This window comes from Pedobacter sp. GR22-10 (assembly GCF_026239715.1).
GTDB lineage: Bacteria > Bacteroidota > Bacteroidia > Sphingobacteriales > Sphingobacteriaceae > Pedobacter.
Window position 1 is genome coordinate 57,672 of sequence record NZ_JAPIVR010000006.1, and the last position, 57,671, is coordinate 115,342.

45 protein-coding genes and 1 tRNA gene (1 of these 46 only partly in view) are annotated in these 57,671 nt (G+C 38.5%); 18 read left to right on the forward strand and 28 right to left on the reverse strand.

All coding sequences use genetic code 11. The features are described 5' to 3' along the window. Nucleotides 1-1,191: the 5' portion of a S41 family peptidase gene (locus tag OQX64_RS20510; RefSeq protein ID WP_265820168.1), read on the reverse strand. The gene continues 111 nt to the left of window position 1, outside the view; the window shows 1,191 of its 1,302 coding nt (coding positions 1-1,191); it begins with the start codon at nt 1,189-1,191; its stop codon lies off the left edge, out of view. A 180-nt stretch (nt 1,192-1,371) separates the two neighbouring features. Between OQX64_RS20510 and OQX64_RS20515 the strand changes: the two genes are divergently transcribed. Further along, a complete protein-coding gene (locus tag OQX64_RS20515) occupies nt 1,372-1,626 on the forward strand; it encodes a helix-turn-helix transcriptional regulator (protein WP_265820169.1) in 255 nt (84 codons plus the stop codon). Between the two features lie 142 nt (nt 1,627-1,768). On the opposite strand, the gene infB is transcribed toward OQX64_RS20515, so the two are convergent. From infB to OQX64_RS20535, 4 genes are all read right to left on the reverse strand, one after another. Next, a complete protein-coding gene (gene infB, locus OQX64_RS20520) occupies nt 1,769-4,855 on the reverse strand; it encodes a translation initiation factor IF-2 (protein WP_265820170.1) in 3,087 nt (1,028 codons plus the stop codon). Nucleotides 4,856-4,915: 60 nt separating this feature from the next. Further along, on the reverse strand, nt 4,916-6,160 hold the full coding sequence (gene nusA / locus OQX64_RS20525) for a transcription termination factor NusA (protein ID WP_088302462.1): 1,245 nt from the start codon (nt 6,158-6,160) through the stop codon (nt 4,916-4,918). 64 nt (nt 6,161-6,224) lie between these two features. Beyond that, nucleotides 6,225-6,689, reverse strand: coding sequence for a ribosome assembly cofactor RimP (rimP, locus tag OQX64_RS20530; protein WP_265820171.1), 465 nt, complete (start codon nt 6,687-6,689; stop codon nt 6,225-6,227). Nucleotides 6,690-6,810: 121 nt separating this feature from the next. After that, a complete protein-coding gene (locus tag OQX64_RS20535; protein ID WP_265820172.1) occupies nt 6,811-7,242 on the reverse strand; it encodes a hypothetical protein in 432 nt (143 codons plus the stop codon). Between the two features lie 17 nt (nt 7,243-7,259). Between OQX64_RS20535 and OQX64_RS20540 the strand changes: the two genes are divergently transcribed. Next, nucleotides 7,260-7,604, forward strand: a complete 345-nt coding sequence (locus OQX64_RS20540; RefSeq protein WP_088302459.1) for a phage holin family protein — start codon at nt 7,260-7,262, stop codon at nt 7,602-7,604. Nucleotides 7,605-7,806: 202 nt separating this feature from the next. Here OQX64_RS20540 and OQX64_RS20545 read toward each other — a convergent pair whose 3' ends face one another. The 4 genes from OQX64_RS20545 to panC form a co-directional block, all read right to left on the reverse strand. After that, nucleotides 7,807-8,946: an acyl-CoA dehydrogenase gene (locus OQX64_RS20545; protein ID WP_265820173.1), complete on the reverse strand. Its 1,140-nt coding sequence runs from the start codon at nt 8,944-8,946 to the stop codon at nt 7,807-7,809. Nucleotides 8,947-9,068: 122 nt separating this feature from the next. Then, a complete protein-coding gene (locus OQX64_RS20550; RefSeq protein WP_265820174.1) occupies nt 9,069-10,019 on the reverse strand; it encodes a lysylphosphatidylglycerol synthase transmembrane domain-containing protein in 951 nt (316 codons plus the stop codon). A 43-nt stretch (nt 10,020-10,062) separates the two neighbouring features. Further along, nucleotides 10,063-10,413: an aspartate 1-decarboxylase gene (panD, locus tag OQX64_RS20555; RefSeq protein ID WP_088302456.1), complete on the reverse strand. Its 351-nt coding sequence runs from the start codon at nt 10,411-10,413 to the stop codon at nt 10,063-10,065. Nucleotides 10,414-10,962: 549 nt separating this feature from the next. Then, the gene (gene panC / locus OQX64_RS20560; RefSeq protein ID WP_265820175.1) at nt 10,963-11,808 is read right to left on the reverse strand and encodes a pantoate--beta-alanine ligase; all 846 of its coding nucleotides are present in this window, start codon (nt 11,806-11,808) and stop codon (nt 10,963-10,965) included. A gap of 149 nt (nt 11,809-11,957) precedes the next feature. On the opposite strand from panC, the gene OQX64_RS20565 reads away from it, so the two are divergent. The 3 genes from OQX64_RS20565 to glmS all read left to right on the forward strand — a co-directional run bounded on the left by OQX64_RS20565 (nt 11,958) and on the right by glmS (nt 16,142). Beyond that, complete coding sequence (locus OQX64_RS20565) at nt 11,958-12,782, forward strand: glycogen/starch synthase (protein ID WP_088302599.1); 825 nt, start codon at nt 11,958-11,960, stop codon at nt 12,780-12,782. Nucleotides 12,783-12,803: 21 nt separating this feature from the next. Then, nucleotides 12,804-14,180 (forward strand): DUF4270 domain-containing protein, encoded by a 1,377-nt coding sequence (locus OQX64_RS20570; protein WP_265820176.1) that lies wholly within the window; start codon nt 12,804-12,806, stop codon nt 14,178-14,180. A 123-nt stretch (nt 14,181-14,303) separates the two neighbouring features. Then, nucleotides 14,304-16,142 carry a glutamine--fructose-6-phosphate transaminase (isomerizing) gene (gene glmS / locus OQX64_RS20575; RefSeq protein WP_265820177.1) on the forward strand — a complete coding sequence of 613 codons (1,839 nt, stop codon included), beginning with the start codon at nt 14,304-14,306 and terminating at the stop codon, nt 16,140-16,142. Nucleotides 16,143-16,316: 174 nt separating this feature from the next. Here the strand turns inward: glmS and OQX64_RS20580 are convergent, their stop codons facing one another. Together OQX64_RS20580 and mutY are read right to left on the reverse strand one after the other, a co-directional pair. Continuing rightward, entirely contained in the window at nt 16,317-16,757 is a 441-nt protein-coding gene (locus OQX64_RS20580) for a single-stranded DNA-binding protein (RefSeq protein ID WP_265820178.1), read from the reverse strand. Nucleotides 16,758-16,815: 58 nt separating this feature from the next. Further along, nucleotides 16,816-17,865, reverse strand: coding sequence for an A/G-specific adenine glycosylase (mutY, locus tag OQX64_RS20585; RefSeq protein ID WP_265820179.1), 1,050 nt, complete (start codon nt 17,863-17,865; stop codon nt 16,816-16,818). A gap of 169 nt (nt 17,866-18,034) precedes the next feature. On the opposite strand from mutY, the gene OQX64_RS20590 reads away from it, so the two are divergent. From OQX64_RS20590 to frr, 12 genes are all read left to right on the forward strand, one after another. Then, complete coding sequence (locus OQX64_RS20590; RefSeq protein ID WP_010601128.1) at nt 18,035-18,337, forward strand: HU family DNA-binding protein; 303 nt, start codon at nt 18,035-18,037, stop codon at nt 18,335-18,337. A 10-nt stretch (nt 18,338-18,347) separates the two neighbouring features. After that, nucleotides 18,348-19,226: a tetratricopeptide repeat protein gene (locus OQX64_RS20595; RefSeq protein ID WP_265820180.1), complete on the forward strand. Its 879-nt coding sequence runs from the start codon at nt 18,348-18,350 to the stop codon at nt 19,224-19,226. Between the two features lie 284 nt (nt 19,227-19,510). After that, complete coding sequence (locus OQX64_RS20605) at nt 19,511-21,061, forward strand: Rne/Rng family ribonuclease (RefSeq protein ID WP_088302449.1); 1,551 nt, start codon at nt 19,511-19,513, stop codon at nt 21,059-21,061. A gap of 282 nt (nt 21,062-21,343) precedes the next feature. Then, on the forward strand, nt 21,344-21,787 hold the full coding sequence (gene rplM, locus OQX64_RS20610) for a 50S ribosomal protein L13 (protein ID WP_029287677.1): 444 nt from the start codon (nt 21,344-21,346) through the stop codon (nt 21,785-21,787). Nucleotides 21,788-21,790: 3 nt separating this feature from the next. Beyond that, the gene (gene rpsI, locus OQX64_RS20615; RefSeq protein WP_055913282.1) at nt 21,791-22,177 is read left to right on the forward strand and encodes a 30S ribosomal protein S9; all 387 of its coding nucleotides are present in this window, start codon (nt 21,791-21,793) and stop codon (nt 22,175-22,177) included. A gap of 18 nt (nt 22,178-22,195) precedes the next feature. After that, complete coding sequence (gene rpsB / locus OQX64_RS20620; protein ID WP_029287679.1) at nt 22,196-23,029, forward strand: 30S ribosomal protein S2; 834 nt, start codon at nt 22,196-22,198, stop codon at nt 23,027-23,029. 128 nt (nt 23,030-23,157) lie between these two features. After that, nucleotides 23,158-24,003 (forward strand): translation elongation factor Ts, encoded by an 846-nt coding sequence (gene tsf / locus OQX64_RS20625; protein ID WP_088302448.1) that lies wholly within the window; start codon nt 23,158-23,160, stop codon nt 24,001-24,003. A gap of 145 nt (nt 24,004-24,148) precedes the next feature. Further along, entirely contained in the window at nt 24,149-25,234 is a 1,086-nt protein-coding gene (nagA, locus tag OQX64_RS20630) for an N-acetylglucosamine-6-phosphate deacetylase (protein WP_265820182.1), read from the forward strand. A gap of 21 nt (nt 25,235-25,255) precedes the next feature. Further along, on the forward strand, nt 25,256-26,218 hold the full coding sequence (locus tag OQX64_RS20635) for an MBL fold metallo-hydrolase (protein WP_265820183.1): 963 nt from the start codon (nt 25,256-25,258) through the stop codon (nt 26,216-26,218). Nucleotides 26,219-26,272: 54 nt separating this feature from the next. Further along, nucleotides 26,273-29,542, forward strand: coding sequence for a TonB-dependent receptor (locus OQX64_RS20640; RefSeq protein WP_265820184.1), 3,270 nt, complete (start codon nt 26,273-26,275; stop codon nt 29,540-29,542). Nucleotides 29,543-29,702: 160 nt separating this feature from the next. Next, nucleotides 29,703-30,407, forward strand: a complete 705-nt coding sequence (pyrH, locus tag OQX64_RS20645) for a UMP kinase (protein WP_088302444.1) — start codon at nt 29,703-29,705, stop codon at nt 30,405-30,407. A gap of 37 nt (nt 30,408-30,444) precedes the next feature. After that, nucleotides 30,445-31,008, forward strand: a complete 564-nt coding sequence (frr, locus tag OQX64_RS20650; protein ID WP_088302443.1) for a ribosome recycling factor — start codon at nt 30,445-30,447, stop codon at nt 31,006-31,008. A 49-nt stretch (nt 31,009-31,057) separates the two neighbouring features. Here frr and OQX64_RS20655 read toward each other — a convergent pair whose 3' ends face one another. Further along, the gene (locus OQX64_RS20655; RefSeq protein ID WP_253249068.1) at nt 31,058-32,077 is read right to left on the reverse strand and encodes a LacI family DNA-binding transcriptional regulator; all 1,020 of its coding nucleotides are present in this window, start codon (nt 32,075-32,077) and stop codon (nt 31,058-31,060) included. Nucleotides 32,078-32,226: 149 nt separating this feature from the next. Further along, nucleotides 32,227-32,370, reverse strand: a tRNA-Asp gene (locus OQX64_RS20660). Between the two features lie 340 nt (nt 32,371-32,710). Here OQX64_RS20660 and OQX64_RS20665 point away from each other — a divergent pair. After that, nucleotides 32,711-33,187 carry an Lrp/AsnC ligand binding domain-containing protein gene (locus OQX64_RS20665; protein WP_025145395.1) on the forward strand — a complete coding sequence of 159 codons (477 nt, stop codon included), beginning with the start codon at nt 32,711-32,713 and terminating at the stop codon, nt 33,185-33,187. Between the two features lie 149 nt (nt 33,188-33,336). On the opposite strand, the gene feoB is transcribed toward OQX64_RS20665, so the two are convergent. The 15 genes from feoB to OQX64_RS20740 form a co-directional block, all read right to left on the reverse strand. Further along, nucleotides 33,337-35,445, reverse strand: coding sequence for a ferrous iron transport protein B (feoB, locus tag OQX64_RS20670; protein WP_265820185.1), 2,109 nt, complete (start codon nt 35,443-35,445; stop codon nt 33,337-33,339). A gap of 6 nt (nt 35,446-35,451) precedes the next feature. Further along, nucleotides 35,452-35,670: a FeoA family protein gene (locus tag OQX64_RS20675; protein WP_088302440.1), complete on the reverse strand. Its 219-nt coding sequence runs from the start codon at nt 35,668-35,670 to the stop codon at nt 35,452-35,454. A 256-nt stretch (nt 35,671-35,926) separates the two neighbouring features. Next, nucleotides 35,927-38,746 (reverse strand): outer membrane beta-barrel family protein, encoded by a 2,820-nt coding sequence (locus OQX64_RS20680; RefSeq protein ID WP_265820186.1) that lies wholly within the window; start codon nt 38,744-38,746, stop codon nt 35,927-35,929. Between the two features lie 252 nt (nt 38,747-38,998). After that, nucleotides 38,999-39,397, reverse strand: coding sequence for a VanZ family protein (locus OQX64_RS20685; RefSeq protein WP_088302438.1), 399 nt, complete (start codon nt 39,395-39,397; stop codon nt 38,999-39,001). An 11-nt stretch (nt 39,398-39,408) separates the two neighbouring features. Then, nucleotides 39,409-39,789 (reverse strand): glycine cleavage system protein GcvH, encoded by a 381-nt coding sequence (gene gcvH / locus OQX64_RS20690; RefSeq protein ID WP_088302437.1) that lies wholly within the window; start codon nt 39,787-39,789, stop codon nt 39,409-39,411. 76 nt (nt 39,790-39,865) lie between these two features. Continuing rightward, nucleotides 39,866-47,005 (reverse strand): cell surface protein SprA, encoded by a 7,140-nt coding sequence (sprA, locus tag OQX64_RS20695; RefSeq protein ID WP_265820187.1) that lies wholly within the window; start codon nt 47,003-47,005, stop codon nt 39,866-39,868. Nucleotides 47,006-47,059: 54 nt separating this feature from the next. Next, a complete protein-coding gene (gene ruvA, locus OQX64_RS20700) occupies nt 47,060-47,644 on the reverse strand; it encodes a Holliday junction branch migration protein RuvA (RefSeq protein ID WP_265820188.1) in 585 nt (194 codons plus the stop codon). A 6-nt stretch (nt 47,645-47,650) separates the two neighbouring features. Then, on the reverse strand, nt 47,651-49,972 hold the full coding sequence (locus OQX64_RS20705) for an NADP-dependent malic enzyme (protein WP_088302434.1): 2,322 nt from the start codon (nt 49,970-49,972) through the stop codon (nt 47,651-47,653). Between the two features lie 126 nt (nt 49,973-50,098). Further along, nucleotides 50,099-51,505, reverse strand: coding sequence for a lytic transglycosylase domain-containing protein (locus tag OQX64_RS20710; RefSeq protein WP_265820189.1), 1,407 nt, complete (start codon nt 51,503-51,505; stop codon nt 50,099-50,101). 121 nt (nt 51,506-51,626) lie between these two features. Next, entirely contained in the window at nt 51,627-53,045 is a 1,419-nt protein-coding gene (gatA, locus tag OQX64_RS20715; protein WP_265820190.1) for an Asp-tRNA(Asn)/Glu-tRNA(Gln) amidotransferase subunit GatA, read from the reverse strand. Nucleotides 53,046-53,063: 18 nt separating this feature from the next. Further along, complete coding sequence (locus OQX64_RS20720; protein WP_216359256.1) at nt 53,064-53,264, reverse strand: Sec-independent protein translocase subunit TatA/TatB; 201 nt, start codon at nt 53,262-53,264, stop codon at nt 53,064-53,066. An 11-nt stretch (nt 53,265-53,275) separates the two neighbouring features. After that, nucleotides 53,276-53,638, reverse strand: a complete 363-nt coding sequence (locus OQX64_RS20725) for a Sec-independent protein translocase subunit TatA/TatB (RefSeq protein WP_088302431.1) — start codon at nt 53,636-53,638, stop codon at nt 53,276-53,278. Nucleotides 53,639-53,687: 49 nt separating this feature from the next. Further along, nucleotides 53,688-54,992 (reverse strand): murein hydrolase activator EnvC family protein, encoded by a 1,305-nt coding sequence (locus OQX64_RS20730; RefSeq protein ID WP_088302430.1) that lies wholly within the window; start codon nt 54,990-54,992, stop codon nt 53,688-53,690. 194 nt (nt 54,993-55,186) lie between these two features. Next, nucleotides 55,187-55,978 carry a DUF4292 domain-containing protein gene (locus tag OQX64_RS20735; protein ID WP_265820191.1) on the reverse strand — a complete coding sequence of 264 codons (792 nt, stop codon included), beginning with the start codon at nt 55,976-55,978 and terminating at the stop codon, nt 55,187-55,189. Further along, entirely contained in the window at nt 55,956-57,650 is a 1,695-nt protein-coding gene (locus OQX64_RS20740; RefSeq protein ID WP_265820192.1) for a tetratricopeptide repeat protein, read from the reverse strand. Before OQX64_RS20740 ends, OQX64_RS20735 begins: the two co-directional genes overlap by 23 nt. Nucleotides 57,651-57,671 lie beyond the last annotated feature (21 nt).

Below are 57,671 nucleotides of genomic sequence, written 5' to 3' on the forward strand. Positions count from 1 at the left end.
CCTGGAGGCAAGTTTTAATGAACCATTAATGTTAGAAATTACTGCTTTCAAACAAGGTTCTTCTGGATCGCCCAAAATTGGATGAGCTGGAAGTATTACAGGAATATTAGGTTCCATTCCGTTAAAATAATCAGACCAGCCTTGTGCATTCTTAATCAAGAAACTACTTAAATAAATGGTATATTGATCTATATTCACACCAAAAAAGCCGACAGGTTTGCCATATGTTTTTTCACCCACAAGTTTGACATTGAAGTAAGGTTTAAGACAACTAATCAGCAACTCGCTTGCGGAAGCTGTTTCTCCGGAAACGATAACATAAATCTCTTCAACTGATTCTAAATTGCCCTTTTTTTCAAAAAGATAGGTATTTCCCTTTTCTGAATAATCTACATCTGCTAATGTAGCTGCCCTACCTTTATATGAAACAGCTTTCCCCGATTCATCCAGATATGGCTGATGCCTCAAAATCTTGCCATTCCCACTTTGAAGAGTAGCATTAAATTGTTCGGAATACATTACTTTCCCATTTAATTTGCCTGGCACAATTAAGTTAGCTACGTATTCCGCCGTCTCCACATATCCGCCTCCATTAGACCTAAGGTCTAAAACAAGGTATTTGGGATGTGCCAATGCTAGTTCTTCAAAAGCCTTATCCAGCATTGATTTGGCATCATTTAAGCGAGGAAAAGAGCTAAGTGAGATATAACCAACCTTTTTATCAGCAGATTGTATGATTTTATTAAATGGAATTGCTTCTTTTAATACAAGACCCGCTTGCCTAATCCCACCTTTTAATATCCCCAATTGAAGATAGGAGTATTTTGGAGTATTGTTATAACCTAATGCCTCATATGGCCTACCGGTTTTAGTATTTAATTTTAATTGTGAAAGATCGAAAAGTTCTTTCTTAAAAGCATTAATTTCAGGCGTAATCGATGAATATTTTTGCCTTGGGGCAAAATCCTGATAAGAAGGCAAAACATCATTCCATAAATAAATTTGCCTAGCATATAAATAAATAGAGTCTAGCGTAAATTTCAATCGGCTACCCGCTACAGGCGAAATAATTTCCTCTTTTGTATCTATTGACGCCGTCTTTTTACAGCCTGTAGAGGCCAAGAATAATAAAATAACTAAAATAGCATTTTTACAATCATGCCAATTTTTTATTAAAATATGAGTTTTCAAATCTTAACTAATAAATAATCAATTAATTACAGCAATACACACAAAATACATTGACGCAATATTTTCAGTACAAATTAAGACATTTAAATTGTAAGTATTAATAATATTTACCTGTATATATTTACTTATTATATATACATTTGTAAGACCTTAGAAACACAAAAATTTTCAGTTCTCAGCATGTTAGACATAGGAAATACCTTAAGAAGGTATAGAGATAAACATCAATACACTCAGCAGTACGTAGCCAACATTATAGGAATAAGCAGGGTAGCTTACAGAAAATGGGAAAACAATGAAGTTGATTTTGCCCTTTCTCAGTTAATGAAAATCGCAGAGCTATACGAAGTACCTATCCATCAAATCATTCTGCACTCAAAATTCAATAGCAATCAAATCATTCCATTACAACAGAAAGGTCGTCAATATTATTAGTAATTAAATTTTATTTTGATTCATCACTAATCTAAAGCTTTTATCAAACTTAAATTATCCAGTAATTCTGCGTTTTAAAAATAATGAACACAAAAAAAGTGACCCTTTTGGGATCACTTAAATTTTATATAGTTTAGATCACTTATAGTTTTCTCGCTACTTCAACTTGTTCGTAAGCTTCAACGATATCACCTACCTCAATGTTATTGAAGTTTTGAATGTTCAGACCACATTCGTAACCTTTAACCACTTCCTTCACATCATCTTTAAAGCGTTTTAATGATGCTAATTCACCGGTGTAAACGACAACGCCATCTCTAACGATACGGATCTTACTGTTACGGGTAATCTTACCATCCAATACCATACAACCTGCAATGGTACCCACTTTGGTAATTTTGAAAGTCTCGCGAATTTCAACGTTAGCCACAATTTTCTCTTCAAATTCGGGATCCAACATACCTTCCATCGCTGATTTAATCTCATTGATTGCATCGTAAATGATAGAATATAAACGGATATCGATTTGCTCAGCTTCAGCTAATTTACGTGCACCTGTTGATGGACGAACCTGGAAACCAATGATGATTGCATCAGAAGCAGAAGCCAACAAGACATCAGATTCTGAAATCTGTCCAACACCTTTACTGATGATATTGATCTGGATTTGCTCAGTTGATAGTTTCAACAATGAATCGGCCAGTGCCTCAATTGAACCATCCACGTCACCTTTAACAATGATATTAAGTTCTTTAAAGTTACCGATAGCCAAACGTCGACCAATCTCATCCAGGGTAATATGTTTCTGCGTACGCAATCCCTGCTCGCGTTGTAACTGCATCCGTTTGTTTGCAATATCACGTGCTTCAGTTTCACTTTCAAGCGCATTGAAACGGTCACCCGCTGTTGGTGCGCCCTGCATACCTAAAACCTGTACGGGTTGTGATGGACCTGCTGAATCTACTTTAGCACCACGCTCATTGGTTAATGCTTTAACACGTCCGCTAAAACTACCGGCTAAGATCGGATCACCAACTCTTAATGTACCCGCCTGAACCAATACTGTAGTCACAATACCACGCCCCTTATCCAATGCAGATTCAATAACTGAACCTGTAGCTCTTTTATTTGGATTGGCTTTAAGTTCTAATAACTCAGCCTCTAATAATACTTTATCTAAAAGTAAATCAACATTTAAACCGCTTTTGCTTGAGATTTCCTGTGATTGATATTTACCACCCCAATCTTCAACCAAAATATTCATTACAGATAATTGCTCACGAACTTTATCTGCATTTGCACCTGGCTTATCCACCTTCGTAAAAGCAAATACCAAAGGAACACCTGCAGCTTGTGCATGATTGATAGCCTCTTTTGTTTGCGGCATCACTGCATCATCCGCAGCAATTACGATAATTGCAATATCGGCAACTTTCGCACCACGGGCACGCATCGCTGTAAAAGCTTCGTGACCTGGTGTATCTAGGAATGTTACTTTTTTACCGGTTGGTGTGGTTACCATATACGCACCAATGTGCTGTGTAATACCACCAGCCTCGCCAGCTACCACATTTGCTTTACGGATATAATCCAGTAAGGAAGTTTTACCGTGATCGACGTGACCCATAATCGTAACAACCGGAGCCCTTTCGATTAAATCTGCCTCGTTATCTTCCTCTTCAATTACATTTTCCTCATCTTCATCCGGTTTAACGAACTGAATTTCGTAACCAAACTCATCAGCAACAATCGTTAAAGTTTCAGCATCCAAACGCTGGTTGATGGAAACAAACATGCCCAAACTCATACAGGTACCAATAATTTTAGTTACCGGTACATCCATCATGCTGGCCAGTTCATTAGCCGTAACAAATTCTGTTACTTTTAATATTCTTGATTGAGATTCAAGTTCATTTGCAGCCTCTTCAGCATTAAATGCAACATCATCACGTTTCTGACGACGCAATTTAGCACGTTGAGCAAATTTACCAGATTTACCAGCTCCACTTAAACGGGCAAGTGTTGCCTTAATCTGATCTTGAATTTCTTTCTCAGTAGGCTCCTCTTTAGGACCGCTTGGTGTAGCATTCCTGTTTTGGAAACCTGGTCTGTTGTTATTTCTATTTCCCTGATAAGGTGTACCACCTTGTCCGGCCGGTCTATTGCCCTGGTATGGCGTACCACCACCTGGACGATTACCTTGATAAGGTGTACGTGGTGTACCTGATGCGCCTGGCTGACCCTGACCCGCAGGATTTTGTCCTTGCTGACCCTGACCACCATGCTGACCTGGTGCTCCCGGAGTTTTTTTACGTTTACGTTTGCGTTTAGCAGCCTCGCTATCACTAGATGATGCTACAGGACCGTTTCTTCTATCCGGAGTAGTTGGTAAAACAATCTTACCAATGATATTCGGACCAGTTAATTTAACCGTACGTGCTTTAATTACTTCAGGCTCATTACTTACCGGTTTTACTTCGGCAGGTTTCACTTCTGCTGGCTTTTCTTCCGTTTTTGGCTGTTCTGCAGGTTTTACTGGTTCAGGTGCTTTTGCAACTGGTTGTGATGCAGGTGTAGGTATCTGGGCAGCAGGCGTTTCCTCTTTCTTAACCTCTGCTGATTTTTCTTCAACTTTAGGTTGTTCTACAGGCTTAACCGTCTCAGGTACTTTTGCAACTGGCTGTGATGCAGGAACTGCAGCAGCAGGGGTATCTTCTTTTTTAGCAGGGCGCGTTTTGGAATTAAGATCATTTAAATCAATCTTGCCCACAATTTTAACACCTGGTAATCCACCATCTTCCGCTTTGTCTTCTGTCTTCGTTGCTGCAACCGGCGCTGCTGCCGCAGGAATAGGTGCCGGAGTTTCTACTTTTGGAGTTTCTACGACCTTAGGTTTTTCTACCGGAGGAGTTGATGTTTGAGTATTCTTAATCAGAACCTCTTCATTTTTCTCGAAATCGGTATTTTTCTTCGGCGCTTCTACTGGCTTTTCAGTTTCAGGCTCGTCGCGACGTATTTTACCAATCACTATTTGTTTGGCTTCTTCTCTTACGATCTTATCTCCCTGATACTCTTTCAATAAGGCACTATACATGTCTCCCGTAAGTTTAAACATCGGGCTCTTCTCGGCAGAGAATCCCTTTTTGTTTAAAAACTCAACGGCCGTACCCATGCCTATATTAAGTTCCTTAATAGCTTTAATTAAAATGATTGGTTTGTCGTCTGACATTTAGCTCCTGTTATTTTTTAATATAATACAAAAGTAGTGTTTATTTGGCAATTACACCACTTATTCAAATTCTGACTGTAAAATCTGAACCACTTCTTTAATGGTTTCTTCTTCTAAGTCTGTGCGTTTCACCAAATCTTCTACTGTAAGTGCTAAAACACTCTTAGCAGTATCGCACCCGATAGCCTTTAATTCATCAATGATCCAGCTATCAATCTCATCTGAGAATTCTTCCAAATCCACATCTTCGTCGCTTTCTTCTCCGGCTTCACGGTATACATCAATTTCATAACCGGTTAATTTACCAGCCAGTTTAATATTATGTCCGCCACGTCCGATGGCTAATGAAACCTGATCTGGTTTTAAGTAAACCGATGCATGTTTGGTTTCATCATCCAATTTAATAGAAGTGATTTTTGCCGGGCTTAAAGCACGTGTGATATATAATGAGATGTTATTTGTGAAGTTAATCACATCAATATTTTCGTTTTTCAATTCGCGAACGATACCATGAATACGAGATCCTTTCATGCCCACGCAAGCACCTACCGGATCAATACGATCATCGTAAGACTCTACGGCTACTTTAGCGCGCTCTCCTGGTTCACGAACAATTTTCTTCACAGTAATCAAACCATCAAAAATTTCGGGAACTTCCAGTTCGAACAAACGTTGTAAAAACTCTGGTGCCGTTCTCGAAATGATAATTTTCGGATTCGCGTTGATCATTTCTACTTTAGAGATTACTGCTCTTACAGAATCGCCTTTTTTGAAATAATCAGCAGGAATCTGCTCGGTTTTAGGCATTAAAAGTTCGTTACCTTCATCATCTAAAACCAAAGTTTCTTTTTTCCAAACCTGATAAACCTCGCCAGTGATAATCTCACCTACACGATCTTTATATTTTTTGAAAATTTCATCTTTCTCTAATTCCAATACTTTAGAAACCAGTGTCTGGCGTGCAGCTAAAATTGCCCTGCGGCCAAAACTTTCCAACGTAATCTGCTCTATATAATCATCACCAACCTCTAAACTTGGGTCAATTTGATGTACATCAGCCAATTCAATTTCCAGATCATCATCTTCAGAGAAACCATCCTCCATTACTTTCCGGGTTCTCCAGATCTCTAAATCTCCGTTATCCGGATTTACAATTACATCACAATTTTCGTCTGTTCCGTATTTTTTACGCAACATGCTACGAAAAACTTCTTCCAGCACACTGATCACCGTGGGGCGATCTATATTTTTGAAATCTTTAAACTCCTGAAAAGAGTCGATTAAATTAATTGTTGTAGTACTCATTTTTTACCATGATTAAATAGATTAGTAAGATTACAAGAAATCTCGTTTTTGCTCATTAATCGTATTACTTAAAACTTATTAATACACTTGTTTCTAATATATCATTAAACGGTATTGTTGTTTCAACATTTACCGCTTTTTTCCCTTTTTCTTTAACTGACTCTTCCAACAACAAGTTGTCTTCCGCAACCTCTAAAAGCTTACCCTCCTTTTTAAGTCCATCCTTCAGCTTTACACTTAAAGTTCGTCCAATATTTTTAATGTACTGGCGGTTTAACTTCAGTGGTTCACCAACACCGGGTGAAGAAACTTCTAAATTATAGGCCTTTTCAATTACATTTTCCTCTTCCAGATGAAAACCTACATGCCTGCTGATTGCCACGCAATCCTGTATGCTAATTCCTTCGTCACCATCAACATGAATAATCAATTTATGGTTTGGTAACATTTTCACTTCGACCAGAAAAAGTTCTGGTCTGTCTGCAATTTTTTCCTCAACGAGGGCTGCAACTCTCTTTTCTACCTGCATATTTTACCCTGATTTCATAGAAAAAGGGGACATTGTCCCCTTCTCTTTTCTTCGATTACGATGCAAATGTAGTAAACATTTCTTTAAAATCAAACACTTAGCGTAATTATTGTGCTGATTATTACCGTTTAAGTATTTGTTTTTGCGGCTGTAAATTGTGCCTGGCACTACCATTAAGTAAGTTATCCATGCCTGCAAAATTAACTCCGATATAATTTTCTACCAGGTAACTTTTATTTTTCTGAAAAGGTTGTTCAGGTACGAAAATAACAGAATCGCCCGCTATCTTAACTTTTCCAGGCACTTCAATATCATCCTGCAAACTATCCAGGTCTCCGGGTTTCAGTATAACCGAAATCAAGGCTATGGAATCTGTATTTGCCTGATAATGATTTTTAACCTGCAATAAACTTGCTTCATCAATATTTTTAACTACGATCACTGTACTATCCGCTGCAAACTTAATCACAGGTTTTTTGTTTGTACCAGAACAAGAAATTAAAGTGGCTGCTATTATGGCAACTGCTGAAAATTTACACAGGCTTTTAAACATTAACAAATTTAAACATTATGAGATTAATTATTGAAGTTCTTTTGATGGGACTTGCATTTTTTATTGGGGCTAAACTGGTTCCGGGAGTAGAAGTAACAGGATTTATGAGTGCACTTATTGCAGCCGTTTTAATCGCACTTGCAAATGCTACCATTGGCTTTATTTTAAGATTGTTAACCTTCCCGATTAACTTTTTAACACTGGGTTTGGTATCCTTTATCATCACTGTTTTAATGATTCTTCTGGTAGACAGCATGATGACCTCTTTTAATACGTCTGGTTTCTTCGCTGCAGCATTTTTAGCCATTATCGTAGCGTTGATCAAAGCCGTTTTTGGCGCTGTTGCAGGAGAGAAGGAGTAGTTTCGAGTCTTGAGTCTGTAGTCCTAAGTCTTGAGTCTAAGGTTTACAGATTAAAAACAAATAAAGCGGCATCATAAGAATAGCCTGTGAAATTAAGTCGAAGCACTTAAATTCGCAGGCTTTTAAATTAATACTCAAGCTAAATAGCAGGAGTTATGATACGCTAAATAAGAGACTCCCGACTAATGACTCACGACTTAACTCAGCGTATAACTTCTCTTGATATTACCATTTTCTGAATCTCCGAGGTTCCTTCATAGATTTGGGTAATTTTTGCATCGCGCATTAAGCGTTCCACATGATATTCTTTAACGAATCCATATCCGCCGTGAACCTGAACAGCTTCAATAGTTACATCCATGGCTACTTTAGAAGCAAATAATTTAGCCATCGACCCTGCCTGGGTATAAGGTAGTCCCTGATCTTTTAACCATGCAGCTTTATAGACCAATAACCTGGCGGCTTCAATCTGTGTGGCCATGTCTGCAAGCTTAAAAGCAATCGCCTGATGTTCTGAAATGGGCTTCCCAAAAGATTTACGCGCTTTGGCATACTGTGTTGCCAATTCAAAAGCACCCTGGGCAATACCCAGCGCCTGTGCGGCAATCCCGATCCGGCCACCTTCCAATGTTTTCATCGCGAATTTAAAACCGAAACCATCTTCCCCTATCCTATTCTCTTTTGGCACCTTCACATCATTAAACATTAAAGAGTGGGTATCAGATCCACGAATCCCCAATTTATTTTCTTTTGGCCCAATAGTAAAGCCTTCCATTCCTTTTTCCACGATAAAAGCATTAATTCCTTTATGTCTTAATTCCGGGTGAGTTTGCGCGATAACTAAATATGTTGAGGCCGAATTCCCATTGGTAATCCAGTTTTTCGTTCCGTTTAACAGGTAATAATCACCTTTATCCTCGGCGGTAGTCTGTTGAGATGTCGCATCCGATCCGGCCTCCGGTTCTGATAAGCAAAATGCCCCAATCTTTTCTCCGGATGCCAGGGGTTTAAGGTATTTCTCTTTCTGTGCTTCATTTCCATAAGCCTCCAAGCCATAGCAAACCAGGGAATTATTTACCGAAACCACCACTGATGCAGAAGCATCGATTTTAGAAAGCTCTTCCATCACCAATACATAAGAAATGGCATCAAGACCGCTGCCATTATATTTATCGCTGACCATCATGCCCAGGAAACCAAGTTCACCGAGTTTTTTCACCTGTTCTACCGGAAATTTCTGATGCTCGTCCCGCTCAATTACACCTGGCTTAAGCTCTTGCTGTGCAAAATCTCTTGCGGCCTGCTGGATCATTATCTGCTCTTCACTTAATTCAAAATGCATAACATTTAAGTATAAAGGGTTAGTAAATCAAATGTAGCATTTCAAATCTAAAATTACTATGGCTGCATAGTAATTTTATTGAAATATTTGTATTCTGCCTTTAGCTTACCATAGCGAATTTCTCATCTTGTAGGTTTGGAATCAGGTTTCATTAATATTAAGAAAGCACTAAAACACCCCAAAACGAGAATAAGTAAAATTTGCGAAGAATGGATAATTGTGGCATATGCCAATCCATCTTTAAAGGATATGGCGTATAAAACCAGAGATTGTGCCACCATCCAGTGAAAAACACCTATACCACCCTGCACGGGCGCGGCCATGGCAAAACCTGAAAATACAAGTGCCGTAAATGCAGCATTAAAATGAAGATTACTTGTTGATGGAATAGCATAAAGACAGCAATACATGGAGATCAGGTAAAAACTCCAGATTGCAAATGTGCAAAGCAGGAATAACCACTTGTTTTTCATTTTGCTATAAGAACCAAATCCCTGTCTTAGGCTCACAAAAATTCTCAGGAACTTTTTGCCTACTCTTCTGCGCAGAAGATAGAATAAAACACCAAAGAATAAAATCATTATGATTCCAAATGCGACCAACCAAACATAGTTTACCCGCATCAGGTGGTTTGCAATATTCTGATAAATGCGGTAATAAAGAAAATCAATTACTACATCATATTGAAAGACGAGCATTGCTAAACCGGTAAGAAAAAGCACTAAGACATCGAAAAGTCTTTCTGTAATCACCGTACCGAGAGAAGAAAAAACCGGAACGTTTTCTGTTTTGTGCATTACAGAACAGCGAACCACTTCACCGAAGCGGGGTAAGGCTAAATTTGCGAAGTAACCAATAATTACACCGTGATAAACATTCAGGAAACTAACCTGATAATGAATAGATCGATAAAGCATCTGCCAGCGCAATGCTCTTAGCACATAGGCAATCAACACCGATAATGCAGAGATAATGACGTAAAACAAATTGGCTGTTTTAATTTCCAGCCAGATCTTTTGCAGATCCTGACCTCGAAACGCCAAGTATAAAATACCTACTCCTATCAAAAGCATGATGAGGTATTTTACTGCCGTTTTAAGGTCGAGCGTCACAATGCTATTTTAGTAAATGATTGTTGTCATCCGGAAAAACAAGGATAGGATTATATTGCTTTGCCTCTTCAATTGGAAGGCTTCCGTAAGACATAATGATCAGGATATCGCCTAACTGAGCCAATCGGGCTGTTGCACCGTTTAAACAGATTGTTCCGGTACCACGTTCGCCTTTAATTACATAAGTTTCGAAGCGGGCACCATTATTATTATTCACAATTTGCACTTTTTCATTGGCAATAATATTGGCCGCATCCATTAAATCTTCATCAATCGTAATACTGCCAACATAATTCAGTTCAGCTTGTGTTACTTTAACACGGTGTATTTTCGATTTTAATATTGTAATAACCATTTGGCAAAGTTAGTAATAATGTTAGAATGAATGACCGAATTAGTGAATGATAGAATTAGTAAATGATGGAATGATTGAATTAGTGAATTAGTGAATGATAGCATGATGGAATAATCGAATTAATGAAGGATAGAATGATAGAATTAGGAAATCTACCTTCTGGAACCAAAACATTCAATCACTCAATCATTTTATAACTCAATCATTAATTTGTTGGAATAATACTAAGTATGAATTAGTAAATGATGGAATGATTGAATTAGTGAATGATAGCATGATGGAATAATTGAATTAATGAAGGATGGAATGATAGAATTAGGAAATCTACCTTCTGAAACCAAAACATTCAATCACTCAATCATTTTATAACTCAATCATTAATTTGTTTGAATAATATTAAGTATGAATTAGTAAATGATGGAATGATTGAATTAGTGAATGATAGCATGATGGAATAATTGAATTAATGAAGGATGGAATGATAGAATTAGGAAATCTACCTTCTGAAACCAAAACATTCAATCACTCAATCATTTTATAACTCAATCATTATTTAATGATCATATTATCAATCAGTCGCGTCGATCCAACTTTCGCTGCAACCAATGCCACCAGGCTATCTTCATCTTTAGAAGTTGCAGGCGCTAGTGTATTGCCATTGGCAATAGTAAAATAATCCAGTTCTACTCCCTTAATATCTTGATAAAATGTCTTTGCCTTTGCTTCCAGCTCATCTAATGAATATTCTTCAAAATGTTTAACCACAAAATAAAGAGACTCATTTAACACCAGGGAATGTTGTCTGTCATCCGCTGACAAATGAATATTCCGGCTACTCATGGCCAGTCCGTCATCTTCTCTTATAATAGGACAGGTAATGATCTGAATAGGAAGGTTAAAATACTTAACCATATTTTTGATCATCAATACCTGCTGAAAATCTTTCTGTCCGAACATGGCTATATCAGGCTCTACTGCATCAAAAAGTTTTTTCACAATTTGTGTAACCCCCTGATAGTGGCCTTTTCTAAACTCGCCTTCGAGTAAAAACTCAGCTTTTCCAAGATCAATTGACCAGTTTTCCTGCTCATCTGAAGGATACATTTCTTCCACATTTGGCATGAGTACGCCACTGCAACCTGCAGCTTCGAGCATTGCCAAATCATGTTCAATAGGGCGGGGATATTTTTCCAGGTCCTTCGGATCCGTAAACTGTGTAGGATTTACAAAAATGCTGCAGATAATGATGTCTGCGTTTTGCTGTGCAAGTTTGATTAAAGAAATATGGCCATGATGCAAGGCACCCATTGTAGGTACAAGTGCTATTTTTTTACCCGATTCTTTTAGCGGTTTTAAGAAAGCTTTAAGCGTTGCTTTGGTTTTAAATATTTCCAATTTGGTCTATCTAAATTAAAGTGGTAAAGGTGTAAATTAATCTAAACGAAACCAAACAAATGCTTGCTATATTGATAAATAGTATTATTATGCTTACCTTTGCAGCTCATTATCTTTTATTTAACTTAATATTTTCCTACAATATGGAGATGGCAAAAACGAAGCTGCTGATTGTTACACACGAGATGTCGCCTTTCCTCGAGCTTACTAAAATTTCTGAAATCACCCGTCAGCTACCGCAGGCTATGCAAGAAAAAGGATTCGAAATCCGCATCTTGATGCCTAAGTTCGGCAACATCAACGAAAGAAGAAATCGTTTACACGAAGTAATCCGCTTATCAGGAATGAACATCATTATTGACGACAATGATAATCCCTTAATTATTAAAGTAGCATCCATCCCAGCTGCACGTATGCAGGTTTATTTCCTTGATAACGAAGAGTATTTTCAACGTAAACAAGTATTTAGAGACGCGAGTGAAAAATTCTTTGAAGACAATGACGAGCGCACAATTTTCTTCTGTAAAGGCGCATTGGAAACTGTTAAAAAGTTAGGGTGGGCTCCAGACATTGTTCATTGTCATGGTTGGATGAGTGCTTTAGTTCCTGCTTATATTAAAACTACTTATAAAAATGACCCTACTTTCAAGAATTCAAAAGTAGTGTATTCAATTTATGAAGATGGTTTCACAGAAAAACTGAATGATAAGTTTGCATCTAAAGCAGTAATGGCTAACATGACTGAAGAAGATACCAAAGCTTTCGTTCCAGCTGATTGCAACAGCATGCATATTGGTGCAGTAACGCACGCTGATGCTGTGGTTTTAGCAGATGAAAATCTTGATGCCGCTGTGTTAAAATTTGTTAAAGATTCCAATAAACCAACATTAGCATTTAACTTAACCGAGAATTTTGAAAACTTCTATAATTTTTATGAAGAAATTTCAAATGATGAATTGGTTTCAGTTGCTTAATCAGGTATTATTATTTTAAATATGAAATTTACAAAACAAGACTTATTAACCCTGTTGATAGGTCTTTTTCTTTTTGCATCATGTAAAAACCCAGGTGCTGTTGGCTTAGATGTTGATCCTAGCGCAGCTTTAGAAGGCACTTTGGTTAATAATGAGCAGATCAATTCTCAAACTATTAAGGAAAACGATATCCCTACAGGTGGATTAACTCAACATCCAATAGGCTATATGGTTGATCCGATTTTTGGAAAAACCGAATCCAGCCTGGCCATGACAGTAGCACCGCCAGCTACACTTACCCAGGATTTTGGTACGAACTCCACATTAGATTCGGCGGTACTGGTGCTAAATCTTGGTACTCAGTTTTACGGAGACACCACAACTTCTAAGTATAGTATTGATGTTTATCAGCTTACCAATAAAATCACCAATTTCAAAAGTTCTGATGTACAGGCGCATAACAGTACCTTATTGGGAAATTTTAACAGCAAAATCTTTCCGAAAACGCCGATTAAAATTACGGATATTGTTGCAGGTAAAGCGGATACCTTAAGAACGGTTAAGGCACAAATCAGAATTCCCCTAAACAAAGCTTTTATTCAAAGCACTATTTTAGCACAACCTGCTGCCACATTTACAACCAATGCGAAGTTTATAGATTATTTTAAGGGCTTATATGCTGAGATTAACAAAACATCATCTACCATTGCTGGCGGTGGCATAGCATTCATTGATCTTGCTACAACCAATTCATACGTTCAATTGGTGTATAAAAAACCTAATACCAGCAACGGCATTGATACCACAAGCGTAAATTTTCCAATTTCTACAGCAAACGGCGCTGCGGCAAATATTAAACATGATTATACGGGTACGGATATTCAAACGCAATTGACAAATACTTCTACGCAGTATAATGTAACCTATTTACAAGGTCTGGTAGGCGTAAAAACAAAACTTTCTTTTCCAAATCTTGCTAATTTTGCCAGTACTCATGGAAAAGTTATAGTGAATAAAGCAGAATTAGTGGTTGATGTTAGTAATGGTTCTTTTGCTAATCCTTTTGCGCCTGCAGAAAGAATAGCGATGTACCGTTGGGATATTGCAGAACAACCGGCCAACATACCTGATTTAACTAACCTTGGAAGCGCTGGTGCAGGGTTATTCGGTGGTGCTTATCAATCGCTTAATAACAGATATATATTTAATATCACAGCTTACGTACAAGGGCTTATTGATAAAACCATCACTGATTATGGAACTTTCTTAGCGCCATCATCTACTACCGCTTACGAAATTACACCATCAGGTACGTCAGCAGGAAGAGCTGTTATCGGATCTTTTGGCAACACCACAAATAAAATAAAACTGAATATTTATTATACCAAAATAAATTAACAGGTTGAATCCTTTAGAAAACCTCAGCAGATCATGTTGAGGTTTTTTTTTGCCTGATAAATTATTTTTACGCTAAACAATCTTTGTTTAGTATATTCGTCGACGTTAGAAATACCCCAAATTATGTGCGGAATAGTAGGTTATATCGGTTACAGAGAGGCTTGGCCAATAGTTTTAAAAGGACTTAAAAGATTAGAATACAGAGGTTATGACAGTGCCGGTATAGCACTGATAAATAATAGCGGACAAAGCATTTATAAAAAAGCTGGTAAAGTAGCTGTTTTAGAAGAATTTGCCGAACATCAGGATCGTACAGGAACCATTGGCATGGGACATACCAGATGGGCAACCCATGGTGTTCCTTCAGACCGGAATTCGCATCCACATACTTCCAATAACGGTAAACTATCTATTATTCATAACGGTATCATTGAAAATTATGCTACGCTGAAAGAAGAGTTGATAGGCCGTGGACATGAATTTAAAAGTGATACGGATACTGAAGTACTCATCCATTTGATTGAGGAAATTCAAAAGATAGAAAACTTAGATCTGCTGGAGGCCGTTCGTTTAGCATTAAATGAGGTGAGTGGTGCTTATGCCATTGTGATTATGGATAAAGACCATCCGGATCAATTAATTGCAGCAAGGAAAGGCAGCCCGATGGTGATTGGTGTTGGTAAAGGCGAATATTTTATCGCTTCAGATGCTACGCCGATTATTGAATATACCAAAAATGTAATCTATTTAAAAGACGGCGAAATTGCTTTGGTCACCAGAGAAGATTTACTGGTGAAGCAATTGGATAACATTGTGCAAACACCTTTAATACAGGAACTTGAGCTGAAGTTAGAAATGCTTGAAAAAGGCGGTTTTGAGCATTTCATGCTAAAAGAAATCTACGAACAACCACGATCCATTAAAGATTGTATGCGTGGGCGAATATATCCGGCAGAAGGCAAAGTGCAGCTGGGCGGGATAAAAGAATTTGCAGAGAAATTAAAAAACATCGACAGAATTATCATTGTTGCCTGCGGAACATCATGGCATGCAGGTTTAGTTGGCGAATACCTGATCGAAGAATATGCCCGGATTCCGGTTGAAGTGGAATATGCATCTGAATTCAGGTACCGGAACCCGATTATAACGGAAAAAGATGTGGTAATAGCCATCTCTCAATCAGGAGAAACGGCAGATACGATGGCGGCCATTGAAATGGCTAAAGAACGTGGCGCAACCATATTTGGAATTTGCAATGTTGCCGGTGCATCTATTCCTCGTTTAACTCATGCAGGGGTTTATACGCATGCAGGACCTGAAATTGGTGTTGCTTCTACTAAAGCCTTTACTGCGCAGGTTACCGTGCTAACCCTCATGGCTTTTTATATGGCACAGCAAAAGGGCACCATTACGGCTTCAAAAATGATTGAACTTTTAACGGAGCTGGATCATATCCCTGAAAAGATTCAAAAAGCACTTGAATCCAACGATATCATCAAAGAGGTAGCAGAAAAAATTAAAGATTCACGAAACTGCCTGTTTCTTGGCAGGGGAAGCGGCTTCCCTGTTGCCCTTGAAGGCGCATTGAAGTTGAAGGAGATTTCCTACATCCACGCAGAAGGTTATCCAGCTGCCGAAATGAAGCATGGCCCTATCGCACTCATCGATGAAGAAATGCCTGTGGTTTTTATTGCCACTAAAAATTCATCTTATGAAAAAGTAATCAGCAATATCCAGGAAGTTAAAGCCAGAAAAGGAAAAGTAATCGCTATTGTTACTGAAGGCGATACCGAAGTACAGAAAATGGCAGATTATTGCATTGAGATTCCGGATGCAAATGAAGCATTTCTACCTTTACTGGCAACAATTCCACTTCAGCTGTTATCTTATCATATTGCTGTAATGAGAGGCTGCAATGTCGATCAGCCACGAAACCTGGCCAAATCGGTAACGGTAGAATAATGGTATATATATTTAAATAAAATGCGGTATTATAAATTCAGGATGACATCTCGAGATTAAATATGTCATCCTGATTTCCTGTTCAGGGACTTGTAAAAATGCAGTTAATCGCGTTTCGACAAGCTCCTTAATAAATTAGTATAAATTTCAATACCACCGCTGTATAATTAAGATTTAAAAAGGTAAATCACCATTTTCATCTGAAGGTCCAATGGTAAACTCGTCTTCAATTTTACGCTCTGCCGGTGCTTGCTGAATTGTATTGGCCGGACTTTGTTCAAAATCACTTTTACGGCCCAACATGGTAAAGTTTTCTGCTACGATTTCAGTTACATACTTCTTTACTTTTTCTTTATCCTCGAAAGATCTTGTCCTTAATTTACCTTCAATGTAAACAAGTTTCCCCTTTTGCAGGTACTTTGAAGCAACCTCTGCAAGCCCACGCCATAATACAATATTATGCCATTCTGTTTGTTCTACTCTTTTTCCATCTTTATTGTAGGTTTCTGATGTTGCAAGGGGGAAACTTGCCACGGTAACGCCTCCATCTAAATGGCGCACTTCAGGGTCTTTGCCTAAATGGCCGACTAAAATCACTTTGTTAATGCCCGACATAAATATTATTGGTTAGATTTTTCAGTTTAAAATGATCGCCAGATGGTTAGTTATTCCATCACTCATGAAGGTATTCAGTTATAAAATCATGAATAACTTTTGGCTGCGGCAATTCATCTAATATTGTTAAAGAAACCCATTTTAGTTCCTTTTGTTTACTAAAGTTAAATATATAATTTTTTAGAGAAAAAAAATGCAGATGGATAATTTGGTGTGTCAAGATGTGTTTTTTACTCGTTAAAAGAGTAAAACTGGCAGCCATTCCAAAAACATCAGAAACTTTTTCGGCAAAACTGGAATTGTTCAGGTTAACTTCTTCCGGAGTTTCAATAGAAGGAAAATCAAAAAGATGCTGCCAGATATCACCGGCCTGCCTTTCGCGAACCAAAACCTGATGATCATTTTCACAGATAAAATAATTGATATAGCGGTGCTTTGGTGCCGCCTTACGAAGCTTAACAGGCAATAAGCTAACTTGATTATGCTTGAACGCAAAGCAGGTCTGATTTAATGGACAAACACTACAATTTGGCGATTTTGGCTTACATTGCATCGCACCGAATTCCATGATCGCCTGGTTATAGGTGGCAGGATCTTCCTGGTAAAGCAATTCATTAGCCAATATATAAAATTCCTTTTTGCCTGCAGGCGAATTAATTGGTGTAGAAATACCAAAATACCTGGCTAAAACCCTGAACACATTTCCATCTACCACAGCCCTAGCCTCACCCGAAGAAAAAGAGGATATTGCAGCAGCAGTATATTCACCTATCCCTTTCAGCTTAATCAGTTCATCATGTCGATCCGGAAATATTCCATTAAGATTATTTACAACTAATTGAGCTGTTGCGTGCATATTTCTGCCACGCGAATAGTAGCCCAAACCCTGCCAAAGCTTAAGCACCTTTGTTTCCGTAGCCGAGGCAAAATCGGTCACGGTGGGGAAATTTTCTAAAAACCTGTTGAAATATGGCAGCCCTTGTTCAACCCTGGTCTGCTGTAAAATAATCTCTGATAACCATATGGTATAAGCGTCTTTGGTGTGCCTCCAGGGCAGATCCCTTTTATTATTTTGATACCAATTTATCAGTTCAGTCTGGAATGTCATTGGTGCAAATTACGGGGTAATTACCGGATAAAAAAAAATCTTGCAATCAGCTGATATCTTAACTTATAAAAAAATCATCTTTTATTTCCCTATCTCATTAAAAAGCAATACTTTTGCAACCCCAAAACAGTTATAATATTAAAACACAATATATATAAAATAAGTAAATATGACTAAGGCAGATATTATTTCAGAAATATCAACAAAAACCGGAATTGAGAAGGTTGATGTACAGGAAACGGTTGAGGCATTTTTCAAGGTTATCAAAACAAGTATGATTGGCGGTGAAAATGTATACGTAAGAGGCTTCGGAAGCTTTGTTGTTAAAAAGAGAGCACAAAAAACTGCTAGAAACATCTCTAAAAACACTGCAATAATTATCCCAGAACATTTTGTACCTAGCTTTAAACCTGCAAAAGTTTTTGTTGATAAAGTTAAAAGTAACTCCAAAAAAATCAGCGTAGAAGCCTAAGTCTTATTACATGAATAGCAGCATCAGATCAAAACAAATCATCATTATCGGAGCAGTTTTATTGCTTGTTGCTTTTTTATTTACAAGAGACATTAAAGGATTGGTTAAACCAACAGAAGAGAATGGCAAGATGCCTGCGAGTGGACAGATGTCCGCAACAGAATCTAAACCATCATCTGCAATCCTTAGTATTGAAACAACATCTACCGCTGCTAAAAATGTTTTGAATCAAAATTTGGCCAAAGACATTACAGCATTAGAAAATAGTTATAAGGGTGCTAAGGGAGCAGAAAAAGTTGAATTGGCGAAGCAGCTGGCTCAGAAATGGGACGATGTAGAGCAAATTACACCTTCAGCGCTTTATTTAGAAATAATTGCCCAGGAAGAACCATCATCAAAAGCATGGTTAGCTGCAGGTAATCAGTTCATGAAAGCGTTTGAAAGCACGCAAGATAGTTTAGCTCAACCTGCATTATTGCAGAAAGCGAATACATCTTACAAAAAAGTATTAGAGAAAGACGCTTCAAATATTGAGGCCAAAACAGGTTTAGGCGTAACCATAGTAAATGGCTTAGGTGCACCGATGCAAGGTATTGCAATGTTGCTTGAGGTTGTTGCTAAAGAACCTAAAAATGTAAAAGCCAATATGAATTTAGGCATCTTCTCTATAAAATCAGGCCAGTTCGACAAAGCAATTCCTCGTTTTAATACAGTAATTGCAACTGCACCTACTCCTGAAGCTTATTTTTATTTAGGGACAGCCCTTGAAAATTTAGGCAAAAACAAAGAAGCAGTTGATGCTTATTTAGCAAGCAAAAAATTAGCAGCTAATCCAACCTTATCATCATTTATCGATAAGAAGGTAGCTGAGCTAAAGAATAAAAATTAATTAACGGATTAATAAAAACATTTAAAACTTAAAACTATGCCAAGCGGTAAAAAAAGAAAAAGACATAAAATGGCTACCCACAAACGTAAAAAACGTTTAAGAAAAAACAGACATAAGAAAAAATAGATTCTTATCTTGATTAAGCCTAATAAACCTCATAGTGAAAACTGTGAGGTTTAAAGTATTTATATGATTTTTTTATCCCGTAAATATCTGGCTATATCAGTTTTTTTTCTCGTTTACTATCCATTTGTTAATAGGCGAAAGCCTTAAATCTGTAGCTGTTGGTAAAAGAATTAATTATCAATTCGACTCCTGCCGGAGTTACCATAGCATTGATTGAAGACAAACAACTTGTTGAGCTTCACAAAGAACAAATCAATAATAACTACGCCGTAGGCGATATTTATTTAGGCCGCATTAAAAAAATTATGCCTGGCCTGAATGCTGCTTTCGTGGATGTTGGTTATGAAAAAGATGCTTTTTTGCATTATTTTGATCTGGGCCCTCAGGTGCAATCTTTAATCAAGCTAACTAAAATCAAGCGTAATGGCTCGGTTACAGGCACATTATTAGATCATTTAAAGCTGGAAGCCGACATTAACAAGGCAGGCAAAATTTCTGATGTGCTGACAAAAAACATGCTCCTGCCTGTACAAATTGCAAAAGAACCAATTTCTACAAAAGGACCGCGTTTGAGTTCCGACATTTCGATTGCCGGCAGGTATGTGGTACTGGTGCCCTTCTCCAATACCATATCTGTATCAAAAAAGATTAAAAGTAATACTGAACGTAATCGTTTAAAGAAGATTATCGAAAGTATTAAACCTCAAAATTTTGGGGTGATTATCAGAACCGTTTCTGAAGGCCGCGGAGTTGCCGAAATGCAAAAAGATTTATTGGATCTGATTGCAAAATGGGAAAACTTTATTAAAAAGGTACCTTCTACCGAACCTTCGAAAAGAGTTTGGGGCGAAATGGACAGATCTTCAACGTTAATACGTGATATTCTGAATCCTGATTTTACAAACGTTTACGTGAGCACGCCAGAGCTGTTCGATGATATCCGTTCTTATGTTCATGATATTTCTCCAGAAATGGAAAAAATCGTGAAACTGTACAAACAGAAAGAACCCATCTTTGATCATTTTGGAATAGAAAAGCAAATCAAAAATGCTTTCGGAAAAACAGTAAACTTACCAGGTGGTGCTTATTTAGTAGTTGAGCATACCGAAGCACTCCACGTGATAGACGTTAATAGTGGAAACCGCACGGCCAGTAAAGAAACCCAGGAGGAAAACGCTTTACAGGTAAATAAAGAGGCGGCAAAAGAAATTGCCCGTCAATTGCGCTTGCGTGATATGGGCGGCATTGTGGTTATCGATTTCATTGATATGCACAAGCCAACAAACCGTAAAATGCTATTCGATTATTTGCGTGAGCTGATGTTGTTGGATAGAGCCAAACATACTATTTTGCCTCCAAGCAAATTTGGTTTGGTACAAATCACCAGACAACGCGTTCGTCCGGAGATGAATATTGTAACGGTAGAAAAATGTCCGGCTTGTGGTGGAACCGGAGAAATTAAAGCAAGTATTGTTTTAATGGATGATATTGAGAATAACCTGAATTATATTTTACGTGAGCAAAATGAAAAAGGTGTAACATTAAGTGTGCATCCTTACATTGAAGCTTACATTACTAAAGGAATCTTCAACTTACAACGCCGCTGGTTTTTTAAATATGGCCAGTGGATTAAAGTTAAAGCACAATCATCATACTATTTAAATGAGTTCCATTTTATCTCATCAAAAGATGAAGAAATAAAATTGTAACACCATGTACATGTAGCAAAAGCCCGAATTTAAAAATTCGGGCTTTTGTTTTTTAGCGCCGAATAAAAACAGAATCGCTGATTAGTCAAATTACTTTGATCTGCAATAAACAATGGCATCTTAAAGAGGTAATTTTGCAAATGCCTTTAAACTTTCAATCTTAAACCAATAACTTTCATTTTTTTTCTATTCAACTATTTGATAATAAAAGTTTTCTATCTATCTTTGCAGTCCCAATTTTAATGGGAATAATAAATTGTTTAATAAATTAAATACAAGCAAGTGAATACGTTAAGTTACAAAACTGTCTCGGCCAATGCGAAAACTGTTAACAAACAGTGGATTGTTGTTGATGCGCAAGGCGAGATTTTGGGGCGCTTGTCATCGAAGATCGCTATGATCATCCGTGGTAAAAACAAGCCTGAGTACACCCCACACGTAGATTGCGGAGATAACGTAATTGTTATCAATGCAGACAAGGTTAAATTGACAGGAAACAAATTCAGCGAAAAGCAATATGTTTCTTATACTGGTTATCCAGGTGGTCAACGTTTTATCTCTCCAAAAGAGTTAATGGCGAAACACCCTCAACGTGTAATCGAGAAAGCGGTACGTGGTATGTTACCGAAAACTAAATTGGGCAAAAAATTATACACAAACCTTTTTGTGTATGCAGGTGAAAACCACCCACATTCAGCTCAATCTCCAAAAACCATTAAACTTTAAGAAATGTCAGTTACTAACACTTCAGGAAGAAGAAAAACAGCTGTTGCACGTATCTACTTAAAAGATGGTGCTGGCGCAATTACCGTTAACGGTAAAGATCACAAAGTATATTTCCCAACTTTACCTTTGCAATATATCGTAAACCAAAGTTTAGAGGTTTCTGAACTTACAGGTCGTTATGATATCACTGTAAACGTTCAGGGTGGTGGAGTAAAAGGACAAGCAGAAGCTGTTCGTTTAGCTATTGCTAAAGCGATTGTTGAACTAGATGCGGAGAAAAAACCTGCATTACGTGCTAAAGGCCTAATGACGCGTGATATGCGTATGGTTGAGCGTAAAAAACCAGGACGTGCAAAAGCCCGTAAGAAATTCCAATTCAGTAAACGTTAATCACAGGAGGCAAAGACAATGGCAAGAACAACTTATCAAGACTTATTGGATGCAGGTGTACACTTTGGTCACCTTACCCGTAAATGGAATCCAAAAATGGCTCCTTACATTTTCATGGAGCGTAATGGAATTCACATTATAGATTTAAATAAAACATTAACCAAAACTGAAGAAGCTGCGGCTGCGATTAAACAAATCGTAAAATCAGGACGTAAAGTTTTATTTGTTTCAACAAAAAAACAAGCAAAAGGAATCGTAGCTGAACAAGCTAAGAAAGTAAATATGCCTTTCGTAACCGAGCGTTGGTTAGGTGGTATGTTAACCAACTTTGCGACTGTTCGTAAGTCAATCAAAAAGATGTCTAACATCGATAAAATGACTAAAGACGGTACTTATTCCATCTTATCTAAGAAAGAGCGTTTGATGATTCAACGTGAGCGTATTAAATTAGAATCACTTTTAGGTGGTATTGCTGATTTAAACCGTTTACCTGCTGCTTTATTCTTAATTGATGTTAAGAAAGAACACATCGCAGTTACTGAAGCGTTAAAATTAAACATCCCTACTTTTGCGATGGTTGATACGAACTCTGATCCTTCAAACATCGATTTCCCTATCCCAGCGAATGATGATGCCACTAAATCAATCTCTTTAATTACTGATGTAATCATTAAAGCAATTGAAGAAGGTTTAGATGAACGTAAACGTGAGAAAGATGATGAAGCAGAAAAAGAAGCAGTAGCGGCTAAAGCTGCAGCTGATGCGCCAGAGGTTAAAGAACCAAGACGTAAAAAAACTGCTGAAGCTGAAGTTGAAGCATCTTCATCAGAAGAAACTAAAACAGAAGAATAGTAATATTTTTTAATTGCAGGTTACTGGTTTCAGGTTTTAAGTTGGCTTAACATGAGTTTAACTTAGCACTTGTAACTTGTAACCTGTAATTGTTATCACAAGATTTTAAACTTTAAAAAGGAAATAAAATGTCTACAGTACAAATTACTGCCGCTGATGTAAACAAATTGCGCCAACAAACTGGTGCAGGTATGATGGATTGCAAAAAAGCTTTAGTAGAAGCTAATGGCGATTTCGAAGCAGCTGTTGATTTATTGCGCAAAAAAGGTCAGAAAGTATCTGCCGCTCGTTCTGGTAATGCAACTTCTGAAGGTTTGGTATCAATCAATGTTTCAGCAGATGGCACAAATGGTAAATTAGTTGCTTTAGCTTGTGAAACTGAGCCAGTTTCTAAAGTTGAAGATTTCCGTAATTTAGCTCAGGCTGTTTTAGCCGCAGCAGTTGCCAACAATCCTGCTTCTGCTGAAGAATTATCAGCAATTACTTTGGAAGATGGACGTACAGTTGCTGAAACCATCACTGAACTAACCGGTAAAATCGGAGAGAAAATCGTTATTCAGGAGTACGCAAATGTATCTGGTGAGAAAATCGTTTCTTATATCCATTCTAATGGTAAAATGGGTGTTTTAGTGGTATTTGAAGGTGCTAATGGTGCAGATATTACTGAAGCTGGTAAAGATGTTGCCATGCAAATTGCAGCGATGAACCCTGTTGCTGTTGATAAAGATGGTGTTGATCCTGCTACGATTCAACGTGAAATCGAAATTGCTAAAGATGTTATCCGTCAGGAAGGCAAACCAGAAGAAATGGTTGAGAAAATTGCTGCCGGTAAATTGAACAAATTTTACAAAGACAGCACTTTATTAAACCAGGAGTTTGTTAAAGACAGTTCTGTAGATGTTCGTAAATTCTTAGATAATACTTCTAAAGGTTTAACAGTATCGGCTTTCAAACGTGTACAATTAGGTGCATAAGCAGTTGAAATAATATAAAAATCCGGTTAGCTGAAAAGTTAACCGGATTTTTTTTTCCCTTTATGATTCAAACCTTATCATATTTAAATATTTACCAGGTTCAGAATAGATTGAACTTAGTAACTTAGCGATTCAACAATGTGTTATGCTAAACATTCCAAATGCTAAATTTTATGCTGATGATGTTTTACAAGAAAAACAAAGCATCAGTATCCATCACGGCAAAATTACATCAATTGAAAAATCAACCGCTGACTTAGCAGATGAATGGGTTCTTCCAGGATTGATTGACCTTCAGATTTATGGTGCAGGAGGAAAACTGTTTTCTGCAGAACCTACAGTAGAATCGCTCAAAATTATAGAAGACGATTTACTTAAAAAGGGTACAACAGGTTTCCTGGCTTGCATGGCAACCAATTCTCCGGAAGTTTTTAATGCCTGCATCGCATCCGCAAAAGAATACCGTTCATCGGCCAGAAACTTATTGGGCTTACATTTGGAAGGACCTTTCTTAAATCCAAAACGACTGGGAGCACATGTACCTGCATTCGTTAGAAAAGCAAGCTTAGAGGAAATAAAAGCTCTTCTGGATTTTGGAGATGGCGTAATTAAAATGATGACGATTGCACCTGAACTACAAGATGATAAAGTAATTCAATATCTTCTGGATCATGATGTGGTGGTGTCATTAGGACACAGCAATGCTACCTTTGCCGAAGCCACTCAGGCATATAACAAAGGGATTCAAACGACCACACACCTCTTTAATGCCATGAGTCCGATACACCATCGGGAGCCAGGTATTCCAACGGCCTTCTTTAATCATCATCAGGCCATGGCCAGCATTATTGCTGATGGTAAACATGTAGATTTTGAAATTGTAAAGCTGGCACATAAACTCGCAGGCAACAGGTTGTTTTTAATCACTGATGCAGTTACCCCTTGTACAACAGGCCCTTATCAGCACATTGAAAAGGATAATAAATTCGTAATGCCGGATGGAACACTTTCAGGCTCATCCTTAACGATGTTGGAAGCCATCAAAAACTGTGTTAGCCATTGCGGCATCAACCTGACTGAAGCCATCAAAATGGCTAGTCAATACCCTGCAAAATTAATAGGCTTAGAAAATTTTACAGGAAAGATTGAAACAGGATGTCAGGCTGACTTGCTTATTTTAGATGTAAATTTAAATCTAAAGAATGTAATCTTCAAAGGAGCGTTACAATAAAATCAATTCAAACCAATAACGATGTTAAAAAAAAGCAAACTGATTTTAATGCTTTTAATGGTGGTCTCCATCAACTCCTGGGCTCAAAAAAAGGATTATACCTTTAAGGTCATCCCACTAGGTGTAAAAGGTGGCGATGACGAAAGCAATTTATCATGTTACATGCTGGCTCCAAATGGCAGCAATAATTTTATTTGCCTGGATGCAGGAACCATTAATGCGGGAATTCAGAAAGCCATAGACAAAAAAACTTTAAAGGGCATTAGTGAAGACATTCAACGCAAACAAATTAAAGGCTATTTAATATCGCATGCGCATTTAGATCATGTTGCCGGACTCATCATAAATTCTCCTGCGGATACGGCAAAGAATATTTATGGAATATCATCTGTTTTAAATATCCTCAGAGATAAATACTTTACCTGGGATGCCTGGGCAAATTTTGGAAACAAAGGCGAAAAACCTCAACTTAAAAAATATACTTATACTACTTTAGAGGAAGAATTTAGCTACCCACTTGCTGAAACTGAAATGAAAGTTCGTGCTTTTGAACTCAGCCATGGTAAGCCTTATAAAAGTACCGCATTTTTAATTCAGGCAAAAGATAACTACGTTTTATATCTTGGTGATACTGGTGCAGATGAAATAGAAAAATCTGATAAGCTCTCAGAATTATGGCAAGAAGTGGCTCCTCTTATCAATACGGGCAACCTGAAGGCAATATTTATGGAAGTGTCCTTTCCAAATGAGCAACCTGTAAACCAATTATTTGGCCACCTTACACCCCAGCTTTTCTTTAGTGAGCTTGCAAACCTGCAGAAGATATCAACTCCAGAAGCCCTGGAAAAAGTATCTTTTATTATTACGCATAGGAAACCTCCGGTAAAAAATATGCTTAAAATAAAACAACAGTTACTGGTACTTAATGCGCCTGGATTTAAGTTGATATTCCCTAACCAAGGAGAGCTATTAACAATATATTAACACAAGTAACATATTGGATACAGAAAGTGAGTGTACTTTTGTGAAAAAAAATTCATGAAAAAAACCTTACTTTTATTTACTTCGTTTGTATTTTTAATCTTTTTAAAGATAGATGCAGTAGCTCAAAATGAAACAACAGCATCCATAAATGGTACTGTGGCAGATGCCAGGGGGCCAATAAGCGGTGCGACGGTAATTGCCATCCACGAACCTTCCGGTTCACGTTATGCTACCTCTACCAGATCTGATGGCCGTTATAACTTACCTGCCATGCGCATTGGCGGTCCTTATTCTATTACCGTGTCTTTTATCGGTTTCAAGAATCAGGTACAGCGAGTAGAGAAATTAGCCCTCGGACAAAGCTCGACCTTAGATATCATGCTAAGTGAGGATGCAAATAATCTGTCAGAAGTAATGGTATCTGGCAAGCAGAGTAAAATTTTCAATTCTGGCCGGACAGGTGCCTCACAAAATATTTCCAGAACAGCAATTCAAAATTTACCCACCTTAAATAGGAGTTTCACTGATTTTGTTAAGCTTACACCACAGTTCTCTTTACAATTTGGCAGTCCGAGTATTGCCGGAAGAAGCAATCTTGCCAATAATTTTACAGTTGACGGTGCATTATTTAATAATGCATTTGGTTTACAAGGCACCATTGGCAGCCAGACGGGTTCTCAACCCATTAACATGGATGCATTCGAAGAGATTACAGTAAATATTGCGCCTTATGATATTCGCCAGAGTGGATTTACCGGCGCGGCCATAAATGCGGTAACGAGAAGCGGAACGAATGAGTTTCAAGGTTCATTAAATACATATTATAGAAATCAGGATCTGGTAAGTGATTACAATTATGCAAACCTTAAAGTACCTGTAACCAATTTCAATTTAAAGGGTTATGGATTCACTTTTGGTGGCCCGATTATTAAAAACAAATTATTTTTCTTTGCAAGTGGTGAACTGGAAAGAAGATCAGATCCTGGAACAGGCTTTACTGCATCAAGAAATGGAAGTACTGGTCCGAATATTTCGCAGGCTAAAGGAGAAGACCTGGATAAATTAAGTACATTTTTAAAAACATTGGGCTATGATGCTGGTGGATATGAAAACTATGCATTAAAAACCCGAAGCGATAAATTATCTGCCAAACTGGATTATAATATTGATGATAAAAATACCCTAAGCTTAAAATATTTTTACTTCAGATCATACAAGGATATTTTACCCAGCAACAGTGGAGCACCGAAAAACAACCGTCAGCCATCGCAACTGGGTCTTCCATTCCAGTCTGCCGGATATGGCATTAACAATAACATGGATAATGTTAACCTTGAATTCAGAACACGTTTCAACAATAAATTCTCTAACCAGTTGACAGTGGGTTATAATAACATGAACGATTTCCGGGAATCAAAAGGGAATAAACCTTTTCCACTGGTTGATATCATGAATCCTGATGGCAGCTCTTATACCGCTTTTGGCTACGAACCTTTTACAGCGTTTAACAGTTTAAAAACTAAGGTCTATCAGGTTACAGATAACTTTAACATTTATGCTGGCCGTCATGAAATTACGCTTGGAGCCAATTATGAAGGATATAGAACCAGTAATGGTTTCGCACCTAACTACTACGGAACGTACACTTTCAAAAGTTTAGATGATTTTTATAATAGTGCCAACAATGGCATTTCCAATGCTACGCGCTATCAGGTTCAATATTCCGTATTGCCAGATGGATCATTTCCTTATGCAGAAATTCAATCCAATATGTATGGTTTATATGCACAGGATGCTTTTACGGTTAGTGACCAGCTAAAATTAACGGCTGGCTTACGTGCAGATTTAACAAATGTTTCTTCCCCTTCATTACTCAGTAATCCTAATGTTGAAAAATTAACCTTTGAAAATGGTGAGAAAATCGATGTGGGCAGATTTCCTAAAAATGCCATATTATGGTCGCCACGCCTGGGCTTTAACTGGAATGTGAATAACACAGGCAAAACACAGGTTCGAGGTGGAACAGGATTATTTACGGGACGGCCTCCATTGGTCTGGATCTCAAACCAGGCAAGTAATAATGGTGTTCAGTTTGGATCAGAATCCATTGCGAATCCTACAAACAGACCGTTTACGCCTAATGTTGATGCTTACCGAAATTTAAACAAATCTACCGCAGCAAATAATACAGCTTATAACCTTGCAGTGGCCGATCAGAATTTCAAATTCATGCAGGTTTGGCGTTCCAATTTAGCTGTTGATCAGAAATTACCAGCAGGCTTTACCGGAACACTGGAAGCCTTATACTCAAAAGACATCAACTCTGTTTATTTCCGCAATGCGAATTTAAATACGTCTGCCTATACACTTCTTCAGGGTGCAGATAACCGCCCAAGGTATACCGCTTCAAGAATTTATGGTTCAGCTACTCCAACACCTGCTAACCCAAATATATCTGATGCCATTGTAATGACCAATACCAATAAAGGGCATAGTTTATCCATTACCGGAACCTTATCTAAAGAATTCGCCGGAGGATTATTTGCCACGGCAGGTTATACTTATACCGATTCGAGATCAGTTAATGATGGTGGTTCCATCGCGCAATCCATGTGGAGAGACCGTCAGGTTTCTGGCAGTCCAAATACAGATGCACTTTCTTACTCAAGCTACATGGTTAAAAACCGTTTCATTGCATCCGTTGTCTACAGAAAAGAATATCTCCGCCATTTAGGAACAACATTTTCAATGTTTTATCAGTTACAAGATGGTTTCCGGTATTCGTACACTTATGGCAATGATTTAAATAACGATGGTTTAAGCGGCAATGACTTAATTTTTGTTCCGGCAAATAAAGCTGATATTGTTTTAGTACCTGAAAATTCCGCAGATACGAGGACCACAGATCAGTTATGGTCACAATTGAACAGTTACATTACTCAAGATAGCTATTTAAATCAGAGAAGAGGCCAATATGCAGAAAGAAATGGTTTAGTTGGTAATGTGATCGGAACATTAGATATCCGTATTGCGCAAGATTTATTTGGAAGTTTGAAGGGTAAGAAACATTCACTCCAACTTACTTTTGATGTTTTTAACTTCGGAAACATGATTAACAAAACATGGGGTGTTCCAAAGTTTGCGAACAGGGCAAATGGATTGCTGAACTTTAAAGGAGTTGATGCAACGGGTAAGCCTACATTCTCTTTCCCATACTTAAATGCAGATAATAATACGCCTTTAGTAAATACTTTTTCCAGCAGCGTTGATGAAACTGCACGCTGGAGGATTCAATTTGGATTAAGGTATAGGTTTAATCAATAAACTTACAACACATGATCAATGGCTGGGTTAGCATTAACTCAGCCATTTTTATTTTATGAAAACCAATAATGCCATTAAAGTCATTGGTCTGCGTAAAAATTTACATCAATTATCTTAAAGGATAGCCAGGTATTAAAAAAATGTTAATATTTTTGAGGTCATGAGATACAAACGCATCCTGCTAAAGCTTAGCGGCGAATCGCTAATGGGCGAGAAACAATATGGCATTGATAATGAACGCGTTAAACAATACGCAGAAGATATCAAAGCAGTTCACGATAAAGGTTTGGAAATTGCAATCGTTATTGGTGGAGGAAATATTTTCAGGGGTTTAAGTGCGGAAAAAAGTGGAATGGACAGGGCGCAGGCCGATTATATGGGTATGCTCGCTACGGTAATCAATTCCATGGCTTTACAAGATGCATTAGAGAAAGTCGGAATTAAAACCCGCTTGCTTACAGCGATTAAAATGGAACAGATTTGTGAGCCATTTATCCGCAGAAGGGCAGTGCGCCACTTAGAAAAAGGCCGTGTCGTGATTTTTGGAGCAGGTACGGGTAACCCTTATTTCACCACTGATTCTGCAGCTGCTTTACGTGCTATCGAAATTAAAGCTGATGTTGTTTTAAAGGGAACTCGTGTTGATGGTATTTACACGGCAGATCCTGAAAAAGATCCGTTAGCCACAAAATATGAAGAAATTTCTTTCAGAGAGGTTTACGATAAAGGCTTAAACGTGATGGATATGACCGCCTTTACCCTTTGCGAGGAAAACCAAGTGCCAATTATTGTGTTTGACATGAATAAACATGGAAACTTTATGAAAATTGCCAATGGTGAATCAATCGGTACTTTAGTAAAATAAACCATAAAAATAATTATATTTTAGATATACACACATTATGAACGAACTCATACAGTTACAATTGATGGATGCTGAATCTGCTATGGAGAGAGCAATCGATCATTGTGAATCAGAACTTACTAAAATCAGGGCAGGTAAAGCCTCAGCAGGGATGCTTGATGGTATTTTTGTAGATTATTATGGTGCTTCTACAGCATTATCGCAGGTGGCCAGCATCAACACACCTGATGCCAGAACAATTGTGATCCAGCCCTGGGAAAAATCACTTTTGGTACCGATCGAAAAAGCTATTCAAGTGGCAAATATTGGCATCAACCCACAAAACGATGGTATTGTAATCCGGTTGGTAGTACCTCCCCTAACTGAGGAACGCAGAAGAGACCTGGTTAAAAAGGTAAAGGAAGAAGCTGAACGCGGACGAATCACAGTGCGTAACATCCGTAAAGATGCCAACACCAAAATTCAAAAACTAAAAGGTGAAGGTGTTTCTGATGATGAGATTAAGACCGGTGAGGCAGAAGTTCAAAAATTAACCGATGCCTATATCATAAAAGTAGATAAACACGCCGAAGCAAAAGAAAAAGATGTAATGACGGTTTAATAAAAAAGTTAAATTGAAAGGGAACAGATTAATCATCCGTTCCCTTTTTTTATGATGATGATTTTAAACTCGATTCCCGGATATTAAATTTGGTTGAAACCACTACTTCATTATATTTTTTATCGGTAACATGCTGCTGTAGTCTTTCCATTAATATTTTCATAATATTTTCGGCTATTGCTTCAAGCGGTTGTGCTATCGCCGTAACCGGTGGATCACAAAATTCCAGAATTTCAAAATCATCAAATGATACTACAGCGAGGTCTTTCTTAATCCGTAAGCCCATCGCACGGAAAGTTCTTAAACCATCAAGACTAATGTAGTTGGCTCCGAAAATAACAGCATCCAGATTTTTATTTGCATTAAAAAATTCAGTAATCTCTTTTATAGCAGTTGCTGACGTGCTGTAATTTATTTTTTTAACAAATGAATTTAACTTGTGATGTGATATGGTTTCTTCATATCCGGAAAGCCGGTCCAGCATTTGCTGCTGATCAGAATCAATGGTAATGAATGCTATATTTTTAAACCCATTTGAAATTAAGTGCTCAGTTGCATGAGCAGTGCTTTGTTTATTGTTAATAATGACATAGTCAGCCTTAACATCTTGTACATACCGATCAAACAGTACAACCGGAGCATCTGTTAAGATCAATTTTCTTACTTCATCTTCCAATCCTTCAGGTAAGGCCATGATATAACCATCCACATGCCTGTCCTTAAAAATCTGAAGTAGCTCAATTGCCTTTTTGGTATCATTTCTTGTACTGCTAAATAAAATCTTATAGCCCAGCTCTGATGCAATTTCATCAATACGTTTTGCAATCCCAGAAAAAAATGGCTCTGATATATCATCAACTAAAAAGCCAATAATCCGGGTTTTGCCCGTCCTCAGACTGGTAGCAAGAGAATTAGGCTGATAATTGAGCTCTGCCACCAGATCCAATACCTTTTTGGTTAATGCATCACTGATATTCTTTTCTTTTGCTCTTCCATTAATCACAAAGGAAACAGATGTTATAGAAATATTTAATTGCTTGGCAATGTCTTTAATTGAAACTCTTTTCATTATGGGGAACTACAAAATATTTGGTATTATCGGGGTAATATAGTGATAAGTGATGTAATATTTTAGTGGCAGATCAGAAGATTATAAAAAGAAAAAGAGCAACCTATCCAGGATTGCTCAATTAACTAACTTATTATTCATAAAAAATGCTGTTGGGGAAGGAGTCGAACCTTCAAGGGGTAGTTAGCTACAGTTCAAAAAATTAATTGTGGTCAACCCAATAAACTGCGTTTGTCCCATTATTCCCCACCACCGAGACAAGGAGGCGTGTCTGCCAATTTCACCACCCAACATTTTGGTCCTTAGTCCAAAGTCTACAGTCGTAAGTCTACTAAAGACTATGGACTCTTGACTTAGAACTAAGCCGCTGTAGGGGAAGGAATCGAACCTTCAAGGAGTGGTTAGCCATTGCTGGTATTCCCATTATTCTCCGCCACCGAGACAAGGAGGTGTGTCTGCCTGTTTCACCACCCTACAGTATGTTAGCAAATGCTATAAAGAACGTTCCTTTTTGTTAATTGCTTGATACAAATGTAATGGAAGCAGCAATACCTTACAAATATTTTAAACATTTAATTTTATTTTTATAATATTGATAAATATTTGTAAATTCGCTTATCAAAATTCAAAAATATGCTTAAAAAAGACAATTCCAATTTAGAAATTGACAACCTCGATATTGATATATTGAAACAACTGATGCAGGATGCTACGAAACCATATACTGAAATTGCAAAAGATCTGATTGTTTCGGGCGGCACCATACACGTCAGAATGAAGAAATTACAGGAAATGGGGATTATTAAAGGCTCACACCTGATTATCGATCCCCAAAAAGCCGGCTATGATATCTGTGCCTTTTTAGGTATTTACCTGGAAAAAGGGATTCAATATAAAGATGCTGTGGCACAATTAAGCAAAATAAAAGAAGTGGTAGAACTTCATTACACCACTGGGGCATATAGTATGTTTGCGAAAATTATCTGCAGAGACACTAATCACTTGCGTCATGTACTGAATGAAGAAATCCAGGCTGTTAATGGTATTCAGCGCACAGAGACATTGATTTCACTGGAAGAGAGTATTAAAAGGCAGATTGAACTGGGATAGCTTAGTAAAGAGTCTGGAGTCTTTAGCCGGAAGTCTCCAGTCCATTGTCTTATGTTGCAGGTTGAAAGTTAATACTACAATTCATTAAATATCGTGAGGTCGTAGCCTGAAGTATCCAGGTAATCGCCATTAGTCTTTATACCAATTTCCTATTTCAGCAACTGATAGGCAATAAGCGCAGCAAAGTAGGCCATAGCGGTCATATAAACCAGTTGAATGACAGGCCATTTCCAGCCTTTCGTTTCCCGGTAAACGATGGCTACAGTACTCATGCACTGCATGGCAAAGGCATAAAACAACATCAACGAAATACCAGTAGCAAAAGTATATACAGGCAAACCTGTACGGTTGTTTACCGATGAAGACATCCTTGCTCTAATGGTTGAAGTATCTTCATCTCCCCCATCAACACTATAAATGGTTGCCATTGTACCCACAAAAGCCTCTCTTGCAGCGAATGATGTGATCAGACCAATGCCTATTTTCCAATCATAACCCAGTGGACGAATAGCAGGTTCAATCCAATGTCCTAAGATGCCAACATAGGAGTTTTCCAGCTTTTCTGTTGCGATCAGTGTTTCGATATGTTTGCTATCTCTTGTCGTATCAGCAAGTGCCGATGCATATTTCTGATCAATGCGGTCAAAGCGGTTTCCTGGTCCAAAGGTGGCCATTACCCACAGAATAATAGAAATGGCAATGATTACCTTACCAGCCTCAAAAACAAAAGTTTTAGATTTTTCGTACATGGTATAAAGCACGTTTTTCCACCGTGGCATTCGGTAAACAGGCAGTTCCATAATGAAGTAAGCCCTTTCTTTGGTTTTGATCAAAAACTTCATGATCCAGGCCACCAGTACTGCTGCAATTACACCTACCAAATACATCACCATTAAGGCCAATCCCTGCAGGTTAAAAATGCCTAATATATTTTTTGATGGGATAATTAAAGAAATAATTAAGATATAAACCGGAAGCCTTGCTGAACAACTTACCAATGGCGTGACCATGATGGTGATCATTCTGTCTTTCCAGTTTTCAATATTCCGGGCAGCCATGATGGAAGGCACTGCGCAAGCCAGACCGCCAATCATGGGTACAACAGATTTACCATTTAATCCCACTTTACTCATGATCTTATCCATCATGAAAGTAACCCTTGCCATATAGCCGGTATCTTCTAAAATAGATATAAAGGCAAATAAGATGGCTATTTGAGGGATAAATACAAAAATTCCACCCAACCCAGCAACAATACCATCTAATACCAGATTAGTGAGCATACCTGCTGGTAAATATTCATGACCTGTATTTGTTATAAAACCAAAGCCTGCCTCAATCCATTGCATTGGATAGGATGACCAGGCAAAAATGGCATTAAAAATAACAAAGAGGATTAATAAAAATATAGCAAAGCCCCAGATTTTATGGGTTAAAATGGAATCGAGCTTATCACTCAATGTAAATTTTTTAGCTGAATCGTTGTCTGTTACGACATCAGCGAGTATCAAACTTAAATTTTTATAGCGTAAAATGGTTTCAGCGGCCTGGGTTTTCGCCGATTCAAAATGATGTGATTGCTCTATCGCTTCAATTTCCTCCTGTTCCTTTGGTGTGAAAAAATTGAGATACTCATGCTGATGCAATACCTGCAGCGCATAATAATCATTATCCGAATTTAATTTCGATTTAATGGCATTGATTGCTGCTGGTGCGAGACTATTTACATCAACATCCTGAAACTGAGTAGCTATTTTATTTGTATTACTTATTGCAGACTTTAGTTGATCAATACCTACATTGTTGCGGGCTGAAATAGAGACCACCTGAATACCTAATTTTTCAGCAAGTTTATCCAGATCAATCTTGATCCCTTGTTTCTCAGAAAGATCAATCATGTTTAAGGCCAGTACCATTGGTATTCCCAAATCGGCAACCTGCGAATATAAAAGCATATTACGTTTAAGATTGGAGGCATCAACCACCAATACGATCACATCAGGATAACTACTGTTTTTTGAATCCGCTAAAACCTGAAACACAATGCTTTCATCACTGCTTTTTGGATACAGGCTATAGGTTCCGGGTAAATCGATAATTTCAGCCCCCTTACCAGTTTCCAGTTTCATAAAACCTGTCTTTTTATCAACAGTTATTCCAGGAAAATTCCCTATTTTCTGGTTTAAACCAGTTAAACGATTAAAAAGAGTAGATTTACCTGTATTGGGATTACCAACTAACGCAACTTTAATATCCAAATCTGCTTATTTATTGATGACAATGACTTCAGCTTCACTTTTACGCAAGCATAGCTGATAACCAGCAACACGAATAGCCATTGGGTCGCCAAGCGGGGCAAAACGTTCAACCTCTACTACTTCCCCCGGCAAACAGCCCATTTCCATCAGTTTTACAGAAAGATCAAGGTCTGTAAATGAAATGATTGTTCCTTTTTCGCCAACTTTTAAATTTGAAAGTTTCATCTGTATCTAATTTTATGCTCAGACGGGACCTCCATGATCAAATAATGATTCAATCGCTTTGGGTTCATGTGCTAAATTGCACGCAAGTTAGCCTTTCTTTAGATTTATTCCAAATAGAGATTTTTATCCTAAACAGGTATGACTCATCAATGATTAATTTATTGTTCAACCGGGGCTTAATCTATCTTTTCAAAATTCTATAAGCACAGAAGGCTCGTTAGAAAACGGGCCTTCTGTTTAATATCATTCTATTTTATCACATCCTGAAGCGCTGTCCGCCACCCTGCCCCGGTGTTGGCATTTGCGGCGTATCACCACTCATATTTCTTCCGCCTATTCGGGTTAAAGAGTAGGTGAACGAGAACATGTAATATCGCTTTAATACATTATAATTTAAATCGGTAATGGTATTATTTGTAGCTGTTCTGCTAATGCCCTGATTTTGGTTAAACGCATCATTCACTGCAATTTTGAATGTCCCCCTGTTTTTGAAAAACTGGCGGCTGATATAAGAATTGACTAATGTAAACTGTGTATTATAGCCCTCTCCCCTTCCGGTATTCTTAATATAATCCAGATCAACAGCTAAACGGATGTTACCCGGAAAAACGTAGCTGATATCGAAACTTGGATTCAATGTATAAAAATTAGTATTGGCATTGGGCTGAGCAGAATACGTTGCCCGGTTATAGGTTCCGGAAATGCCGCCGGTTAAATCAAACTTATCAAAATTGGTCACAAAATTATACCGGTTGGTTATGCCGATGGTATTGGTAATGTTTCTGACCAAATCATTGGGATTATCATTGCCAGTTGTGAAGTTCACATTACGGCTATAATTTGCATTTAAAGATGCGTTTAAAGTAAGTTTTCTTTCCGGTAACAGCGGAATGCCAATATTAACACTACCATTTCCGGAATAAACCCCATCTACATTTACGTAGGTGGTCCTGATTTTTCCATAGTCTCTGTCGGTACTATCAGTAACCAACTGGCTGCTGTTACCAATGGCATTAAATGTCTGGCTTAAACTCAGGAAAGCAAAAAACATCCTGCCCTTCGCAATATCAAAATTATTGTAATTGATATTTAAACTATTGTTAAAGGAAGGTTTTAAGGTAGGGTTACCTATAAAAACACTTTGTGTATTGGTGTTATCCGGAATTGGCTGGATCTGGCTGATACTTGGCTGTTGCGTATTCCCTCTGTAGCGTATATTTAATCTTCTGGAGTTACTGAAATTATACCTGAAGTTTGCAGATGGGGTAAGATTAATAAAATTCTGGGTACGTACCAGTCCAGTGGTCAGATTGGTGTTTACACGATTGGTTTGTTGTGCGGCTAAACCAATATTCCAGTTATATTTTTTTTCATTGGTGGTGAAGCTGATGCCTCCCGCATTGGTTAAAGTCTGGTTTTCATAGGTATTGGTATAATCAACATTAACCAAATCATACTGACCGCTGGCTGAATTAAAATCCAATACCTGCCGGCCTTGATTATCATGGCTATATCCATTCTGATAATTAAATTCCAGACTTGTGGTTTTGGATAATGGCTCAGTATAAACCAGCCTGGAGGTGTTATTAATGGAATTGGTATTTACTTTATTCAACTGATCCGTAACTGTTGATGTGTCTCTATTATTGATTGTATTATCTTCGGAGATATAATTATAGTTATCGGCATCGTTGTTATTGATCGAGGTATTAACATTTAGTGATAAAGTTCTGCCCCGTCTTTTAAACTTTTTTCTCACCAATAAGTTATTGGTTATATTTGGCGAAGAACTATTGCTAATATACCGTTGCGAACCTATTGTTTGAGATTCGATTAAATTCCTTTGATATTTACTCAGGTTTGTGGCATCACTTTCGGTATAAGAAACATTAGGTTGAATTTTAATCGTTGTAGATGAATCCAGTTTCGTATCGATCATAAAATTAAACCGGTGATTGATGCGGTCTGTATTGTTATCAGCATTATTTGAAACGGTAGTAACACGATTGCCTAATAAATTCTGGGTAAAACTTTGCTGCTGATTAGATACATCAGAGCGGTTAAAAAAGTAGCTGCCCTGAATCTGGGTTCCATCTTTGTAGGTATCTGCAAAGTTTAATCCGCCGGCATTCGTATTGGTAATACCACCACTGCCTGCGCCACTTCCACCACCGCCAAAATTACCCCGACCTCCGCCACCGAAACCGTTTCCAACACCATTACCCTGTCCAAAATTCTGCTTATTTACATTATTGAACTGACCAATTACACTAAATTGCTGGTCATTATCAAACTTATTGACATTGATACTGGCATCATACCGATCCTGGGTGCCATATCCAACTGTACTATTCCCGAAATATCCCTTTTTCATCCCCGCTTTGGTGGTGATGTTTAAGATTTTAGTCCGTGTGCCATCATCCACACCGGAAAATTGTGATTGCTCAGATAACTCATCAATTACCTGAATTTTATCAACCATATCTGCAGGTAAATTTTTGGTTGCCAGTAAAGGATCTGAACCAAAAAATTCTTTTCCGTCTACTTTTACCTTTGTAACTGTTTCACCCTGGGCCTTAATACTGCCATCTTTTGCCACTTCCACACCAGGAAGTTTTTTGATTACATCTTCAACAACGGCATTTTCACGAACTTTAATCGATTTTGCATCAAATTCAAGTGTATCTGTTTTTACCACTACCGGAATGCTTGCCGTTACATTAACCGTATTAAGGTCTACACCATCATCGGTCATGGCAATATCTCCCGCATTTACCGCCGCTTTCGCTACCTCAACATCTTTGGTGGCTGTTTTTAAGCCTAAAAAGGCCGCATAAATTCTGTATTTTCCTGGCGCGATGGCTTTGAAATTGAAAGATCCGTCAGGTGCCGTTTGCCCTGATGCAACAACTACAGAGTCTTTTAAGTTTCTAACAGCAATAGTGGCAAAATCAACAGGCTGTTTATCTTTGGCATTAATGACTTTTCCACTTATTGAGCCAGGATTCTGAGCCTGAGCCAGATAACTGCAAAAAATAAGCACTACGAAGATTGCCCTCTGAACGTTTCTTTTCATTAATAAATTTAGATTATATGTACAAAACTAAGCAATCAGACTAGCCAGATGCTTAAAGGTTTGTTGCGGAACGCTAAAAGATTGGTAACATTTTAAATACAGCAAAAGAATCAGCTGTATTCATAAAAAGGAGGAGTTGATATTTATTACCTGTTTCGAGGATAACTTTGGTAATAGACTTTCGGGCAGTTACAATCTTTTTTAAAGATACTGCAGCCACTTAAACATAAAGTTGCAATTACAACCACTGAACTAATTATCTTTTTCATCGAAATTCAGTTTATGAAGCAATATATAACTAAAAACGGCCATACAGGCACCTAACATATCACAGCCCAGATCCCACCATTCTGCAGAGCGGTAAGTGAAAACCTTCCATTGTAATAACTCAATACTTCCACCAATAATGAAGTTAATAAGCAGGATTTTAAAAATGGTTAACGTTCTGAAGCCGTAACTGTGCTGATATTTTATCTTTCCATAAAAAAGGAAAACTGTCAGGACAAAGAAAAAACCAAGATGCGTCATCTTATCGAAACCTTCGAAAAAGAATCCATCACCCTCCGTATGCGGCAACCTGATATTACAAAGCACCAAAACGATCAGTGTCCAGAATATGGCCCATTTTTGCTGCTTCAGTGCTTTGTACAAAATAGTATAAATTAAGCGCCAACCAATGCCTGGTAGGCTTCTGCAGTTAATAAATCTTCAATTTCAGCAACTTCAGATAATGATACTTTCACCATCCAGCCTTTTCCATAAGGATCAGAATTTACCAGTTCCGGGTTATCATTCAATTCTGAATTGATTTCCAATACAGTACCTGTTACGGGCATAAATAAATCAGAAACTGTTTTTACAGCTTCAACTGTACCAAAAACTTCTTCTTTTGCCACTTCGTCGCCTACTGAGTTAATGTCAACATAAACGATATCACCCAATTCACGTTGCGCGAAATCTGTAATACCGATGTAAGCTTCGTTACCTTCAACCTTAACCCACTCGTGGTCTTTAGTGTATTTTAATTCTGATGGAAAATTCATGTATTTTTAATTTATTTGGCAAAGTTAAATATTATGTTGGAATGTTGAAGCGATAATTAAGATTCTCCCGATGAATTTAATTTAATGTAAACCTCAAACTAAAACCAAAATTACTGAAAGAAGTATTAAACGTTTGCGAGGTATATGGTTTGGTAATGTTTGAATCATAAAACAGCTTCACATTAAATTTCTGATTCAACACATAATCAACACTTGGTCTTAAAGTAATGTTTTTAGCACCTGAGGAAATTTCAGCTTCTTCCACATCAGCCCTGTAAATTACTGTTTTATTATCACGAATGGCTACATCCAGTTTAAAATCCATATTATTATCCATTTTTAAACTTTTAAACCAGCCAAAAGGAAACCTGAATTTATTTGTTCTGTAGCCCATGCCTAAAACCACATTGTTTTCTGATAACTGCGCAAGCTGGCTATTGGCCAGACTTAAGCCCAACAGTCGTGACCGGTTTAATTCAAAAGTGGCACTCAGGTTATTTTTAAACCGGGTATCTACACCAATTAATGGAGAAAAATATTCTGATACGGTTACCTGCGCGAACTGGAATTCAGGTAAAAAATTGTTATTTACATCCCGGTTAACCGAGAACCCGTTACTTTCCCTGTACCTTAACAATGAATTATAACCATTAATGTTGTATGCTGAGCGATAACCGTGTCGGAGATCAATGGATGTGAAACGATCAGCAATGAAAGCAATTTTTGTTAATCCATTGTATGTTAGCGTCCAGTTTGGAAGTGGAATCCGCGGAAAAGAATTCATGCTCATTTTACCTGGATCTTTTCCAGAATAAGCCGCCAGAAACGCGGAGATCATCACATCCTGACTTTCTTTACCATAACCATCTGCATAACCACCAGTCTGACCAGAAGAGTTGGGATTCTGTGCGCCTAACCTTCTTGAAATCAGAATCCGGTTAGACATAAACTGGTTAAACAGCGTGGAAATAACGTTTGAGTTTTTTTCTTTAAATGCGGTACCTAAAGCAATGTAGGATATACTATAATCACCGGTAGTGATGGCACTTAAATTCTCAAATGAAGATACACTGGCCACATACCTATAGTTAGAGGAGAAGTTCCTGGTTTGCGATTTATTTGCCCTGATGGTAATCCTCAAATCTCTGATCGGCTCAATTTGCCCGGTAAATTGTAAGTCTTCGCGAAGTGTATTAACGTATAACTGTGTCTGCAGCGTATCGGTTGTTAACCATCCGTTGTTAAGTGCCATATCCCTGATGTCTCTCTGACTGCCAAATGCGAAACCTAAACCCGGTGCTCCGGTCACATTATCTATACCAAAATATTTAGTCGTTGGTAAATAACCTGGTAAAAAGATTCCTTTTGTCTGCACATAATTGGCATTGACATTTTTTACGCTGGTTAATAAGTTGATAAAGAAATTCTTTAATTTATTGCCGGTTTCTTCGCTATTACCGGCATTTCTGATAAAACCAAATTTGTTATATAAGGTAGTCAGGTTCAACGCGGGGTTAACCTGAATATTTCTGCTGTTCTGAACCGTATTGCCTAAATTTATATTTGGATCCAGCAGGGTAGACAAAGGTTCGGTTTGCCAGTTAAAGTTTGTGCCATATCTTGTTTTTACCGTTACCCAGTTTAAACCAGGAACTTTGTCAATGGGTAAGGTATAGGTCACATTCAGGTTATGGTTATAATCGGTTGTACGTCCGAGGCGTTTCAGGTTTTGCCAAACCGTATCCCGTTTCATGCCATCAATCCGGCCATCTGGTTCATCAATAATGGAATAGTTTGTGGCATTAAAATCTAACTGAAGTGAGCGGGTTAAATTCCAGGCGATTCCATAAATCCGGCTCATTCTGAAGTTTTTATTAAAAGTGGTTCCAAAACCATTCTGATAAATTGGAATTGAATTGGCCGGATCATTATTTCTCAACGTATTTTCAGAATACAGGCGGTCTACGTCAATTCTAAAATTAATGGCGCTTGGAAAAATACTAAAGTTAAAATCCTTCAGCAAGCCCAGCATATTCGACTTAATGATCTTTTCGAACGGTGCATATGTTCTAGCCTCTTTCGCATAGCTATATTGCAGTGAAGCCCTGTACGTATTCTGAATGCTGCTCTGGTTAATAAAATCACGATGGTTATACTGTGTATATGCATAGCTGGCTGCAAAGTTTTCAATATCCCAAAGCCGGGCCGGTTTACTGTTGTTTGTTCGCTCTTTACGTACATTGGTAAAGTTGATACCCCTTCTAACCGTATAATCCTGTGCAAAATTTAAAATAGAATCTTTTTGTTCTTTAGTTGATTGATCAAGGGCATTTTTTAATTCAATGTCCGGCGTGCGTGGATTATATTGTGGTGTAGAAACCTGTTTTGAATAATTCACAAACATTGGAATTTTTACACCTGATTTTTGCGGTAAGAATTTACCAAGCTCTACAGCAGATGAAACATCCAACAAAACATTATCTGCCCGGTTACGCTCACTTACCTTCGAATCAATAGATCCAAAACCTATAGTTGATTTACTGCCTGAGATGTTCACATCGGCAAAATCTGCCAGCTTTAAATTTAACCTGGCTGTAGCAGCCCAGCCTCCTCTTTCGTCAAATTCTGTTAAGCGAAGTTCATTAAACCAAACCAGCACATTTTTATCCAGGCCATCATCACCTCCTGCTGTCGTGTTATTTTTTAAAGGGTTTTTCACCCCCAACATGTACACCCTTACCTTACTCATATCCGGCTGTCCCTTTACAATGATGGTACGGTCGCCATCTGTATAAGTAAAGGGAACATTTATTGGCCATGGCTGTCCATTGGCCTGTTTGGCCACATTACGGGCAAGTTTAGCATTTTGAAACAAGATTAAATCAATATCCATCCGGTTTGCTTCAGGCCAAATGGCATTCGGATCGCTGGTACCAGGCGTGGTAATTTTTAAAGGCATTAAATATTCATAGTAGTTATCCTGGTTATCCGTTCCGATTCTTAAAAACGCACTGAGGTCACGGTCGCTCAGGGTTTGATTATTAATGGCCTCAGCGTGTACATACATTTCCAGATGTTTGTATGAACGGAAATCGCTATAAGCCGTTTTAAATGCTGCCCTGCCATAACCATCACGCAGGTTTTTAACCGTTACGGACAGTGACTGTTCATTTAAACGGGTATCTCCACGATAATTACTGAAATCACGTTCACGAAGAATACCGGGAGGGGTAACATAAGGGATCGGACTTCTTTTCCCGTTTTCTTCAATATTTACGGTTGATACTTCAATTACAGAATTATCAGGTGTTAAAGCTGGCAGGCTGGGTTCAACAATAACCTGATCGGCCGTGTTTTTAGCATTAAATTCCCGCCATTCGCCCCTGATGAGCTGCAGCTTTGCAAAACGCATAATGGCTGTATCGGCAAAGTTGGTCATAAACATCCTGAAGAAACGGATGGATTTAAAATCCTGGATGTTCCCAACTTTTTTTTCGTATTGTGTAATGGGGATCCTAAACTGATACCAGGTAACGGCCTGTGTATTGCCATTCGCCAATCTTACCTGCGATGTGACTTTATCCGTAATAAATTGCGTTTGGCCCACATCCATCCCTGGCCGCATACTTACTTTATATTGATAATATTCATCGCTTTGCGTCATGTTATTATCGCGGTTAATATCTTCCCCGTCAGGAAGGGAGGTAGATGCTGAATTTTCTATTCCCAGTTCCGCCTGCGATTGCTGGGAAGTTTTGGAATTTCCCTCCGGACCATTATATTTTTCATACCGCTTTAAAATGCCGGCATTGATCTGATCTAAAGCCGGACCCCTGAAATAAGAGTAATTATCGGACGAAGGATCCTGATCAATTTCTGCTGCTGCAGTAGCATTTAGCTGTGATTTGATCTGGTTAATGGCCGCAGAGAACTTCGCCCTTTCATTGGCATCAGATATACCATCCAAACCAACATCCTGTGCCCTTCTCGCGTCAGGATCATTATCAAAAGCCTGAACAACTGGTTGTAGTTTCGGAACACGCCCCCAGGCTGTTTCATCATATTTGGTAGGATCATCCGTAGCGGGTAATCCATTTTCCAGCGATTTTCGGCCATCCTTCAAAATATCTTCAGAGATATTTCCTAAGTTAAAATAAATATCACCGCCCTGAGAATTTCTATTGTAGATAAAGGGATCCATCACCCAAAATTCAATAAACCCAACATTAAGCGCTTCAAAATCATTGGTTTCAATTTTACGCTGAAAGCCACCCCAACGTTGCCGCGGGTTTGTTAATTTTCCATCAGTAGAAAAACCTGTGGGGGCATAATTGTATGGCCCGCGAATGGTAGGATAAAAAGCTACATCCAGGGTAGTAATATTTAAGGCCTGCCCCGTTGCCGTTTCTTTAAACGGAAAAACTTCCTGCTCAATCACCTGCCTGACATAATGGTTGGAAAGTTCGTTCCTGTTGTTTCTGATGTTGGCAGGCGTAGTGGTGGCGTTTGAATTATAAAACGTCGGATCAATATTATAGTAGGCGATCCGTGCACGGTTGTAACCATAAGTAAGGTCATTGATCAATTGCGATTCTGCAAAATCCTGTGGTGTTCCCGATAATTGCCAGGAAATGGCACTCTTTAAATCAATTACTGACCTCGACGCCTCAAAATCATCCAGGTAACTGACTCCATTTTTACTGCCCGCAAAATTTAATGCCCTCGGATGCCCCGGAACCAGTTGTGCAAACTCTCCATAAAAATTTACACTTGATGGTGCCTTGGTAGAAATAAACGGAAGTTTATCAACCAGTTTGGTTAAAAACCTGGATGAGGAGCTGTAATTCACATCAGCACCCCAAATGGTATTGGATATGGGTTCTTCACCTAAATTTACTTTTTGAGTCAGCGGCTTCTCTGTAAGGTTCATAAATGTACCGCCCAGATTTAGCTTATTATTGAGCCGGTAATCTAATCGTGTTCCAAATAACGACCGTTGCTGCAAGCCAAAAAGCTCATTATTTTCTGTCGTGATCCTGATGGGCTGACCGGAAATTAACAATGCCTGATTGATGATGCTTACCCTTCCACCCTGATAATCTACGGTAAAATCTACCCCTTCCTGCAGAGGCATTGTTCCGGCAAAAACCTTTACCGAACCCTCCGGAACGTTAATGGCATTCAGACTAAATTCAGAAGACACTTCTGATTGATAATGTCCTTTAATTACATACCTGTTTTTATTCTGGAACAATTGTCGGGCAATCAACTGCGTTGAATCATAGAGTGCCGTAAAAGTATATTTATCAATTAAAGCCTGCTCACTTGGAAGAAATTTACTGGCCAGATCCTGACCAAAAGGCTCAATAATGGGAAAGATAATCCTTCCGTTAGCAGGGTCGATGGTAATATATCCTGAATTGGTATTGTTGATTAACGCATTCAGGCCATTCAAAGATAAATTGGACCCAAAAGTGCTGTTGTTTGCAGCGTTATTTGAGAAGTAAGATCCAAAGGCATTGTTTGAAGCTACAAAATCAAAAATTCCGTCAGGCTTCTTTTCATTTTGCTGGTTCAGGCGGTCAAATTCTGTTAACGAAATCCATTGTCTGTTTGCAGTATTTTGCCCTTCTGTCATGATGGGTTTTTCAACCCCTGTTTCATTGTCTATTCTAAAAATATCAAGTTTAAAATTGATCGGACTGATCTGATACCCACCAATGGAATAAATATTTTTCATCATCAGGTCCCAGGTGGGCAGATTGATTTTGGTGGTTTCATTTTTTAGCAGCTTTGCATAAAGCACTTTAGGATTAGCAGCATCAAAAGTGATGTCGGTAGAAAACTCACCTACCTGGTATTCTACTCCATTATAGGTATAGCGATAGGCAACGGCTAAAACCTCATCCGCATTGAGCGGATTATTTAAGGAAATATAGCCCAACTGTGGCTGGAAAGTAAATTCACGTTCCGTTAATTTTCTGGCATAGGTAAGTTTGGCATACTGATCTGTACCGCCATTACCCTGAAAAAATGAAATAACGGCATTTGAATTGGTGAGTCTGGCATCAGCAGGTAAACTCGCCAATAAATTATTAGATTGCTGCGGAAATCCCGTTGCTGTTGAACCTGCCGGAAGTGCGGAACCGCCTCCCGCTATTGCACCCGGATTAAAAGGCTGGTTTTCACCCAGATTCAAAAAACCCAATACATCTCTTGAATCGGTGGTGCTTCCGGCTTTATTGGTAATCCAGACTTCAATTTTGGTAATCTGAATAGGCGAGGTAATGATCGGGGCATTAGCCAAATGCTTATTGTAGTTGTTACGAAAATACTGGGCCAAAAAGTAGTGTTTATTGGCTTCATAACCATCTGCAGAAACAGAGAATTCGTTTTGCTGTGCTCCATTGGTGATACGAAGTTCTCTCGACTCTGATTTTTGCTGCGTATAGACACTGGTCACATTTAGTTTCCCAAATTGCAGTTGAGTTTTCACACCAAATAAGGCTTGTGTTCCGGTGATTAAACTGGTATTCAGAGGCAAACTCACGTTACCTGCTTCAATTTTTTTAATAATATCGTCAGCTCCACCAGTATAATCCAGCTTAATCTGGTTTTCAAAATCAAACTGTGCTTCGGTGTTGTAATTGCTTTTGATTTTCAGTTTCGTACCAATATTACCAATCAGGTCCATTTGAATCCGCTGATTGAAATCAAAATTGGTCTGCACCCTTTGTCGTTCATTGAACAAAGGGTTTTCATTTTTATTTCTGCGGCCTAAAAAAGTAAGCTCGGCCTCTCCCCTGGGCTGAATATCAATGGTTGTTCCGCCAAAAAGTTTCTCGAAGGCCTTGCTGTTTACCTGAATTTTAGGAATAATACCTGTATTTCTAAAATCGTCTACCTCTGCATTGGAAATACTCCGCCAGTTACCACGTTTTACTTCACTGTTAATTAGGCGGCTATATTCATCAAGTGTTAAATATTGAGTTTGCGTAACATACTTGTCTCCAACCAGTTGCTTTACAATGTATCTTTTATTTTTTGCATCATATTCCACAACCTGTTTCAGGTTATTAGGCAGTGGAGCAAAAGGACTTTGCGACGATCTGATCCCGATGCGTTGCTTTTCTTTTAAACTGAAGTTATTTTTCGACAAAGCAGTATCAGCCTTGCGCTGAACAACTTGTGAGATTACGTTTTTGGGAGCGAGCAAGAAAAAGGAGATGAGAAAAAGAAGTGTAGAGATTCTCTTCAAAGGCGTTAGGATCTAGAGTTTTTTTAAAGCGTGTTTAATTAGTTGTTCTACAGAAAGTGTTTCTTCTGTGAGTTTTAATATTTGGTCGATAGTTTTTTCGGCTATTTGTTTGGCAAATCCGAGCATTACCAAAGCTGATAACGCTTCATCTTTAATTGTATTGTGCTGAGGCATAGAAATTAATGAATCTGCGCCTTCTTTTTTTAGTTTATCCTGCAACTCTAAAACCAGACGTTGTGCGGTTTTTGCACCCAGGCCTTTTATTCTTTGAATGAGCGGCAAATCTGCCTTGACAATGGCAGTTTGAATTTCAACAGGGGTAATGGAAGATAAAATCATTCTTCCTGTATTGGGTCCTATTCCAGATACAGAAATGAGATGTAAAAATAAACGGCGTTCGCCTTCATCAGCGAAGCCGTATAAAGTGTGTGCATCTTCCTTTACATATAACCAGGTATATAATTTACACCGTTCTGCATCGCCAAGCGCACTGTAAGTATTTAATGAGATGTTTATATGATAGCCTACACCTCCGGCTTCAACCACAACAAATGCTGGATTTTTGTATGTTAATTTACCATCAATATAGGCGTACATGGCGTATTATTTCTTTGTTGTTTTTGTAAATATACCTTTTCGTTTTGAAGTTTCGGCAATTTCTTCTTTTGCCTGAACATCTACCACTGCAATAGTAACCATATTTACGATCTCTCTCACCGAACTTCCTAACTGAACAATATGAACAGGTTTATTTAAACCCAGCAAAATGGGACCTACCGCTTCTGCCCCCCCCAGTTCCTGTAATAACTTATAGGCAATATTACCGGATTCCAGGTTAGGGAAAACCAAAGTATTGGCAGGTTCATCGGCCAGCGTACTAAATGGAAAATTATCTTTTAAAAGTTCATTATTTATAGCGAAGTTACCCTGCATCTCTCCATCCACAATAACTTCAGGATGGTTTTTGTGAAGGATTCTCACTGTTTCCCTTACCTTATTTGGTGTTACTCCATCATTTGAACCAAAGTTTGAATAGGATAATAATGCGATACGCGGCTTGATATTAAATTGTTTAACAGATTTATCCAAAAGCAAAGTAATATCCACTAACTGTTCGGCAGTAGGATCAACGTTTACCGTTGTATCACCAAAGAAAACCGGACCTTTTTTGGTCATCATCATGTACATCCCAGCCACACGCTTAACGCCTGGCTCTACACCAATAACCTGTAATGCGGGTTTAATGGTATCACCATAATTTTTGGTTAATCCGGAAATCATCGCATCGGCTTCCCCAAATTCAACCATTGATGCCCCGTAATAATTGCGATCTCTTAACAATTTTGTTGCATCGTTGATAGATACACCTTTACGTTGTCTTTTTTTGTAAAGTGCTGCTGCGTATTGTTTGGTTTTTGCCGGATTCTGCATCTGATCAATAATCTCTACGCCATGCAGTTCCAGTGCGTGCTCATCAATAATAGCCTGAATCTTTTCTCGGTTACCTAAAAGAATCGGAATTGCAATATTCTCATCCTTAACAATCTGAGCTGCTTTTAAAATTTTATAATTGTCTGCCTCAGCAAATACCACCCGTTTAGGATCAGATTTAGCTTTGGTGGTAATGGAACGCATAATGGCATCATCCAAACCTAAACGTTTTCTCAATTCTTCTGAATAGGCATCCCAATCGGTAATCACCTTACGTGCCACGCCACTTTCAATGGCGGCTTTCGCTACTGCAATTGAAACTTCCGTAATCAGCCTGAAATCAACTGGTTTTGGAATAATATAATCCCTACCGAACTTCAGGTTACGGGCATTATATGCCAGGTTTACGGCTTCTGGTACAGAGCGCTTAGCCAGTTCTGCAATGGCCTTTACCGCAGCAATTTTCATGGCTTCATTAATGGTTGTGGCACGAACATCCAAAGCACCACGAAAAATGTAAGGGAAACCCAATACATTATTTACCTGGTTTGGATAATCAGAACGACCAGTGGCCATAATTAAATCCTTACGGGTTTTGATGGCCAGTTCATAGGCAATTTCAGGATTAGGATTGGCCATGGCAAAAACAATCGGGTTTTTAGCCATGCCCATCAGCATCTCCGGCTGGATAACGTTTCCTGCCGAAAGGCCGATAAAAACATCTGCACCTTTCATGGCCTCGCCAATTGTACCAATATCTTTTCTGCTGGTTGCGAAATACATCCGCATCTCATCAAGATCAGTCCGCTCCGTATTAATCAATCCATTGATGTCGAACATCACCAGATTTTCTTTTTTTACACCTAAAGAAAGATACATCTTGGAACAGGAAACCGCAGCAGCACCTGCCCCACTTACCACAACCTTAATTTTATCAATCTTCTTTTTCTGAATTTCACAGGCATTTAACAGCGCTGCGCCTGAAATAATGGCTGTACCATGCTGGTCATCATGCATTACCGGGATATTCATTTCCTGCTTTAAGCGGGTTTCTATTTCAAAACATTCCGGGGCTTTAATATCCTCCAGGTTCACGCCACCAAAGGTCGGCTCCAGGGCCTTCACAATTTTTACGAAATCATCTATATTTTTAGTATCCAGCTCTAAATCAAATACATCGATATCAGCAAAGATCTTAAACAATAAACCTTTACCTTCCATTACAGGTTTACTGGCTTCCGGACCAATATTCCCCAGGCCTAAAACCGCCGTACCATTACTGATCACGGCAACAAGATTACCTTTTGCGGTATACTTGTAAACATCATCAGTATTGTCTGCTATTTTTAAACAAGGCTCTGCTACTCCTGGTGAGTAAGCCATGGTTAAATCACGTTGTGAAGTTGTTGGTTTTGTAGGTACTACCTGTATTTTTCCGGGCCGCCCTTGCGAGTGGTAATCGAGCGCATCTTGCTTTCTATTGATATTACTCATTAAGTAACTTATTAGTGACGGGCAAAGGTACGATTCTTTAAAAGAATTAAAAACCCCTGAGGGTTTTAAAAACCTTCAGGGGTATAATTTTCTAATTGATATTTAAGCCAATAGCAAAATAACGACCTAGCCCTTGCTGATCCTTAAAATCATCCCTGCATGCAAACCTGCCTTTGAAAGCCTGTTATCTCTTTTAATACTTTGAACGGTAGCCCCGTTAAATTTTTCAGCAATTTCTGAAAGGGTATCGCCGGGTTTAACGGTATAACTTAAAAAGGAAACAGGTGCTTTCAGGCGATTGACATTTTTGGCAAATATTTTAAGCCGTTGCCCGGGTACAATGGTTTTACTTTTTAAGCCGTTCCAAACCCTTAAATCCTGCACTTCAACGCCATATTTATTGGCCACTGTGGTTAGTGATTGTCCGGCACTTACCTGATGAATAATAGCGGCATGATGGGTTACAGCCTGGCGGATTCTTGATTTTCTTAAGTCCCTTACATCGTCAGTACTGGCCTGAACGACACGCATATTTACATCGAGATCAGCATTATACAATGCATCATAAACACCGGCGTAGTCAATATCCCTCAGTTTAGGGATGATAATCCGCTTTGGTTCTTCATCAGTACCATTTACAATTTTTTTCTTATAAGATGGGTTTAAGGCAAAAAGTGCCGTCTCATCAACATTCAAGGCTTTTGCCAGTTCGGCTAAAGAAACAAAATGGTTGGTTTGAACAGTATCGGTTTTTAAAAATAGACTGCAGGTTTGTGGTGTAATCTGGTGTTTGCCTGAATAGTTCATCACATAAACCGCAGCAATAAAAGCAGGCACATAATTTCTGGTTTCTTTAGGTAGAAACTGCCTGATTTCCCAAAAATCACGTGATTCGGCTTTGGCCATTGCACGCGTAACAGCACCTTTGCCACAATTATAAGCAGCGATAGCCAAAAGCCAGTCGCCCAGCTCTTCGTAAGCATCCCTGAAATATTGGGCAGCTGCATAACTGGCCTGAATAGGATCTTTCCGCTCATCTACGAAGTTGTCCATCTTTAATCCGTAAGCTTTCCCTGTTCCAAACATAAACTGCCAGATCCCGGTAGCACCTACCCTCGAAATGGCATGCGGATTCATTTGCGACTCTACAATAGTTAAATATTTAATTTCCTGCGGAATGTTAAAATCCTTCAGGGCTTTATCAAAAATGGGAAAGTAATAATTTGATAAGCCCATCATTTTGCCAAACAAATCTTTTCGCTTGGCATAAATATCGATGTATTGCTGAACGTATTCGTTATAAGGAAGGGGAACGGTTTTAACGATAGAATCAAGCCGGAGTTTATAAATATAGTTTTGCCCCATTAATAAGGGATTTTCATAAATCAGCGGTACAGATATCGTATCGGTATTGATGAAAATATTTTCCTGAAATTTAGGTAGACTATCAATTTTGACTTTCTGCTGCGCAAAGGAATAAGAAATACATCCGATGAGGGCACATACACTGGTAAGAAGTAGTTTTTTAATCATGGGCAATTCGGTTTATTCAGCGCTGTTTTTCGGTTATCCTTCCGAAATCTTTTAAAAGAATGCTCATCCGGTGTAGCCGGAAAAACACAAGTGAACGCTGTGCATATTCATTAAAATATGCTTATTTTAAAAATGCCTGAGAAAAAGCAAGAAGCTTATCTTCCTCAAAATGTTTGGCTGTAAATTGAATACTTAACGGTAAACCAGCCTCGTTATTGCCTAATGGAAGCGCAATGGCCGGATTTCCGCTCAATGAGGGCAATACTGTAAAAATATCAGCCATATACATCACCAGCGCATCCTGCATGTGATCACCTAATGGAAATGCTGCTGTTGGCGCCACGGGCGATAAGAGCAGGTCATACTCTTCGAATAAACGGTCTACCTTTTCTCTGATCAAACGACGTACCTGCTGTGCTTTCTGATAATAGGCATCATAATAACCTGCACTTAACACGAAAGTACCCAGCAAAATGCGTTTTTTTACTTCTTCACCAAAACCCTCCGAACGGGAAAGTTTATAGAGTTCAGTTAATGATTTTGCTTCCGTATTCCGGTGTCCGTAATGCACACCATCATACCTGGATAGGTTGGAAGAGGCTTCAGCAGTAGTTAAAATATAATATGCCGGAACAAGATAATCCAGCAAATCAAAAGAAACCTCATCTACCTGATGCCCATCTTCCTTTAATTTTTCTATTGATGATAAGATGGCTGACTTAATTTCCGGATCGAGGGCCTTGCTCTCAATTGTTTCTCTGAGTACGGCTATCTTTTGTTTTTTTTGTTTATTTAACTGAGCCGGATAATCAGGAACAGCTAGATCAGAAACGGTTGAATCATTTTCATCTGCTCCGGCTAATACCTGTAAAAGAAGGGCCGCATCTTCTACTGAAGAAGTGATAGGGCCTACCTGATCAAAAGAAGAGGCATAAGCAATTACGCCATATCTGGAAACCCTGCCATAGGTTGGTTTTAGACCAATCTGGCCACAAAAAGCTGCAGGCTGCCTTACAGATCCGCCGGTATCTGTACCGAGTGCAGCTAGACACATATCTGCCTGAACCGCTACTGCAGACCCACCGGATGACCCGCCGGGAACCAGCTCAGGATTTGCAGCATTTTTAGCAGGTCCGAAGTATGAAGTTTCATTTGAGCCACCCATTGCAAATTCATCACAATTCAGGCGACCTATAATCACGGCATCTTCCTGCAATAAACGTTTAACAACAGTAGCTGAATAAGGTGATACGAAGCCATCGAGCATTTTGGATGATGCGGTTACCACATGATCTTTATAGCAGATATTATCTTTAATACCAATAACCATGCCCGCCAGTTTACCAGCGGTTCCCTGCATCATTTTCTCCTGTACTGCTTTCGCCTGAACTTCTGCCGAATAAAAAAACACCTCGTTAAATGCATTGAGGTGTTGATTATCTGAAATTTGCTTAAAATAATAAGCCAATAAATCGGGTAAAGTAAATTGCTTTTGCGAAATGAGTGCCTGTATCTCTTTAAGTGCGCTGTATTTCTTCAAAACTTAAAATTATAGCAATTAAACGGTTTTATCGCGGTTTGATGGATCAGCCTGTTCCCCATCAACACCATCCTTACCATCTTTAAATTCTTTAACTCCTTTACCTAAACCTCTCATGAGTTCAGGAATTTTTTTCCCGCCAAATAATAAAAGTACCACTACAGCAATAATGATAATTTCCGGTGTTCCAAGCATTGCTGCTATTGTTGTATTTAACATAACTTTTTTATTTAAACTTTTTGACTGTCCGTTACAATATTGTGATCGATAGGTGTGCTGGAGGGATGATTTGCCGCCGGAGCTGTCTTTTCATCTACCGGAGCGGTTTCTTCAGTTGAATGTTGAGGCTGACTGTTGTTATTGGCCACTTTTTCTTCCGCTTCTTCTTTATCCAGATCCATCGCATTAATATTGCGGTGAATTTCGCGTTTTACACCGTCTGAGGCATCCTTAAATTCCCTGATCCCTTTCCCTAATCCTCTTGCCAGTTCAGGCAGTTTCTTACCACCGAATAATAAAAGGACAACGACTAAAATGAGTACGATCTCCGATCCACCCATATTTAAAAATTCTAATAACGTTCCTTGATACATCACTAATCTATTTTATACAAATATAAACATTTTACAACTCTATTCCTGCTTATTTACTAATCCAGGCTTCCGGGTTTAAAGCACCCTGACCTCTTCTGATCTGGAATTTCAAAATGGCATCATCACCTGTATTGGCAACAGTACCAATGGTTTGCTTGGTATCTACAGAGTTACCAACACTTACGCTCACCCCTCTTAAATTCTGGTAAACCGTAAAATACTCACCGTGATTAATAACCACTGCTGTTCTACCCATAATATTCTGCACCATCACGACTTTCCCGGCGAATACGGCTCTTACTGCGGCACCATCGGCGGTAGTAATATCTACACCATCGTTGGTATAAGATGCCTGATCTACCTTATGTAATCCAAACCTTTCTGTAATGGTTCCGGTAGCTACCGGCCATGGTAATCTTCCCCTGTTATTTTCAAAACCTGCTGAAAGCCTTGCTGCTTCAGGGGTAGCGGTTAACAATTCGGAAGTACTTTTCTCTCTTGTTGCTGGTGCGGTGGTAGTGGCCGGAGCAGGTTTATTTTCTGCTTTTGCCTTTGCTGCCGCAGCACGTTCTTCTGCCAATCTTTTAGCTGCGGCTATACGGGCCTCTTCAGCTGCTTTTCGTCTGGCCTCTTCAATTGCCCTTTGGATGGCAGCTGCAATTGCCCGGTTAATCTGTGCCTGTTCCTTTTTCTTGGCATTAATGTCCTGCTTAAATTGCCGCTCTTGCTTGGTGAGGTTATTCAATGCTGCCGCCTGCTGTTTCTTATCCTGCCCTAAACGGTCCTGCTCCTTTTCCTGTTCCTTCAGCAAATTGCTTTTCTCTTTCAGGGTTTTATCCAGTACCCTGATTTTTCCCGTTAAATCCTGCTGCGTATTTTCAATATATCCCGCCTGCTTTTTACGGTATTGACTAAACTGCTGCAAATACTTGATCCTTTTGTAGGCCTGATTAAAATCTCTCGCAGCAAAAATAAACATCATTTTCTCATAGGCATTTCTGTTGCGTTGTGCAAAACGGATCATGCCGGCATATTCTTTTTTAAGATCACCTAACTGACCTTGTAATGTATGTACGGTATTTGTATTCTGAGAGATTTGGTTATCCAGGTTTTTTATTTCAGAATTAATGGTTCCGATTTTATCCTGACGGAGACGGATTTGCGCATTAATGGCATTAATCTGCTGCAGGGTTAATTTCTTCCCATTGGCCGTTTTAGTTAAATTTTTTTGTAGCTGTTCAATTTCACGCTGTATAGCTTCTTTTTTCCTTCTTAACTGGCTTTCGGTTTGTGCACTGGCAGAATAAGCAAAAACACTCAAAAACAGGATAAATATGATTTTCTGTAGCTTCATTAAGCCAAAAGTATAAAAATTTTATAGTAAAAGACATTAAAATTTAGATACTAAAGGCATTACAAATAATCTTCACCTCATCTTCATCAGAAAATTTTTCACCAATACAAAAGCAGTCATCAGATAACAGACGAAAAAATTCAACCTGATGACCTGATGACTGCTTTAAACCTATAACCGGGATTCAGGAAATATTACCTGACTAACTTATATCCACCTGGAACTTTGAAAGGAAATTCAACCGGAATATTCCCGTCAATCTTTACAAACTGCAGGTTAATATTAACCTTCTTGGTTCCCGAAAGGGTATTGATTTTCAGTGCACTTGGAAATAGCGACTCATTTAATTTTTGGTAATCTGTATAATTTACCTTTAAAGCCTGACCGGATTTTTCATCATTTAAATTGGTTTCATCTACTTTTAAAAGGGTGTTAAATAAGAGCCTGTAATCTAAACCCTCTTTACTGCCTGATACCACCCAAACACCATTTTCCTGTTTCAGGTTAGATGCAGTAGTTAAAAAATCGCCCATTGCATTTCCGGTTAAGATGGCCTGGAGTGTATTAAAAGTGATTTGCTTATTGGTAAAATTATAGATATAACTGAAAGGCTTGCTCAGGTATTCGCCCTTTTGCCGGTTCATAATTTTGATGCTATCCGGTGTGATTAATGCCCTTGCCGGTTCGTACGCACCACCCAGCGCGGTAATACTGACCCAGATCACTTCCTGATCCTTCATCCTGAAATTCATGGTCACATCATTTGCATTACCGGCAATGTCCAGTGTGGCTTTTGCCTTCAATGCAAGGGTATTAAATTTAAGCTGCTTACTGTTTAATAAAGCCAGGGCTTCAGCTTTTGTATTATCTGTTTTAACTTCAGTTGTTACAGGCGGTGCAACCACAATTGCCTTTTTAGGTTTGCAGGCCGAAATAGAAACAACTGTACCTGCAATCAGCAAGCTATTTAAAATACTTTTTTTCATTAATTTTTCTGTTTAATACTTCTGAAATGTTTCCGGCATCTTTTGCTTTTTTCCATTGGAGCAATGCTGCTTCTTTCTCACCTTTCATAAAGAGGATATCACCGTAATGCTCTAAATAAACACCATTCTTATTTGTATTGTTTTGCAATGCTTTTTCGATCCAGATCTTGGCCAGGTCATATTTATGTTGCTTAAACAAGATATAGGCGTAGGTATCGGTAATAGATGAATTATCCGGCATGGCCTTGGCAGCTGTTTCTGAATATTGAGCAGCTTTGACCAGATCATCATTTTTCAATGCAAGGTAGTAAGCATAATTATTCATGATAAAATAGTTATCGGGTTCCATTGCAATGGCTTTTTCAAAGGCAGCTTTGGCCAGGGTAAAATCATTCTGATTAATATAGATATCGCCCTGAAGTGCAAGCACCTGTGCCTGTAAACTTTTATTGTCAACATCCAGCTGCAATGCTGTTTTCAGGTTATCTTGCGCCTGTTCCAGCTTACCTATTTTAAATAAGGCATAAGCCGTATAATAATATAAGCTGGCCTGGTTGGGATAAATGGTTATCGCTTCATCCCCTAATTTTACCGCATCTGCATAATGTCCTAACAGGGTTTGGATATTTACAATTTGCTCCCAAACGGCATAAACCTGATCATTTAATTTTAACGCAGCCTGATATTGTACCAGTGCTTCCTTTAGTTTTTGCTGCTGATACAAAACATCACCATAAAGGGCAAGTACTTTTGCATCTGCCGGATTTTTTTCAGCAACAATTTTACTTAATAACGTCACATTTTCTGCAACAACGGGCTCCCTTAAATTTGGGAATAATGCCACAATAATCTTAATTTTTTCATCCAGTGGCATTTCTGCACTTTCAAAAGCCACCTTTAGTGAAGCAAATGCCTGAGCATCATCTTTTTGCTTCCGGTAGATATCAGCCAGACCCAGTTTCACTTCAAAATTATCGGGAGCCAGCTGTTTTGCCTTCAATAATACTTTTAAGGCTTCGGCATCATTGCCCTTCTGAAGAAGTAAACCTGCGGCATAGAGATAGTTTTTAATATCGGCCTGGTTGCCTTCCAATAATTTGACAATATCACTTTCCGATGTGCCTCCGCTTCCATGTAAGCGTTTTTTTGCGGTTGAAAGTTCATTGGATTCACCAAATCGGGCCAGAATTTCATCGTAGGTTTTTCCGGCGGCTTCAGTTTGACCAGATAAAAACTGAGCGTTTGCCTTATCAAAGTAATACGCATCATTTTCCGGGTCTATGCGAATCAACTGATTGAATACCTCAATGAGTTCGGGCATTTTATTGGTGCGTTTATCTACTTCCGCCAGCAAACGCAAATACCATTTGTTGTCAGGTTTAAGTTTAATGGCCCGCTTAATATTTAATTCTGCTTCTGATAAACGTTCTAACCGCAGGTTGGCATTGGCAAGTTCATAATAAGCAGCATCATGATCCGGGTCTGCCACAACAACCTTATTAAAATTGCTGAGCGCACTGGTATAATTCTCGGTCATTTTTTCCCGCAGTCCGGCAAAGAACAACTGTTTTACCATATTGCTGTCTCTACCTGGTGACACAGTATCATGGCTTTGCCCGAATGCTTTGCCAGTTAAGGAGAACAAAGTAAGAAAAATGACCCTTTTTAACATATATCAAATAATTGATAGAAG

Excerpts from the sequence above, each read along its gene's own strand:
- OQX64_RS20515 (WP_265820169.1), top strand. The coding sequence starts at position 1,372 with ATGTTAGACATAGGAAATACCTTAAGAAGGTATAGAGATAAACATCAA.
- infB (WP_265820170.1), bottom strand. The coding sequence starts at position 4,855 with ATGTCAGACGACAAACCAATCATTTTAATTAAAGCTATTAAGGAACTT.
- nusA (WP_088302462.1), bottom strand. The coding sequence starts at position 6,160 with ATGAGTACTACAACAATTAATTTAATCGACTCTTTTCAGGAGTTTAAA.
- rimP (WP_265820171.1), bottom strand. The coding sequence starts at position 6,689 with ATGCAGGTAGAAAAGAGAGTTGCAGCCCTCGTTGAGGAAAAAATTGCA.
- OQX64_RS20535 (WP_265820172.1), bottom strand. The coding sequence starts at position 7,242 with ATGTTTAAAAGCCTGTGTAAATTTTCAGCAGTTGCCATAATAGCAGCC.
- OQX64_RS20540 (WP_088302459.1), top strand. The coding sequence starts at position 7,260 with ATGAGATTAATTATTGAAGTTCTTTTGATGGGACTTGCATTTTTTATT.
- OQX64_RS20545 (WP_265820173.1), bottom strand. The coding sequence starts at position 8,946 with ATGCATTTTGAATTAAGTGAAGAGCAGATAATGATCCAGCAGGCCGCA.
- OQX64_RS20550 (WP_265820174.1), bottom strand. The coding sequence starts at position 10,019 with ATGCTTTTGATAGGAGTAGGTATTTTATACTTGGCGTTTCGAGGTCAG.
- panD (WP_088302456.1), bottom strand. The coding sequence starts at position 10,413 with ATGGTTATTACAATATTAAAATCGAAAATACACCGTGTTAAAGTAACA.
- OQX64_RS20565 (WP_088302599.1), top strand. The coding sequence starts at position 11,958 with ATGGCAAAAACGAAGCTGCTGATTGTTACACACGAGATGTCGCCTTTC.
- OQX64_RS20570 (WP_265820176.1), top strand. The coding sequence starts at position 12,804 with ATGAAATTTACAAAACAAGACTTATTAACCCTGTTGATAGGTCTTTTT.
- glmS (WP_265820177.1), top strand. The coding sequence starts at position 14,304 with ATGTGCGGAATAGTAGGTTATATCGGTTACAGAGAGGCTTGGCCAATA.
- OQX64_RS20580 (WP_265820178.1), bottom strand. The coding sequence starts at position 16,757 with ATGTCGGGCATTAACAAAGTGATTTTAGTCGGCCATTTAGGCAAAGAC.
- mutY (WP_265820179.1), bottom strand. The coding sequence starts at position 17,865 with ATGACATTCCAGACTGAACTGATAAATTGGTATCAAAATAATAAAAGG.
- OQX64_RS20590 (WP_010601128.1), top strand. The coding sequence starts at position 18,035 with ATGACTAAGGCAGATATTATTTCAGAAATATCAACAAAAACCGGAATT.
- OQX64_RS20595 (WP_265820180.1), top strand. The coding sequence starts at position 18,348 with ATGAATAGCAGCATCAGATCAAAACAAATCATCATTATCGGAGCAGTT.
- rpsI (WP_055913282.1), top strand. The coding sequence starts at position 21,791 with ATGTCAGTTACTAACACTTCAGGAAGAAGAAAAACAGCTGTTGCACGT.
- rpsB (WP_029287679.1), top strand. The coding sequence starts at position 22,196 with ATGGCAAGAACAACTTATCAAGACTTATTGGATGCAGGTGTACACTTT.
- tsf (WP_088302448.1), top strand. The coding sequence starts at position 23,158 with ATGTCTACAGTACAAATTACTGCCGCTGATGTAAACAAATTGCGCCAA.
- nagA (WP_265820182.1), top strand. The coding sequence starts at position 24,149 with ATGCTAAACATTCCAAATGCTAAATTTTATGCTGATGATGTTTTACAA.
- OQX64_RS20635 (WP_265820183.1), top strand. The coding sequence starts at position 25,256 with ATGTTAAAAAAAAGCAAACTGATTTTAATGCTTTTAATGGTGGTCTCC.
- OQX64_RS20640 (WP_265820184.1), top strand. The coding sequence starts at position 26,273 with ATGAAAAAAACCTTACTTTTATTTACTTCGTTTGTATTTTTAATCTTT.
- pyrH (WP_088302444.1), top strand. The coding sequence starts at position 29,703 with ATGAGATACAAACGCATCCTGCTAAAGCTTAGCGGCGAATCGCTAATG.
- frr (WP_088302443.1), top strand. The coding sequence starts at position 30,445 with ATGAACGAACTCATACAGTTACAATTGATGGATGCTGAATCTGCTATG.
- OQX64_RS20655 (WP_253249068.1), bottom strand. The coding sequence starts at position 32,077 with ATGAAAAGAGTTTCAATTAAAGACATTGCCAAGCAATTAAATATTTCT.
- OQX64_RS20665 (WP_025145395.1), top strand. The coding sequence starts at position 32,711 with ATGCTTAAAAAAGACAATTCCAATTTAGAAATTGACAACCTCGATATT.
- OQX64_RS20675 (WP_088302440.1), bottom strand. The coding sequence starts at position 35,670 with ATGAAACTTTCAAATTTAAAAGTTGGCGAAAAAGGAACAATCATTTCA.
- OQX64_RS20680 (WP_265820186.1), bottom strand. The coding sequence starts at position 38,746 with ATGAAAAGAAACGTTCAGAGGGCAATCTTCGTAGTGCTTATTTTTTGC.
- gcvH (WP_088302437.1), bottom strand. The coding sequence starts at position 39,789 with ATGAATTTTCCATCAGAATTAAAATACACTAAAGACCACGAGTGGGTT.
- ruvA (WP_265820188.1), bottom strand. The coding sequence starts at position 47,644 with ATGTACGCCTATATTGATGGTAAATTAACATACAAAAATCCAGCATTT.
- OQX64_RS20705 (WP_088302434.1), bottom strand. The coding sequence starts at position 49,972 with ATGAGTAATATCAATAGAAAGCAAGATGCGCTCGATTACCACTCGCAA.
- OQX64_RS20710 (WP_265820189.1), bottom strand. The coding sequence starts at position 51,505 with ATGATTAAAAAACTACTTCTTACCAGTGTATGTGCCCTCATCGGATGT.
- OQX64_RS20720 (WP_216359256.1), bottom strand. The coding sequence starts at position 53,264 with ATGTTAAATACAACAATAGCAGCAATGCTTGGAACACCGGAAATTATC.
- OQX64_RS20725 (WP_088302431.1), bottom strand. The coding sequence starts at position 53,638 with ATGTATCAAGGAACGTTATTAGAATTTTTAAATATGGGTGGATCGGAG.
- OQX64_RS20730 (WP_088302430.1), bottom strand. The coding sequence starts at position 54,992 with ATGAAGCTACAGAAAATCATATTTATCCTGTTTTTGAGTGTTTTTGCT.
- OQX64_RS20735 (WP_265820191.1), bottom strand. The coding sequence starts at position 55,978 with ATGAAAAAAAGTATTTTAAATAGCTTGCTGATTGCAGGTACAGTTGTT.
- OQX64_RS20740 (WP_265820192.1), bottom strand. The coding sequence starts at position 57,650 with ATGTTAAAAAGGGTCATTTTTCTTACTTTGTTCTCCTTAACTGGCAAA.